57 protein-coding genes and 1 tRNA gene (1 of these 58 only partly in view) are annotated in these 54327 nt (G+C 68.6%); 35 read left to right on the top strand and 23 right to left on the bottom strand.

The genetic code is table 11. The features are described from left to right. Positions 1–97 carry the end of a molecular chaperone DnaJ gene (gene dnaJ, locus AC1RNC_RS15565; RefSeq protein ID WP_492887274.1) on the top strand. Its footprint begins 1061 nt before the window's first position, so the window shows 97 of its 1158 coding nt (coding positions 1062–1158); the start codon falls outside the window, past its left edge; its stop codon occupies positions 95–97. Here the strand turns inward: dnaJ and AC1RNC_RS15560 are convergent. Then, on the bottom strand, positions 94–597 hold the full coding sequence (locus tag AC1RNC_RS15560; protein WP_492887273.1) for an energy transducer TonB family protein: 504 nt from the start codon (positions 595–597) through the stop codon (positions 94–96). The two genes, dnaJ and AC1RNC_RS15560, sit on opposite strands and share 4 nt — an antisense overlap. 129 nt (positions 598–726) lie before the next feature. Here AC1RNC_RS15560 and mutS point away from each other — a divergent pair, with 129 nt between their 5' ends. From mutS to AC1RNC_RS15530, 6 genes are all read left to right on the top strand, one after another. Beyond that, a complete protein-coding gene (gene mutS / locus AC1RNC_RS15555; RefSeq protein ID WP_492887272.1) occupies positions 727–3432 on the top strand; it encodes a DNA mismatch repair protein MutS in 2706 nt (901 codons plus the stop codon). Positions 3433–3452: 20 nt separating this feature from the next. Next, complete coding sequence (locus AC1RNC_RS15550) at positions 3453–6275, top strand: [protein-PII] uridylyltransferase (protein ID WP_492839039.1); 2823 nt, start codon at positions 3453–3455, stop codon at positions 6273–6275. A 59-nt stretch (positions 6276–6334) separates the two neighbouring features. Continuing rightward, a complete protein-coding gene (locus AC1RNC_RS15545; protein WP_492839041.1) occupies positions 6335–6502 on the top strand; it encodes a hypothetical protein in 168 nt (55 codons plus the stop codon). A 62-nt stretch (positions 6503–6564) separates the two neighbouring features. Then, positions 6565–7104 (top strand): hypothetical protein, encoded by a 540-nt coding sequence (locus AC1RNC_RS15540; RefSeq protein WP_492887271.1) that lies wholly within the window; start codon positions 6565–6567, stop codon positions 7102–7104. Between the two features lie 67 nt (positions 7105–7171). Then, positions 7172–8074 (top strand): AraC family transcriptional regulator, encoded by a 903-nt coding sequence (locus tag AC1RNC_RS15535; RefSeq protein ID WP_492887270.1) that lies wholly within the window; start codon positions 7172–7174, stop codon positions 8072–8074. Positions 8075–8168: 94 nt separating this feature from the next. Continuing rightward, a complete protein-coding gene (locus AC1RNC_RS15530) occupies positions 8169–8918 on the top strand; it encodes an SDR family oxidoreductase (RefSeq protein WP_492887269.1) in 750 nt (249 codons plus the stop codon). 62 nt (positions 8919–8980) lie between these two features. Here the strand turns inward: AC1RNC_RS15530 and AC1RNC_RS15525 are convergent, their stop codons facing one another. Continuing rightward, positions 8981–9364 (bottom strand): DUF2237 family protein, encoded by a 384-nt coding sequence (locus AC1RNC_RS15525; RefSeq protein WP_492839046.1) that lies wholly within the window; start codon positions 9362–9364, stop codon positions 8981–8983. Positions 9365–9481: 117 nt separating this feature from the next. Between AC1RNC_RS15525 and AC1RNC_RS15520 the strand changes: the two genes are divergently transcribed. Next, positions 9482–10378, top strand: a complete 897-nt coding sequence (locus tag AC1RNC_RS15520) for an HpcH/HpaI aldolase/citrate lyase family protein (protein ID WP_492887268.1) — start codon at positions 9482–9484, stop codon at positions 10376–10378. Between the two features lie 10 nt (positions 10379–10388). Next, positions 10389–11393, top strand: coding sequence for a hypothetical protein (locus AC1RNC_RS15515; RefSeq protein WP_492887267.1), 1005 nt, complete (start codon positions 10389–10391; stop codon positions 11391–11393). Here AC1RNC_RS15515 and AC1RNC_RS15510 read toward each other — a convergent pair. Together AC1RNC_RS15510 and AC1RNC_RS15505 are read right to left on the bottom strand one after the other, a co-directional pair. Then, entirely contained in the window at positions 11390–11815 is a 426-nt protein-coding gene (locus AC1RNC_RS15510) for an HIT domain-containing protein (RefSeq protein WP_492887266.1), read from the bottom strand. The genes AC1RNC_RS15515 and AC1RNC_RS15510 overlap by 4 nt on opposite strands. Continuing rightward, positions 11808–12851, bottom strand: coding sequence for a MaoC family dehydratase (locus AC1RNC_RS15505; RefSeq protein WP_492887265.1), 1044 nt, complete (start codon positions 12849–12851; stop codon positions 11808–11810). Before AC1RNC_RS15505 ends, AC1RNC_RS15510 begins: the two co-directional genes overlap by 8 nt. A 135-nt stretch (positions 12852–12986) precedes the next feature. Between AC1RNC_RS15505 and mdh the strand changes: the two genes are divergently transcribed. Beyond that, positions 12987–13949 carry a malate dehydrogenase gene (gene mdh / locus AC1RNC_RS15500; protein ID WP_492839055.1) on the top strand — a complete coding sequence of 321 codons (963 nt, stop codon included), beginning with the start codon at positions 12987–12989 and terminating at the stop codon, positions 13947–13949. 170 nt (positions 13950–14119) lie between these two features. Here mdh and AC1RNC_RS15495 read toward each other — a convergent pair whose 3' ends face one another. Beyond that, entirely contained in the window at positions 14120–14548 is a 429-nt protein-coding gene (locus AC1RNC_RS15495; RefSeq protein WP_492887264.1) for a CBS domain-containing protein, read from the bottom strand. A 120-nt stretch (positions 14549–14668) separates the two neighbouring features. Between AC1RNC_RS15495 and AC1RNC_RS15490 the strand changes: the two genes are divergently transcribed. The 5 genes from AC1RNC_RS15490 (at position 14669) to AC1RNC_RS15470 (ending at position 18864) form a co-directional block, all read left to right on the top strand. Beyond that, the gene (locus AC1RNC_RS15490) at positions 14669–15175 is read left to right on the top strand and encodes a DUF1993 domain-containing protein (RefSeq protein ID WP_492887263.1); all 507 of its coding nucleotides are present in this window, start codon (positions 14669–14671) and stop codon (positions 15173–15175) included. Between the two features lie 402 nt (positions 15176–15577). Continuing rightward, positions 15578–17104, top strand: coding sequence for a signal recognition particle protein (gene ffh, locus AC1RNC_RS15485; RefSeq protein ID WP_492887262.1), 1527 nt, complete (start codon positions 15578–15580; stop codon positions 17102–17104). Positions 17105–17129: 25 nt separating this feature from the next. Continuing rightward, positions 17130–17654: a 30S ribosomal protein S16 gene (gene rpsP, locus AC1RNC_RS15480; protein WP_492887261.1), complete on the top strand. Its 525-nt coding sequence runs from the start codon at positions 17130–17132 to the stop codon at positions 17652–17654. Positions 17655–17707: 53 nt separating this feature from the next. Continuing rightward, positions 17708–18274 (top strand): ribosome maturation factor RimM, encoded by a 567-nt coding sequence (gene rimM / locus AC1RNC_RS15475; protein WP_492887260.1) that lies wholly within the window; start codon positions 17708–17710, stop codon positions 18272–18274. A 20-nt stretch (positions 18275–18294) separates the two neighbouring features. Beyond that, entirely contained in the window at positions 18295–18864 is a 570-nt protein-coding gene (locus AC1RNC_RS15470) for an NUDIX hydrolase (protein WP_492887259.1), read from the top strand. A 4-nt stretch (positions 18865–18868) separates the two neighbouring features. On the opposite strand, the gene AC1RNC_RS15465 is transcribed toward AC1RNC_RS15470, so the two are convergent. After that, positions 18869–19723: an acyl-CoA thioesterase gene (locus tag AC1RNC_RS15465; RefSeq protein ID WP_492887258.1), complete on the bottom strand. Its 855-nt coding sequence runs from the start codon at positions 19721–19723 to the stop codon at positions 18869–18871. A gap of 81 nt (positions 19724–19804) precedes the next feature. Between AC1RNC_RS15465 and AC1RNC_RS15460 the strand changes: the two genes are divergently transcribed. Then, positions 19805–20725, top strand: a complete 921-nt coding sequence (locus AC1RNC_RS15460) for a histone deacetylase family protein (RefSeq protein WP_492887257.1) — start codon at positions 19805–19807, stop codon at positions 20723–20725. Between the two features lie 72 nt (positions 20726–20797). On the opposite strand, the gene AC1RNC_RS15455 is transcribed toward AC1RNC_RS15460, so the two are convergent. The 3 genes from AC1RNC_RS15455 to AC1RNC_RS15445 all read right to left on the bottom strand — a co-directional run bounded on the left by AC1RNC_RS15455 (position 20798) and on the right by AC1RNC_RS15445 (position 22032). Then, on the bottom strand, positions 20798–20896 hold the full coding sequence (locus AC1RNC_RS15455) for a hypothetical protein (RefSeq protein ID WP_125159021.1): 99 nt from the start codon (positions 20894–20896) through the stop codon (positions 20798–20800). A gap of 219 nt (positions 20897–21115) precedes the next feature. Further along, positions 21116–21535, bottom strand: coding sequence for a PaaI family thioesterase (locus AC1RNC_RS15450; RefSeq protein WP_099575234.1), 420 nt, complete (start codon positions 21533–21535; stop codon positions 21116–21118). Further along, a complete protein-coding gene (locus AC1RNC_RS15445) occupies positions 21532–22032 on the bottom strand; it encodes a PaaI family thioesterase (RefSeq protein WP_492887256.1) in 501 nt (166 codons plus the stop codon). The genes AC1RNC_RS15450 and AC1RNC_RS15445 overlap by 4 nt, the downstream gene beginning before the upstream one ends. Before the next feature lie 25 nt (positions 22033–22057). Between AC1RNC_RS15445 and AC1RNC_RS15440 the strand changes: the two genes are divergently transcribed. Further along, on the top strand, positions 22058–23086 hold the full coding sequence (locus tag AC1RNC_RS15440) for a ligase-associated DNA damage response exonuclease (RefSeq protein ID WP_492887255.1): 1029 nt from the start codon (positions 22058–22060) through the stop codon (positions 23084–23086). On the opposite strand, the gene AC1RNC_RS15435 is transcribed toward AC1RNC_RS15440, so the two are convergent. Further along, entirely contained in the window at positions 23062–24234 is a 1173-nt protein-coding gene (locus tag AC1RNC_RS15435; protein WP_492887254.1) for a citrate/2-methylcitrate synthase, read from the bottom strand. The two genes, AC1RNC_RS15440 and AC1RNC_RS15435, sit on opposite strands and share 25 nt — an antisense overlap. A 74-nt stretch (positions 24235–24308) precedes the next feature. Here AC1RNC_RS15435 and AC1RNC_RS15430 point away from each other — a divergent pair, with 74 nt between their 5' ends. The 5 genes from AC1RNC_RS15430 (at position 24309) to queG (ending at position 29782) form a co-directional block, all read left to right on the top strand. Beyond that, positions 24309–25409, top strand: coding sequence for a citrate synthase/methylcitrate synthase (locus AC1RNC_RS15430; protein ID WP_492887253.1), 1101 nt, complete (start codon positions 24309–24311; stop codon positions 25407–25409). A 63-nt stretch (positions 25410–25472) separates the two neighbouring features. Next, entirely contained in the window at positions 25473–26402 is a 930-nt protein-coding gene (locus AC1RNC_RS15425) for a cation diffusion facilitator family transporter (protein ID WP_492839082.1), read from the top strand. 31 nt (positions 26403–26433) lie between these two features. Then, complete coding sequence (rfaE1, locus tag AC1RNC_RS15420; RefSeq protein WP_492887252.1) at positions 26434–27885, top strand: D-glycero-beta-D-manno-heptose-7-phosphate kinase; 1452 nt, start codon at positions 26434–26436, stop codon at positions 27883–27885. A 114-nt stretch (positions 27886–27999) separates the two neighbouring features. After that, complete coding sequence (fzlA, locus tag AC1RNC_RS15415) at positions 28000–28686, top strand: FtsZ-binding protein FzlA (protein WP_492839086.1); 687 nt, start codon at positions 28000–28002, stop codon at positions 28684–28686. After that, a complete protein-coding gene (gene queG / locus AC1RNC_RS15410; protein WP_492887251.1) occupies positions 28667–29782 on the top strand; it encodes a tRNA epoxyqueuosine(34) reductase QueG in 1116 nt (371 codons plus the stop codon). The genes fzlA and queG overlap by 20 nt, the downstream gene beginning before the upstream one ends. Here the strand turns inward: queG and AC1RNC_RS15405 are convergent. After that, positions 29779–30651 (bottom strand): UTP--glucose-1-phosphate uridylyltransferase, encoded by an 873-nt coding sequence (locus tag AC1RNC_RS15405; RefSeq protein WP_492887250.1) that lies wholly within the window; start codon positions 30649–30651, stop codon positions 29779–29781. The genes queG and AC1RNC_RS15405 overlap by 4 nt on opposite strands. A gap of 162 nt (positions 30652–30813) precedes the next feature. On the opposite strand from AC1RNC_RS15405, the gene bamJ reads away from it, so the two are divergent. Continuing rightward, positions 30814–31311 carry a BamJ family beta-barrel-assembly machinery protein gene (gene bamJ / locus AC1RNC_RS15400; protein ID WP_199743576.1) on the top strand — a complete coding sequence of 166 codons (498 nt, stop codon included), beginning with the start codon at positions 30814–30816 and terminating at the stop codon, positions 31309–31311. A gap of 6 nt (positions 31312–31317) precedes the next feature. Here the strand turns inward: bamJ and AC1RNC_RS15395 are convergent, their stop codons facing one another. The 3 genes from AC1RNC_RS15395 to rfbC form a co-directional block, all read right to left on the bottom strand. Continuing rightward, positions 31318–32520 carry a threonine ammonia-lyase gene (locus tag AC1RNC_RS15395; protein WP_492887249.1) on the bottom strand — a complete coding sequence of 401 codons (1203 nt, stop codon included), beginning with the start codon at positions 32518–32520 and terminating at the stop codon, positions 31318–31320. Positions 32521–32607: 87 nt separating this feature from the next. Continuing rightward, positions 32608–33534 (bottom strand): alpha/beta fold hydrolase, encoded by a 927-nt coding sequence (locus AC1RNC_RS15390; protein WP_492887248.1) that lies wholly within the window; start codon positions 33532–33534, stop codon positions 32608–32610. Between the two features lie 148 nt (positions 33535–33682). Then, complete coding sequence (gene rfbC / locus AC1RNC_RS15385; protein WP_492887247.1) at positions 33683–34240, bottom strand: dTDP-4-dehydrorhamnose 3,5-epimerase; 558 nt, start codon at positions 34238–34240, stop codon at positions 33683–33685. 36 nt (positions 34241–34276) lie between these two features. Between rfbC and AC1RNC_RS15380 the strand changes: the two genes are divergently transcribed. Beyond that, positions 34277–35302 carry a glycosyltransferase family 2 protein gene (locus AC1RNC_RS15380; protein ID WP_492887246.1) on the top strand — a complete coding sequence of 342 codons (1026 nt, stop codon included), beginning with the start codon at positions 34277–34279 and terminating at the stop codon, positions 35300–35302. Between the two features lie 41 nt (positions 35303–35343). On the opposite strand, the gene argE is transcribed toward AC1RNC_RS15380, so the two are convergent. After that, a complete protein-coding gene (argE, locus tag AC1RNC_RS15375) occupies positions 35344–36519 on the bottom strand; it encodes an acetylornithine deacetylase (protein ID WP_492887245.1) in 1176 nt (391 codons plus the stop codon). A gap of 98 nt (positions 36520–36617) precedes the next feature. On the opposite strand from argE, the gene AC1RNC_RS15370 reads away from it, so the two are divergent. The 6 genes from AC1RNC_RS15370 (at position 36618) to AC1RNC_RS15345 (ending at position 42680) form a co-directional block, all read left to right on the top strand. After that, complete coding sequence (locus AC1RNC_RS15370; protein ID WP_492887244.1) at positions 36618–37253, top strand: glutathione S-transferase family protein; 636 nt, start codon at positions 36618–36620, stop codon at positions 37251–37253. Positions 37254–37343: 90 nt separating this feature from the next. Continuing rightward, on the top strand, positions 37344–38201 hold the full coding sequence (purU, locus tag AC1RNC_RS15365) for a formyltetrahydrofolate deformylase (protein ID WP_492887243.1): 858 nt from the start codon (positions 37344–37346) through the stop codon (positions 38199–38201). Positions 38202–38355: 154 nt separating this feature from the next. Then, positions 38356–39423: a dTDP-glucose 4,6-dehydratase gene (gene rfbB, locus AC1RNC_RS15360; RefSeq protein WP_492887242.1), complete on the top strand. Its 1068-nt coding sequence runs from the start codon at positions 38356–38358 to the stop codon at positions 39421–39423. Beyond that, entirely contained in the window at positions 39423–40283 is an 861-nt protein-coding gene (rfbD, locus tag AC1RNC_RS15355) for a dTDP-4-dehydrorhamnose reductase (RefSeq protein WP_492887241.1), read from the top strand. The genes rfbB and rfbD overlap by 1 nt, the downstream gene beginning before the upstream one ends. A 124-nt stretch (positions 40284–40407) precedes the next feature. Beyond that, positions 40408–41292: a glucose-1-phosphate thymidylyltransferase RfbA gene (gene rfbA / locus AC1RNC_RS15350; protein WP_492887240.1), complete on the top strand. Its 885-nt coding sequence runs from the start codon at positions 40408–40410 to the stop codon at positions 41290–41292. A gap of 110 nt (positions 41293–41402) precedes the next feature. Beyond that, positions 41403–42680: a serine hydrolase domain-containing protein gene (locus AC1RNC_RS15345; RefSeq protein ID WP_492887239.1), complete on the top strand. Its 1278-nt coding sequence runs from the start codon at positions 41403–41405 to the stop codon at positions 42678–42680. Positions 42681–42731: 51 nt separating this feature from the next. On the opposite strand, the gene AC1RNC_RS15340 is transcribed toward AC1RNC_RS15345, so the two are convergent. Beyond that, positions 42732–43166 (bottom strand): COG3650 family protein, encoded by a 435-nt coding sequence (locus AC1RNC_RS15340; protein WP_492887238.1) that lies wholly within the window; start codon positions 43164–43166, stop codon positions 42732–42734. A 47-nt stretch (positions 43167–43213) separates the two neighbouring features. Here AC1RNC_RS15340 and AC1RNC_RS15335 point away from each other — a divergent pair, with 47 nt between their 5' ends. The 3 genes from AC1RNC_RS15335 to AC1RNC_RS15325 all read left to right on the top strand — a co-directional run bounded on the left by AC1RNC_RS15335 (position 43214) and on the right by AC1RNC_RS15325 (position 45869). Continuing rightward, positions 43214–44338 carry a DNA cytosine methyltransferase gene (locus AC1RNC_RS15335; RefSeq protein ID WP_492887237.1) on the top strand — a complete coding sequence of 375 codons (1125 nt, stop codon included), beginning with the start codon at positions 43214–43216 and terminating at the stop codon, positions 44336–44338. A gap of 72 nt (positions 44339–44410) precedes the next feature. Further along, positions 44411–45397: a cysteine synthase A gene (gene cysK / locus AC1RNC_RS15330; RefSeq protein WP_125159044.1), complete on the top strand. Its 987-nt coding sequence runs from the start codon at positions 44411–44413 to the stop codon at positions 45395–45397. 19 nt (positions 45398–45416) lie between these two features. Beyond that, positions 45417–45869, top strand: a complete 453-nt coding sequence (locus AC1RNC_RS15325; RefSeq protein ID WP_125159045.1) for a very short patch repair endonuclease — start codon at positions 45417–45419, stop codon at positions 45867–45869. Here the strand turns inward: AC1RNC_RS15325 and AC1RNC_RS15320 are convergent. The 3 genes from AC1RNC_RS15320 to AC1RNC_RS15310 all read right to left on the bottom strand — a co-directional run bounded on the left by AC1RNC_RS15320 (position 45806) and on the right by AC1RNC_RS15310 (position 48352). Beyond that, positions 45806–47569, bottom strand: coding sequence for an ATP-binding protein (locus tag AC1RNC_RS15320; RefSeq protein ID WP_492887236.1), 1764 nt, complete (start codon positions 47567–47569; stop codon positions 45806–45808). The genes AC1RNC_RS15325 and AC1RNC_RS15320 overlap by 64 nt on opposite strands. 188 nt (positions 47570–47757) lie before the next feature. Continuing rightward, positions 47758–48045 (bottom strand): DUF167 family protein, encoded by a 288-nt coding sequence (locus AC1RNC_RS15315; RefSeq protein ID WP_492887235.1) that lies wholly within the window; start codon positions 48043–48045, stop codon positions 47758–47760. Next, complete coding sequence (locus AC1RNC_RS15310; protein ID WP_492839124.1) at positions 48038–48352, bottom strand: YggT family protein; 315 nt, start codon at positions 48350–48352, stop codon at positions 48038–48040. The genes AC1RNC_RS15315 and AC1RNC_RS15310 overlap by 8 nt, the downstream gene beginning before the upstream one ends. 113 nt (positions 48353–48465) lie before the next feature. Here AC1RNC_RS15310 and AC1RNC_RS15305 point away from each other — a divergent pair. Further along, positions 48466–48541, top strand: a tRNA-Ala gene (locus tag AC1RNC_RS15305). A 354-nt stretch (positions 48542–48895) separates the two neighbouring features. On the opposite strand, the gene AC1RNC_RS15300 is transcribed toward AC1RNC_RS15305, so the two are convergent. Then, entirely contained in the window at positions 48896–49738 is an 843-nt protein-coding gene (locus tag AC1RNC_RS15300) for a universal stress protein (protein ID WP_492887234.1), read from the bottom strand. 159 nt (positions 49739–49897) lie between these two features. Between AC1RNC_RS15300 and AC1RNC_RS15295 the strand changes: the two genes are divergently transcribed. Continuing rightward, entirely contained in the window at positions 49898–50938 is a 1041-nt protein-coding gene (locus AC1RNC_RS15295) for an AI-2E family transporter (protein WP_492887233.1), read from the top strand. On the opposite strand, the gene AC1RNC_RS15290 is transcribed toward AC1RNC_RS15295, so the two are convergent. The 3 genes from AC1RNC_RS15290 to AC1RNC_RS15280 all read right to left on the bottom strand — a co-directional run. After that, entirely contained in the window at positions 50893–51447 is a 555-nt protein-coding gene (locus AC1RNC_RS15290; protein ID WP_492887232.1) for a DUF308 domain-containing protein, read from the bottom strand. The genes AC1RNC_RS15295 and AC1RNC_RS15290 overlap by 46 nt on opposite strands. A 73-nt stretch (positions 51448–51520) precedes the next feature. Next, a complete protein-coding gene (locus AC1RNC_RS15285) occupies positions 51521–53029 on the bottom strand; it encodes a phospholipase D-like domain-containing protein (protein ID WP_492887231.1) in 1509 nt (502 codons plus the stop codon). A 389-nt stretch (positions 53030–53418) separates the two neighbouring features. Then, positions 53419–54327, bottom strand: a 909-nt coding sequence (locus tag AC1RNC_RS15280; protein WP_492887230.1) for an AMP-binding enzyme, incomplete at its 5' end; no start/stop codon positions are given.

Below are 54327 nucleotides of genomic sequence, written 5' to 3'. Positions count from 1 at the left end.
CGAGCTGGCCGGCCTGTGCGGCGAAAAGCAGAACCCCAAGTCCGCCAACTTCGTTGGCAAGGCGAAGAGGTTCTGGGAAGAGGTCACGGGCAGCTAGGGTTTCGTCGCCGATCGCTTGGCCGCGCGATTGTGATAGCGGGCTAGCGCCCAGATCATCCCGGCCAACAGCAATGCCGCGACGCCGGCCAGGCCCACGCCGCTCCAGATCACCCATTGCGTGACCTCGGGCGAGTCGTCCGGCCTGATCATCACTCTTTGCTGCGGAACCTCGAAGACCAGCGGCACCGTCACCTCGGCGGGCGGCGCGTTCGGGTCATCCGGCGGGATCATCCGGAACTTCGACGACAGCTTCAGCGCGGCCTTGCCGAACTGTTCGCCGGCGGGGGTTTCCGACGTCACGCGACAGTCGTTCAGCCGGCCCTCCGCCATCACCTTGCAGACGATCGTCGCCTTACCCGGGATCTGGAGGCGCGCGGCGTGGGCGGGGTAGTATTCCGCCAGGTCTTCGGCGGACGGCTTCTCCATCCAGTCAGGCCTGTAGGGACCCATGACGGCGGGTCGGGGCGGAGGCGGCTGGGCCGGCGTGGCGGTGGTCATGGCCCAAGCTCAACCGGACGTCGATCGTTCGTCAAGATGCTCGAAAGCCCCGGGCATGGTGTTCCATCCCCGCATTTCCTTAACGCCGCCCCTTAACGGGAGTCGCGACGCTCTGTAGTTTCGGGCGTCATGAACGCCCACGCCACGCCGACCCCTGCCCACCTGCTCGATCCCGCTGGCGCGACGCCGGTGATGCAGCAGTTCTTCGAGATGAAGGCGCGGCAGCCCGATGCGTTGATCTTCTTCCGCATGGGCGACTTCTACGAGCTGTTCTTCGACGACGCCTACAAGGCCGCCGCCGCGCTGGGCATCAGCCAGACCTTCCGGGGAACCCACAACGGCCAGCCGATCCCGATGGCCGGCGTGCCGCAGCACGCGGCCGAGGCCTATCTGTCCAAGCTGATCCGCCTGGGCTTCAAGGTCGCCGTCTGCGAGCAGATGGAAGACCCGGCCGAGGCCAAGAAGCGCGGCTCCAAGTCGGTGGTCCGCCGCGACATCGTCCGGGTCGTCACGCCAGGCACCCTGACCGAGGACGGCCTGCTGGACGCCCGCGGCGCCAACCGCCTGGCGGCCGTCGCCATCCGCGCGGGCCAGGCGGCGGTGGCCTCGGTCGAGCTGTCGACCGGCGAGGTCGAGGTGTTCGCGGTGGCCAAGGAGGCCGTGGCGCCGATCCTGGCCGCCCTGGCCCCGTCCGAGACCCTGGTCGCCGACCGGCTGTTGTCCGACGATGCGCTGTCTCAGACCCTGAAGATCTGCGGCGGCCTGGTGCAGCCGATGCCCTCGGCCCTGTCCGAGCCGCAGGCGTCCGAAGCGCGGGTCAAGCGCCTCTACGGCGTCGACACCCTGGATGGCTTCGGCGGTCTCACCCCGGCCGAGATCGGGGCCCTGGGCCTGATCGCCGCGCACCTTGAGATGACCCAGGCCGGCAAGCTGCCGGCCCTGCGCGCCCCGCGCCGCGCCGCCGACGCCGACGTCATGGCCATCGACCCGGCCACGCGCGGCAGTCTGGAGATCGACCGCACCCAGACCGGCGACCGCAACGGCTCGCTCCTGGCCTGTATCGACCGCACGGTGACGGCCGGCGGCGCGCGGATGCTGGCCTCGCGCCTGGCCCGGCCGCTGCTGGACGTCGCCGCCATCGATCAGCGCCTGGACGCCGTGGAGTGGTTCGTCGAGCACCGCCCGCTGCGCCAACGCCTGCGAGAGGTGCTGAAGGGTTCGGGCGACATGGCCCGCGCGCTGTCCCGTCTCGCCCTCGGTCGAGGCGGTCCGCGCGACCTGGGTTGCCTGCGCGACACCCTGAAGTGCGGCGAGCGTCTGGCCGGCATGGCGGGCGGTTCGCCTGATCCGCTGTCGCCGCCGCCGTTCGAGCTGGAGCACGCCTTCAAGGCCCTGACCCCGTCGCTGCACGAGGGGCTGTCGCAATTCCTCAATACCCTGGAACAGGGGCTGGGTCCCGACCTGCCGGCCCTGGCCCGCGACGGCGGCTTCGTCGCCGCCGGCGTCCGGCCCGAGCTGGACCAGGCGCGGGGCCTGCGTGACGACAGCCGCAAGGTGATCATCGCCCTGGAAGCCCAGTTGATGGCCGAAAGCGGCGTGCCGCTGAAGATCCGCCACAACGGCGTGCTCGGCTATTTCGTCGAGGCTACCGCCGGCAAGGCCGACCCGCTGTTCCAGCCGCCGCTGAACGCCACCTTCATCCACCGCCAGACCCTGGCCAACCAGGTGCGCTTCACCACGGTGGAGCTGGCCGATCTGGACGCCCGCATCGCCCAGGCCGCCGAGCGCGCCCTGGCCATGGAGGTCGCCGCCTTCGAGGATTGGCGCGAACAGGCCCGCGCCCACGCCGACGCCATCCAGATCGCCGCCGAGGCCCTGGCCCGACTGGACGTCGCCGCCGCCCTGGCCGAGTGGGCCGAGGACGCCGGCGCGGTGCGGCCGATCGTCGACACGTCCTACGCCTTCGACGCCAAGGGCGCCCGCCACCCGGTGGTCGAGGCCGCCGTCAAGCGGGCCGGGGATCCCTACACCCCCAACGACTGCTGTCTGGACGCCTCGGGCGAGACCGGCGCGCGGCTGTCGATCGTCACCGGCCCGAACATGGCCGGTAAGTCGACCTTCCTGCGCCAGAACGCCCTGCTGGCGATCATGGCCCAGTCGGGCTGCTACGTGCCCGCCGCCAGCTTCCGCCTCGGCGTCGTCGACCGCCTGTTCAGCCGCGTCGGCGCGGGCGACGATCTGGCCCGCGGCCGTTCGACCTTCATGATGGAGATGGTCGAGACCGCCGCCATCCTCACCCAGGCCGGGCCGCGCAGCCTGGTGATCCTGGACGAGATCGGCCGGGGCACGGCCACCTATGACGGCCTGGCCATCGCCTGGGCCTGCGCCGAGGCTCTGCACGACACCAACAGGAGCCGCGCCCTGTTCGCCACGCACTATCACGAGCTGGCGACGCTGGAGGAGCGGATGGCGCACGTCTCCAACCTCTCCCTGCGGGCCAAGGAGTGGAACGGCGACCTCGTCTTCCTGCACGAGGCCGCGCCGGGGCCGGCCGACCGCTCGTACGGCGTGCAGGTGGCCAAGCTGGCTGGCGTGCCCGGCCCGGTGGTCGTTCGCGCCCGCGAGGTTCTGGACCGCCTGGAGAGCAAGGACCAGTCGCCGGCCAAGCTGGACGACCTGCCGCTGTTCGCCGTCAGCCAGGCCGCCGCCCCGATGCCCGCCAAAGCGGCGCCAAGCGCCGTCGAGGACTCCCTGGCCGATCTGGACGTTGACGGAATGAGTCCCCGCGAGGCCCTGGAGGCCCTCTATCGTCTTAAGGGTCTGCTCAAGACCTAGAGAGTAACCATATATCCCTGATGCCCCGTCGCCTTCGCCCCACCCGCCTGGAACATGTCGTCGACGGGCACGCCCTGCGTGCGCGCCTGTCCGCCGCCGCTCTGGATTCCATCGGCAACGAGGCCGAGCAGCGCGCCCGGGCCATCGACATCCTCAAGCAGGCGCTGTTTCGCGGTCGGATGATCGCCAAGGAGCGACTGGAGAACGGCGCCAGCGGCGTCGAGACCGCCCGCCTGATCAGCGGCGTCACCGACGAGGTGATCACCGCCCTCTACGATTTCACGACGGTCCACGTCTTCCGGGCCCGCAACCCGACCGAGGGCGAGCGCCTGTGCCTGCTGGCCGTCGGCGGCTATGGCCGGGGCACCCTGGCCCCGTTCAGCGACATCGATCTGCTGTTCCTGCGGCCCTACAAGCAGACGCCGCACGCCGAGAGCGTGATCGAGTTCATGCTCTATGCGCTGTGGGATCTGGGCTTCAAGGTCGGCCACGCCTCGCGGACCATCGAGGAGTGCGTGCGCCTCTCGAAGGAAGACTTCACGATCCGCACCTCGATCCTGGAGGCCCGCCGGCTGACCGGCGACGAACGCCTGGCCAACGATCTGAAGAAGCGCTTCCGCGACGACGTGATGAAGGGCACCGGCGCCCAGTTCGTCGCCGCCAAGCTGAAGGAGCGCGACGACCGCCAGGCCCGGGCCGGGACCAGCCGCTACATGGTCGAGCCCAACGTCAAGGAAGGCAAGGGCGGCCTGCGCGACCTCCATACCCTGATGTGGATCGCCGAATATCTCCACCCGGTCGACCGGCCCGAGGACGTCTTCAAGATGGAGGTGTTCTCGACCCGCGAGACCAAGGCCTTCATCCGCGCCTTCGACTTCCTGCACGCCGTGCGCGCCCACCTGCACTTCACGACGGGCCGGCCCGAAGAGCGGCTGACCTTCGACCTGCAGCCCGAGATCGCCCGGCGCATGGGCTATGGCGACCGGGGCGACGCGCCGGCGGTCGAGCGGTTCATGCGCCGCTACTTCCTGATCGCCAAGGAGGTCGGGGCCCTCACCCGCGCCTTCTCGGCCAAGCTGGAAGCCGAGCACTTCAAGAACGAACCCAAGGGCATTTCGCGGTTCCTGCCGGGCGGCCGCCCCAAGCGCAAGGCGCTGGATGTCGAGGGCTTCTACGAGGACGGCGGCCGCTTGAACATCGACGGGCCGGCGGTCTTCGAGGCCGATCCGGTCAATCTGATCCGCCTGTTCAAGATCGCCGACGAGCGCGACCTCGACCTGCATCCGGACGCCTTCACGGCGGTGACCCGCGGCCTGTCGCTGATCACGTCCAAGGTCCGCCGGGCCCCCGAGGCCTGCCGGGCGTTCCTGGACCTGCTGGCGCGCGGCAAGCGCAGCTATCGCACCCTGACCCTGATGAACGACGCCGGCGTGCTGGGCCGCTTCATCCCGGAGTTTGGCCGGGTCGTGGCCCAGATGCAGTTCAACATGTACCACTCGTACACGGTGGACGAGCACACCCTGCGGGCCGTGGGCGTGATCGGCGACATGGCGGCCGGCCGGCTGGTGGAGGACCATCCCCTGGCCGTCTCGATCATGCCGTTGATCGAGGACCGCGAGGCGCTTTTCCTGGCCATGCTGCTGCATGACACCGGCAAGGGCGGAGTGGGCGGCCAGGAAAAGGCCGGGGCCCGCGCCGCCCGCAGCGCCTGCGAGCGCCTGGGCGTGGACCGCACCAAGGTCGAGTTGGTCGCCTGGCTGGTCGAGAACCACCTCGTGATGAGCGACTTCGCCCAGAAGCGCGACGTGTCCGACCCCGGCACCGTCGCCGCCTTCGCCCGCATCGTCGAGAACCCCGAGCGCCTGCGCCTGCTGCTGGTCATCACCGTCGCCGACATCCGCGCCGTGGGGCCGGGGGTGTGGAACGGCTGGAAGGGCCAGCTGCTGCGCGAGCTCTACAACGCCACCGAGGCCGTGTTCCGGGGCGGGCGCGGCAGCGACGCCGCCGCCAACGTCCTGCGCCACCAGGAAAGCCTGGCCGAGGCCGCTCGCGCCACGCTGCTGGAGATCGACCCGGCCGCCAAGGGCTGGGTCTCGGCGATGGAAAACGCCTATTTCAGCGCCTTCCCACAGGAGGAGCTGTTCGAGCATGCCGCCCTGGCCCGCCGCGCCGCCATCCAGGGCGGGGCCGCCGCCGAGGGCCGAGTGCACCCTAACCAGAACGCCGCCGAGATTGTGATCGCCGCCAAGGACCGTCGCGGCCTGTTCGCCGACCTGGCCATGGCCATTTCGGCCCTAGGCGGCAATGTCGTCGGCGCACGCGTCTTCACCTCCCGCCAGGGCCAGGCGTTGGACGTCTTCTACGTCCAGGACGTGACCGGCGCGCCGTTCGGCTGTGAGAACCCGCGCGCCCTGCGCCGCCTGGCCGACGCGCTGGAAGCCGCCGGCAAGGGCGAGTCTCTGGGCGTCGAGCCGCGCCGGGGCTCCGAACAGTCCCGCGCCGCCGCCTTCGCCATCGCGCCGACCGTGACGATCGACAACGAGGCGTCCAACGACGCCACGGTGGTCGAGGCCTCGGGCCGCGACCGGCCTGGCCTGCTGCACGCCTTGGCCAAGACCCTGGCCGACAACGGCCTGTCCATCCAGTCGGCTCATATCGACGGCTATGGCGAGCGGGCGGTCGACGCCTTCTACGTCCAGACGCCGGAAGGCGGAAAGCTGACCGAGACCCGCAAGGTGGCCGTCGTCAAGGCCGACCTGCTGGCGGCTCTGGAGCAGAACGAGGCCACCGCGCCCGCCGCTCGGCCAGGCCTGAAGCGCGCGCGGGCCAGCGTGGCGCGGTAGGTCTGTCTTGCCGGCGTCACGGATCACCGCCTAGACTTGCGCCGTAGCCGGGGAAAGACATGAAGCCGCCCATCAAGCGCCTGGCCGACATCAAGCCCGGGTCGACCGCCGAGACCTATGCCCGCCCCACGCCGAAGGTGGCGCGGCGTCAGACCGCCAAGGTGCTGACGCCCGAGGAAAAGGCGGCGTTCCTGGCCTCGCGCCCGGACCTGTCGTCGAAGTCCTGAGCGGGATCGACATCGCGCGCCTGGCTGCTTAGACCTTCCCACAGGTTGAGTGCGGAAACCGTATGGCGAGCAATACATCGGCAAACGTGGCGACGGGCGAGGCCGCCGAACTCTGGGCGCTGTGGGACAAGCTCAAGCGCCTGTTCCCGACCTGGAGCGTGCTGCCGGAAGCCTTCTACACCCCCGGCGCCTGGGGCTATGTGGGCGTCGATTTCGTCAGCGGTTTTCGCAAGAACCCCTCGACCCTGAAGACCTTCGCTCTGCTGAAGGATGTCGATGACGCCCGCTTCGACGCCCTGTCGGCCCTGGCCAATCTCAACGCGCGCCGCCAGGAGCAGCTGCTGCGTGCGGTGGTCATCATCTACCTGACCCTGCCGCTGACGATCACGGCGCTGGCGGCCGACATGGCGGGCGACAGCCTCATGGGTCTCCTGCGCGAGCACACCGTCCCGGCGATCCAGATCGCCCTGGGGATCACCCTCGGGCCGCTCGGTTATTTCCTGAGCCACTGGCGCTCGCGCCAGATCGTCGGGGTTCTGGACCTGATCCGCATCGAACGCGGCCAGGCGCCGTTCACGGCCTTGGAGCTGCGGGAGGAGTAAGGGCGGCTGGACAGCCAGGTGCGATGATCGATAATCATCGGGCTCGATTTCAGTTTCGATCGTCCGGATGGATCCGCTCAGCGACGTCATCGCCCTGCTCCGGCCGAACTCGGTCATCTCCAAGCCCATCACCGGCCGGGGAACCTGGGGCGTGCGCTACGCCGCCCACGACGCGCCGGGCTTCACGATTGTCCTCAAGGGCAAATGCTGGATCGCCTTCGAGGGCCAGCCGGCCTTCCGGATGGGGCAGGGCGACTTCCTGTTGTTGCCGTCGACGCCGGCCTTCACCCTGAGCAGCGGCCCCGGCATGGCGGGCGAGGCGCGCGAACCCACGGACATCCCCGTCCGGCACGGTGAGCAGGAGGGCGAAGCCGATTTCGAGTCCCTGGGCGGCGCTTTCGGCATCGAGCGGGTCAACGCGTCGCTGCTGCTGGCCCTGCTGCCGCGCATGATCCACATCCCCGCCTCGGAGGGGCGGACCTACCGCCTGGCGGGCGTGATCGCGCTGATCATGGACGAATGCGGACGCGACGAGCCAGGCAAGGACATGATCCTGCGGCGGATGCTGGAGGTCCTGCTGGTCGAGGCCCTGCGCTGGCGGGGCGTGGTCCGCGATGACGCCCGGGCCGGCCTGCTGAATGGCCTGCGCGACCCGGCCCTGGCCCGGGTCCTGCGGGCCATGCACGCCGACGTGCGCGCCCACTGGACGGTCGCGGGACTGGCCAAGATCGCCGGCTTGTCGCGATCGGCCTTCGCCGCGCGCTTCGGCGAGGTGCTGGGCTGCGGGCCGATCGAGTATCTGGCGCGTTGGCGCATGGCCCTGGCAAGGACCGCCCTTGTCAGCGGAGACAAGACCCTCGACAGGATCGCCGACGAGATCGGCTATGAGTCCGCCAGCGCCTTCAGCACGGCCTTTCGTAAGCGGCAGGGCTGCTCACCTGGCCGGTTCGTTCGAAGCCTTGCCGCCTGATCTGGACGATCGGAAACTAATCTTGGACGTTCGATTATCGATCGGCCTGGCGTGAAGGCGCATTGAGGAGACCGTCCCATCTGTGGAGGTCCTCATGCAAACCATCCTGATCACCGGCGCGTCCTCGGGCTACGGCCTCGAAACCGCTCGCTATTTTCTGGCCAATGGTTGGCGCGTCATCGCCACCATGCGCCGGCCCGACCTGAGCGCCCTGCCGCGTTCCGAGACCCTGCGCATCCTGCCGCTGGACGTGACCCAGCCGGACAGCATCGCCGCGGCTATCGTCGCCGCCGGTCCGATCGACGCCCTGGTCAACAATGCCGGGGTCGGTGTCGTCGGCGCGTTCGAAGCCACGTCGATGGCCCACATCCGCAAGGTGTTCGACACCAACACCTTCGGCGTCATGGCCATGTGCCAGGCGGTGATCCCGGGGATGCGGGCGCGCCGTTCGGGCGTAATCGTCAACGTCACCTCGACCGTCACCCTGGCCGCCATGCCGCTGGCCGCCACCTATACCGCCAGCAAGCAGGCCATCGAGGGCTTCACGGGGTCGCTGGCCCACGAGCTGGGTCATTTCGGCGTGCGCGTGAAGCTGGTCGAGCCCGGCTATGGCCCGACGACCCGCTTCAGCCAGAACACCGACGTCAAGGTCGAGGACATGATCCCGCCGGCCTATGCCGACTTCGCCGCGCCGATCTTCGAGAGCTTCGCCAAGCCGGCGATGACCACCCGCGAGATCGACGTCGCCGAAGCTGTTTGGGACGCCGTCGCCGACACCAAGGGCCGGCTGCGCTTCCCCGCAGGCGCGGACGCGGCGGCGCTTTTCAAGGCGCGGTTCGGCTAGAGCTCCGCGGTCCCTTTCACACCTTCAGCGGTCTCCGCGTGAAGCGGCGGAGCCGTGCGTTCTCACGCCGCCGCGTGATCCTTCAGCACCCCCAGGGTCACCACCGCCAGCATCTCCTCGTGGGTGGCGTCCAGCACCACCTGGGGCGCCATGCCGGCGTCGAGGGCTTCCTTCCAGCGGCCGGCGCACAGGCACCAGCGGTCGCCGGCCTTCAGCCCCGGGAAGGCCAGTTCGGGACGCGGCGTGGAGAGGTCGTTGCCCTGGTTCTTGGAGAAGGCCAGAAAGTCATCGGTCATCACCGCGCAGACGGTGTGCAGGCCCAGGTCGTGCGGCCCGGTCTCGCAGCAGCCGTTGCGATAGAAGCCGGTGACCGGATCCATCGAGCACGGGACGAGTTCGCCGCCCATGACGTTCCTGGCGCTCTTGTCGTATCGAGTGGTGCTCATGGGGCGATCCTAGTCCTGTGAGGAACGGCGCCAAGCCGCTTCCCGTACGGGGAAGGCTTTTGCTGCGTCGCAGCGATGCTAGGGTCGCACCAAGGACAAGAGAGCAGGGAATTTTCCGTGACCGACACCGCCATCCGCCCGCGCCGCAGCGCCCTCTATATGCCGGCTTCCAACGCCAAGGCCGTCGAGAAGGCCCGCACCCTGGACGCCGACGTGATCATCCTCGACCTGGAAGACGCCGTCGCGCCGGAGATGAAGCCGGCGGCGCGCGAGGCGGCGGTGGCGGCGGTCAAGGCCGGCGGCTTCGGCGCGCGCGAGGTGGTGATCCGGGTCAACGGCATCGACACGCCGTGGGGCGCCGAGGACCTGCGGGCCGCCGCCGAGGCCGGGCCGGACGCGGTGCTGGTTCCGAAGGTCAGCGACGCCGCGGAGGTCCGGCTGTACGACCAGCACCTGAACGCCGCCCCGCCCGCGACCCGGCTGTGGACGATGATCGAGACCGCCAAGGCCGCCTTTCACCTGTGGGATATCGCCGGCGCGGTCCATGGCACGCGGCTGTCGACCTGGGTCATGGGCGTCAATGACTTCGCCAAGGAGATGCGGGCTCGCCAGACGCCGGACCGCGCGCCGTTCCTGCCACTGCTGACCCTGTCGGTGGCGGCGGCGCGGGCCCACGGCCTGAACATCCTGGATGGGGTGCACAACGACATCGAGGACCTGGAGGCCCTGGAGGCGGTCTGCGTCCAGGGCGTCGACTTCGGCTTCGACGGCAAGACCCTGATCCATCCCAAGCACCTGGAAATCTGCAACCGGGTGTTCTCGCCCTCGCCGGACGACATCGCCTGGAGCCAGGCGGTGATCGCCGCCTTCAACGCGCCCGAAAATGCTGGCAAAGGAGCTTTGCGGGTCGACGGCAAGATGGCCGAGCGCTTGCATCTGACGCAGGCGCAGCGTCTTGTCGCGGTGGCGCAGGCCATCGCGGGACGCGGGGCAGACGCCGAAATGGGGCGCTAGAAGGTTTCGTATGCGGGCTCGGGCTATCGTTCTTTCCGTCGTCTTGCTGGCCAGCCCCGCGCTGGCGCAACAGACCCCGGCGACGGTCCCGCCCGCGGGCTATGTGCCGACCTTCGGGACCCAGGCCGCGCCGCCTGCCGCTCCCGCGCCTCCGGTCGGAGCGCCTGTCCTGGACTCGTCGCAGATCCCGCAGGCTCTCGATCCGATGGCCGACCTGATCTCGCAGAGCGGCCAGGCGGTCGACGAAGAGACCGCCGAGACCGCCGCCAACAAGCCCGCCGCCAAGCACCGGGCCGCCGTCCTGCCGATCCCGCCGCCGGAGCCCGAGGCGCCGATCGGCGGCGAGCTGACCAAGGCCCAGGTCTACGAACTTCGGGTCAAGGGCTCGATCGCGGCCGCCCAGAACCTGCAAGGCCCGCTGGACGGCGGCTGGCGGATCGTCGGCAACGACGGCGGCCAGCTCTACGCCCTGCAGATCGTCGACAAGGCCGGCGGGTATGGCGAGCTGGAAGGCGCCTGGCGTGATGTCCGCCGTCCGGGGGCCGTCGGCTCGACGGGGCTGATCGACGACCTGCGCCGCGACGGCGACGTCGTCGTCGTCCGCTTCAGCCCCAAGGGCGGCCAATCCACGACCCTGACCCTGCGTCCGTCCGGCTACGAGCGATGGTCGGGCGAACTGGTCGAGAACGGCGCGACCCAGGCGGTCAACGCCGAACACATTCTTCCGCAGGCTCCGCCCGGCTACGAAGGGCAGGGGCGCGGGCCTTATGTCTGGCCGCCGCGCGTGGTCGCCCGTTCGCCGGCCCCGGCCGCCGCCGCCCCGGCCTGCTCGACCCGGGGCAAGAAGGGCAAGGCCCTGAAAGCCGCCAAGGCCAAGTGCGCCGCCGCGGCCAAGAAGGGCGGCAAGGCCTCGGCCCTCAAGAAGGGCAAGGGCGGCAAAGCCAAGGCCACGACCGGGAAGAAGGGCAAAGCGACGGCGGCCAAGAAGGGCTCGGCCAAAAAGAAGAAACGTTAGGGCCTCAAGGCGTCCCGCGCCGCCGCGATCGGGGCCGCGAGGCCCTCAGCGGTATAGGTGGCGGCCGGGCTGTGGCCCCAGACGGGACCGGGCCAGGCCGGATCGCCCTTTCGACGACCCACGACGTGGACGTGCAGCTGGGCCGTGACATTGCCCAGCGCCCCGACGTTCAGCTTGTCGACCGCCAGGCCCAGCACCGTCCCGACCGCGCGAACGGCGGTTCCGGCCAGGACGATCTCCTCCATCAGCTGGATCCGGTGAGCCGTCTCGAGGTCCTCGATCTCCCGCAGGCCGGGCTGGCGCGGGACCAAAACCAGCCACGGATAGCGGGCGTCGTCGTGCAGACGCGCCTCGCATAGCGGCAGGTCGGCGACCTTGTGCGACGTGGCGACGAAGGCCGGGTCGAGCGAGAACTCAGCCACGTTTCGGAACCGCCGCCCAGTAGTCGAAGTCGAGAATGACGCCTGGATTGTAGGCCTCGCCCTCCTTGTCCGGGAAGTCGTCGCAAAGCCGGTCCTTGGTCGCCACCAGCCGCAGGCGCAGGGCGCCGATCGAGCCCAGATCGGCCTTGTCCAGCACCTCGCTCCAAGCGAACACCGTGCCGCCGGCGAAGAACGGGGCCACGTGCCGCCCGCCGTTGATCGCCAGGATCAGGCCGGCGTTCTGCAAGCCGTTGAACGACAGCGCCTTGGCGGTCGAGATCACCACGCCGCCATAGATCAGCCGCTTGCCCGACGGGTCCTTGGCCCGCTCGAACTGGTTAAAATGGACCTTGGCCGTGTTCTGCCACAGACGGGTGGCCATCTGGTGCTCGGCCTCCTCGATCGCCATGCCGTCGACATGGTCGATCTTCTCGCCGATCGCATAGTCCTCGAAGGCGTGCGGCGCGCCGGCCAGGGCCCAGTCATAGCCGCTGAAGTCCAGACCTTCGGGAACCGCCAGATCGGCCGGGGCCACCGCCGCCGACAGGGTCGGGACCGCCTGCTCGGTGATCTCGGCGCCCGGATCGCGCTTTCGGACCATCACCCAGCGGACATAGCTCAGCACGGCCTCGCCGCGCTGGTTGGTTCCGGTCGTTCGCACATAGACGACGCCGGTCTTGCGGTTGGAGTTTTCCTTCAGCCCGATCACGTCCGAGACGGCGCTCAGCGTGTCGCCTGGAAACACCGGGGCCAGGAAGCGGCCCTCGGCGTAGCCCAGGTTGGCGACGGCGTTCAGGCTGACGTCCGGCACGGTCTTGCCGAACACCACGTGGAAGGCGATCAGCGGGTCGACGGGGGCGGACATAAGGCCGCAGGCCTTGGCGAACTCGTCCGACGAGAACAGCGAGAAGCGTGGGCCGTAAAGCGCCGTGTACAGCGCGACATCGCCCCCCGTGATCGTCCGGGGCGTGGCGTGGACCAGTCTCTGACCGAGACGGAAGTCCTCGAAGAAATGGCCTGGATCGGTCTTGCTCATCCCCGGTGCTCCTTATCGCTGTTCAGCCATCTTTGCCGCAGTGCAGCGAAACCGGAAAGAGGGCTTGAGGCCGAGCCGCGACGGGTCTAGACCGCGCCCCGACATTCCACTGTCCACAGCCTTGATGGAGACCCCATGGCTCGCGCGAAGATCGCCCTTATCGGCGCCGGCATGATCGGCGGCACCCTGGCCCACATCGCCGCTCGCGAAGAGCTGGGCGACGTGATCCTGTTCGACATCGCCGAAGGCACCCCGCAGGGCAAGGCGCTGGATATCGCCGAAGCCTCGGCCGTGTTCGGCAAGGACGTGACCCTGAAGGGCGCGAACGCCTACGAGGACATCGCCGGCGCCGACGTCTGCATCGTGACCGCCGGCGTGCCGCGCAAGCCGGGCATGAGCCGCGACGACCTGCTGGGCATCAACCTGAAGGTCATGAAGGCCGTCGGCGAAGGCATCAAGGCCCACGCCCCGAACGCCTTCGTCATCTGCATCACCAACCCGCTCGACGCCATGGTCTGGGCCCTGCAGCAGTTCTCGGGCCTGCCGAAGGAAAAGGTCATCGGCATGGCCGGCGTTCTCGACTCGGCGCGCTTCGCTTACTTCCTGGCCGAAGCCACCGGCGTGTCGGTCGAAGACATCCACGCCTGGACCCTGGGCGGTCACGGCGACGACATGGTGCCGATGGTCCGTCACTCGACGGTCGGCGGCCTGCCGCTGCCGGAACTGGTCAAGCAAGGCTGGCTGACGCAAGAGAAGCTGGACGCCATCGTCGAGCGCACCCGCAAGGGCGGCGGCGAGATCGTCGCCCTGCTGAAGACCGGCTCGGCCTTCTACGCCCCGGCCGAGAGCGCCATCGCCATGGCCACCTCGTACCTGAAGGACAAGAAGCGCGTCCTGCCGTGCGCCACCTACCTGACCGGCCAATACGGCCTGGACGGCCTCTATGTCGGCGTGCCGGTCGTCATCGGCGCCGGCGGCGCCGAAAAGATCGTCGAGTTCGAAACCAACGACGCCGAGAAGGCGATGTTCGCCGCTTCGGTCGCCTCGGTTAAGGGCCTGATGGAAGCCTGCAAGGCCATCGACAGCTCGCTGGTCTAAGCGACCCTCGATCCAAGAATGACGAAGGGCGGCTCCTCGCGGGGCCGCCCTTTTTTCTTTGTTCGAAAACCCCGCCCTTCGACAGGCTCAGGGTGAGGTTTTCTACAGCTGAGCGCCTGCCCTCGTCCTCATCCTGAGCTTGTCGAAGGACGGGGAGGACGCAAGGGCGGCTATTGCGCCTCGTCGGACTCCTGCGAGATCTCCTCCAAGGTCTTGCCGACCTGCTTGGCGCCGTAGTCCTTGGCGACGTCGCCCAGCGAGAGAATTCCGGTGAGGCCGCCGGCGTCGTTCAGCACGATCAGGCGACGGACCTGATGGTTGGCCATCTTGGCGGTGGCGTCGGCCAGGACGTCGTCTTCCTTCACGCTCAGCACCTCGCCGTCCGACATGGCCTCGGAAATGGGGCTGTCGAAGCTGCGGCCCTCGGCGACCACCCGCAGGACGATGTCGCGGTCGGTGACCACGCCCACCACCTTGCCGTCGTCGACCACGGGGACCACCCCGCTTTCGACCTGGGCCATGGTCTGGGCGACCTGGCGGATGGTATCGGAGGGACGGGCGACCGAGACCTGGCTGGTCATGGCGTCGCTGACTTTCATGGGGGAGCCTCGTGGGTTGGAATTGCGAGGCTGTAAAACCCTCAGCTTGGTCCAACCGTTCCGCTTCCGATCGTCACGGGGCGCGCCTATCTAGGCGCTTCCCCTTTCGTGGAGCTTCCCATGGCGATCTCTATCCATCAGGCCAGCGTGCCCGTGTTCACCCAGGGCCTGAAGGGTCTGAAGGGCGTGCTGACCAAGGCCGCCGCCGTGGTCGAGGCCAAGGGATGGGATCCGGACGCCCTGCTGAAGGCGCGGCTCTATCCCGACATGTTCCCGCTGATCCGCCAGGCGCAGATCGCCACCGACTTCGCCAAGGGCTGCTGCGCGCGCCTGGCCGGGGCCGAGGTTCCGGCCTGGGATGATGTCGAGACCAGCTTCGCCGAACTGATCGCCCGCATCGACCGGGCCATCGCCTATGTCGAGGGCCTGGATCCGGCCGCCTTCGCCGGCGCGGAGGATCGCGACATCACCCTGACCCGCCGCGGCGAGACCAGCGTGGTCAAGGGCCTGGTCTATTTCCAGACCCAGGCCATGCCGAACTTCTTCTTCCACATCACCATCGCCTACGCGATCCTGCGCCACAACGGCGTCGAGGTCGGCAAGCGCGACTTCCTGGGCACGGCGTAAGTCCACCCCAATACCCAACCGTTTCCCCGGCGAAAGCCGGGGCCTAGATCTCGAAGCGCCGGGGATGATTGGATCGGCGCGGCGTTCATAGCGCCCGCCCCGGCGCTCTTCCATCTGGGTCCCGGCCTTCGCCGGGAAGACGGATTGAAGAGGTGCTTTTGACTCTTTCAGCTTTTTGAGACATAAGCCCCGGCTTCCGGCGCTTTATCAGCAGCGCCTCCACCGTCACGACCCCGGCCTGTTAGCGCAGGATCCATCCGGACGAGGACGGCGAGGACCCCCATCGACGTGATCGTCCATGGGGGCTGATTGCGTTTGGCCACCGCCTGCTCGCGAGCAGGCGGAGCCTTAAGGGGTCGAGCATGACGTCCGTCATGCGCGGGGATTTAACCAGGGTTCGACATGTTCGACGGCCTTACAGAGCGACTTTCCGACGTCTTCGAACGTCTTGGCGGTCGCGGCGTGCTGTCCGAGAAGGACATCGACGAGGCGCTGCGCGAGGTTCGCGTCGCCCTGCTCGAGGCCGACGTCGCCCTGCCGGTCGTCAAGGACTTCATCAGCAAGGCCAAGGAGCTGGCTTCAGGCGAAGCGGTCATTCGTTCGGTCAAGCCGGCCGACCAGGTGGTCAAGATCGTCTATGACGGCCTGGTCGACATGCTGGGCGGCGAGCAGCCGACCGGCCTGAACCTGGCGCTGAATCCCCCGTCGGTGATCCTGATGGCTGGCCTGCAGGGCTCGGGCAAGACCACCACCACCGGCAAGCTGGCCCTGCGCCTGTCCAAGACCGAGCGCAAGAAGGTGCTGGTCGCCTCGCTCGACACGCGTCGCCCGGCCGCCATGGAACAGCTGGCGACCCTGGCCAAGCAGGTCGAGGTCGAGAGCCTGCCGATCGTCCCCGGCCAGAGCGCCCAGGACATCGCCAAGCGCGCGATGAGCGCCGCCAAGCTGGGCGGCTACGACGTCCTGATCCTCGACACGGCCGGCCGCACCACGCTGGACGAGGCGATGATGAGCGAGGCGGCGGACATCGCCCGCATCGCCCAGCCGTCCGAGACCATCCTGGTCGCCGACAGCCTGACCGGCCAGGATGCCGTGCGCACGGCCAAGGCGTTCCACGAGCGCCTGCCGCTGACAGGCCTGATCCTGACCCGCGCCGACGGCGACGGCCGTGGCGGCGCGGCCCTGTCGATGCGCCACGTCACCGGCCTGCCGATCAAGTTCCTCGGCGCCGGCGAGAAGATCGACCAGCTGGACGTGTTCGACGCCCGCCGCGTCGCCGGCCGCATCCTGGGCCAAGGCGACGTCGTGGCGCTGGTCGAGAAGGCCGCGGCCGACCTCGACCATGCCGAAGCCGAGCGCATGGCCAAGAAGCTGGCCAAGGGCAAGTTCGACCTGGACGACCTGTCGGCCCAGCTCTCCCAGATGCAGAAACTGGGCGGCATGGAAGGCATCATGGGCCTGCTGCCCGGCGTCCAGAAGGTCAAGAAGCAGATCGCCGAGAGCGGCATCGACGACAGCATCTTCCGTCGCCAGCAGGCGATCATCAGCTCGATGACCAAGGAAGAGCGCAAGAAGCCCGACATCCTGGCCGCCTCGCGCAAGCGTCGCATCGCCGCCGGTTCGGGCGTCGACGTCGCCGAGGTCAACCGTCTCCTCAAGCAGCACCGCCAGATGGCCGACATGTTCAAGGCCATGTCCAAGGACGGCGGCAAGGGCATGGCCCGCATGGCCCAGATGATGGGCGGCGGCGACATGGCCCGTCTCAAGAATTTGGGCGGCGGCAGGATGCCCCAGCCCGATCCCAACGCAGCGGGGGGCCAAGGCCCCTCGGGGCTGCCCGGTCTGCCGGGCCTCGGGGGCGGCGGCGACGCCAAGCCCAACCCTCTCTCCGGCCTGGGCCTGCCCGGCTTCAACCCGTTCAAGAAATAGAACTTTAGACCAAGGACTACCTCAAATGCTGAAGATCCGTCTCGCCCGTGGCGGCGCCAAGAAGCGTCCGTACTACTCGATCGTCGTCGCCGACAGCCACTCGCCGCGCGATGGCCGTTTCATCGAGAAGGTCGGCACCTACAACCCGCTCCTCAAGAAGGACGACGCCAACCGCGTCACCCTGAAGGTCGAGTCGATCCAGGAATGGCTCAAGAAGGGCGCCCAGCCGACCGACCGCGTCGCCCGCTTCCTGGCCGCCCAAGGCCTGACCACCTGGGCCCACGGCAACAACCCGCAAAAGGGCGCCCCGGGCAAGAAGGCTCAAGAGCGTTCGGCCGAGCGCGCTCAGCGCGAAGAAGACCGCAAGCAAGCCGAAATCGACGCCAAGGCCGCCGCCGAAGCCGAGAAGGCCGCCGCCGCTGAAGCCGCTGCCGCCGCTGCCGCTGAAGCCGCCGCCGCTCCGGCCGTGGAAGAAGCTCCGGCCGCTGAAGCCGCTGCCGAAGAGGCCCCGGCCGCTGAAGCTCCGGCCGAAGAAGCTTCGGAAGGCTAAGGGTTCCAGCGCCGTCGTCTCTTTCGAGGCGACGGCGCGACTCTGTCCGCGTGATGACCGCCTCTCCCGAAGATCCGCTGATCCTGGTCGGCCGCGTGGCCGGCGGCTTCGGCGTGCGCGGCGAGGTGCGGATTTCGACCTATACCGAAGACCCGATGAGCATCGCGGCCTTCAAGAGCTTGAAGCGCCAGGACGGCACACCCGCCCTGACCATCGCCTCGGCCCGCAAGACCAAGGACGGCGTCGTCTGCCGCTGTTTGGGGATCGAGACCAAGGAAGCCGCCGACGCCCTGCGCGGCCTTCGTCTCTATGTCCCCCGCTCGGCCCTGCCGCAGCCCGACGAGGACGAGTTCTATCTCACGGACCTCGTGGGTTTGACCGTCCGCCACATTCAGACCGACGTCCTGCTGGGCCGCGTGAAGAGCGTCCAGAATTTCGGCGCCGGTGACATTCTCGAGATCGCCCCGGACCTGGGCGGTCCGACCTGGTACCTGCCGTTCACGCGGGCGGCCGTGCCCGAGGTCAAGATCCCCGAAGGTCTGATCCTGGCCGATCCGCCCGCCCTGGTCGGCGAGCCGGAAGGCTCCGCCGAAGACGAAGAGCTGGGCGACCGAGACTGACTTTCGGCGAGGAGCCAGTGATGTCGGACGGAAAATGGCGGGTCACCGCCTCGCGCGTCGTTCACAAGGACCGCTGGATCAGTCTGCGCGCCGACGACTGCGTGACCGATGAGGGCGCGGTGGTCGCGCCCTACTACGTGCTGGAATATCGCGACTGGGTCGAACTGGTGGCCCTGGACGCCGAGAACAACGTCCTGCTGGTGCGCCAGTATCGTCACGCTTTGGGCGACATTTCCACCGAGCTTCCGGCCGGGGGCATGGACGCCGACGAGACCGATCCGGTCGAGGCCGCCCGCCGCGAACTGCTCGAGGAAGCCGGCTGCGCGGGAACCTTGACCCTGCTGGGCGAGACCCGGCCCAACGCCGGGACGCACACCAACCGCATCCACATCATCCTGGCGCGCGACGTGGCGAAGGTCGCCGAGCCGAAGGACGACCCCCACGAACGGCTCGAAAGCCTCTGGGTCCCGGCCGCCGAGGCCCTGCGCATGGCGCTGGCCGGCGAGATGACGGTGGGCATGCAGGCGGCCTCGCTGTTGCGCGGGCTCGCCGCCGCCGGCGTGGCCAGGATCGAGGCGGTTCAGGCCTGAAGGCCTACTTCCGCACCCGCATCAGACATTCCTGGGCCACCGAGGCCAGGAGCTTGCCGTCCTGGCTGAACATCTGGCCGCGCACCAGGCCGCGCCCCTGCGAAGCGTTGGGGCTGTCTTGCGCGAACAGGGTCCAGCCGTTGAAGTCGAACGGGCGGTGGAACCACATGGCGTGGTCCAGGCTGGCGGCCTGCAGGCCCGGCGTCGTCCAGATCAGGCCGTGCGGGCGAAGGGCGCTTTCCATGAACGCCATGTCCGAGGCGTAGGCCAGGGCGGCCTGCTGCATCTTCACGTCGTCGCCCAGCGGGGCCTTGGCCCGCATCCAGACGTTCTTGGTTCCGGACTTCTTCACCGGCGCGACCGGGTTCTGCTGGTCGACCCAGCGGATGTCGACGGGACGCGGCTTGCCGACCATGGCCAGCATCTTCGGATGGATCTGGTCGCCCAGGCTCTTGAGGAACTCGACCTCGGTCGGCAGGCTCTCGGGAGCGGGCGCGTCGGGCATGTCCGACTGGTGCTCGAAGCCGTCCTCCGGCGTCTGGAACGAGGCGGCCAGGTTGAAGATCTGCTCGCCGTGCTGGATGGCGGCGACGCGGCGGGTGGTGAAGGTGCCGCCATCGCGGGCCCGCTCGACTTCGTAGAGCACCGGGGCGTTCACATCGCCGGGGCGGATGAAATAGGCGTGCAGCGAGTGACAGACCCGGTCCGGCACGGTCTTGTAGGCGGCCAGCAAGGCCTGGGCGATCACCAGGCCGCCGAAGATGCGCGGGAAGCCGTCGTTCGGGCTGACGCCGCGGAACAGGTTCACCTCGATCGGTTCGAGGTCGAGGATATCGGCGAGGTTCTCGGTCGTCTGCATGGCGCAGTGCGATAAGCCGCGTTTTGCCGCGCTGCAAGACGTCACCTTGCGTCAGGCCGTCGCGGTCACCATCGTGAGATGATGCGTCCCGTCCCGCCCGTCATCCATCACCCCGCGTTTCGCGCCGAGATGCCGGTTGGGCATCGCTTCCCGATGGACAAGTTCTCGCGCCTGGCCACCGTGCTGGAGGCGGAGGGCGTTCCGGGCCTGGACGGCTTCGCGAAGCCGGAGTTGATCGATGTCGAGACCCTGCTGTTGGCCCACGCCGAAGACTATGTCCGGGGCGTGATCGAGCTGTCTCTGCCGGCCGACGTGGTCCGGCGGATCGGCATGCCCAACACCGACAGCGTCGCCACACGGGCGAGGGCGGCGAGCGGCGGCACGCTTCTGGCGGCGCGCCTGGCGCTGGAGCAGGGGATCGCCTGCAACACGGCGGGCGGCAGCCATCACGCCTCGGCCGAGAGCGGCGCGGGGTTTTGCGTGTTCAACGACGTGGCGGTGGCGGCCCGGCGGCTGCTGGCCGAAGGCGCGATCGGCAAGGCCCTGGTCGTGGACCTCGACGTTCACCAGGGCGACGGCACGGCGCGGATCTTCGAGGGCGATCCCAGTGTCTTCACGCTGTCGATGCACGCCGAGAAGAACTTCCCGCATCGCAAGGCCACCAGTGATCTCGACATCGAACTGGCCGACGGGACGGGCGACGCGGCCTATCTGGAAAAGCTGGGGGAGATCCTGCCGGCGCTGCTGCGCGGCGTCCGGCCGGACATCGTCTTCTTCAATGCGGGAGTCGATCCGCACACGGACGACAAGCTGGGCCGCCTGTCGCTGACCGATGAGGGTCTGGGGCGACGGGAGGCCTATGTCCTGGGCGCTTGTCTTTCTCTCGAGATCCCCGTGGTCGGGGTCATCGGCGGCGGCTATGACGCGGATATCGATCGTCTGGCGGGCCGCCACGCCATCCTGCATCGGACGGCGAAATCTCTTTATTCTTCGGTATCTTAGTCGTTCGGTTTGTCGCCATCTCCGTCGAGGCGGCCCTTGCGGGCGGCCCGACGGAGGTTAAGCGGCGATCACTTACAGGCTCGAAGCGAGCGAACCGGCGATGATGACGAGCGGCAGAACCGCGAGAACGAGCGAGGCGAAACCGGCGACGGCGTTGGTCTTCATGGTCATGGTCTTGATCCCTGTTTTTCTGTTGTCCGGCGCCCGTTGGCGTCCGGTGATCAGGGATATAGGCGCGGACCCTCGTTAATGCACGTTACTCATGCTTCATGACGCCGATTTAAGAAACTTTGTCGCACCTAAACGGCATTACAGAGGATTAATGTGGTCGTGGAATTTAGTTTCCTGGGAAACATTATCCTCTGAGACCATCGTTCCGGTCCCTGACGATTAATCATCGCTGGGCGCGACGAGGAAGAGTCCCCGCATCGTCGCGATCGGGGCCGAACGCGTTTCCTGCCAGGCCTCGACATGGACGTTGGCGATGCGGCGGCCCAGCTTCTTGATGCTGGCGCGGGCATAGGTGGTCAGCGGCCGGCCCGAGCGAAGATATTCGATCGAGACGTCGATCGTGCGCGGCTGGCGCTTCATCGGCGCGGCCACGGACAGCTGGGCCAGGGCCGTCATCTCCATGAAGGCCCCCAGCACGCCGCCGTGGATGGCGGGCAGCATCGGGTTGCCGACGATGTGCTGGGCGAACGGCAGGATGGCGGTCATCTCGTCGCCGGCCAGCTCGGCCTTGATCCCCAGGAAGCGGGCATAGGGGATGGAATCCAGCATCGAGACCAGACGCGTGTCGATGTCGCTCATTGGCCGGCGCTCCCGGTCTTGGCCCGCGTCTCGCGCGGCGGCTTGAGGTTGGCGCCCGGCTTCTTGCCGGCGCTGCTGTCGAGCATGAAGGTCGCCTGGGCGGTGGCGACGGGGTTCTCGGGATCGCGGTCATAGGCCACGGCGCGGACGAAGGCGACCGAGCGGGTCAGCTTGTAGCAGTGGGCTCGGGCCATGACGTCCAGGCCAGGTTCGGCCGCGCGCATGTAGTCGATGCGCAGATCCAGGGTGGCGATCGAGGTGAAGGTCTCCATGGCCGCGTGCACCGCCTGGCCGCTGGCGTGGTCCAGCAGGGTGGTGACCACCCCGCCGGCGATGACCCCCGTCTCGGGATCGCCGACGATCTCGGGGCGGTAGGGGACCTTCAGGATGGCGACCGCGTCGCCGATCTCCAGGGTGGTGAAGCCCAGCGCCTTGGCCTGTGGGCTGCCCTCGTTCATCGCCGTGGCGATGAGTTTTGTCTGCTCGTGATCGCTCATGCGGATAGGCTTAGCGCCATAGGCGTTGTCATATCCAGACGTGATCAAGCCAGAAGACCTTCTCTGTCCCCGGCCGGACGGCCTCTACTGTCCGCCGGGAGACTTTTACATAGACCCCGTCCGCCCCGTGGACCGGGCCGTGATCACCCATGGCCACGCCGACCACGCCCGCGCCGGTCACGGGACGGTGGCCGCCACGCCCGAGACGCTGGCGATCATGGCCACGCGCTATGGCGAGGATTTCACGGGCCGGCGCCAGGCCGTTCCGTATGGCGAGACGATCACGCATAACGGCGTCGATGTGACCCTGGTGCCCGCCGGCCATGTGCTGGGTTCGGCCCAGGCGGTGGTGCGCTGGAAGGGCCTGACCATGGTGGTCTCCGGCGACTACAAGCGCCGCCGCGACCCGACTTGCGCCCGCTTCGAGCCCGTGCCGTGCGACGTGTTCATCACCGAGGCGACCTTCGGCCTGCCGGTGTTCCGCCATCCCGACGACGCCGGCGAGATCCGGAGCCTGCTGGCCTCGGTCGAGCAGTTCCCCGAGCGCTGCCACATCGTCGGGGCCTACGCCCTGGGCAAGGCGCAGCGGGTGATCCGGCTGCTGCGCGAGGGGGGCTGGGACAAGCCGATTTTCGTCCATGGGGCGCTGGAGCGGCTGAACGCCCTGTACGAGGCGCATGGCATGGAGCTTGGCCCGCTGGCCCCCGCCACCGCTTCGGGGCCGAAGGACGCCTTCGCCGGCCAGATCATCGTCGCGCCGCCCAGCGCGGTGGCCGACCGCTGGTCGCGGCGGTTTCCGGACCCGGTCGACTGCTTCGCCTCGGGCTGGATGCGGGTGCGGGCGCGCGCAAGGCAGCGAGGCGTCGAGCTGCCGCTGATCCTCTCCGACCATGCCGACTGGGACGAGCTGACGGCGACCTTGAGCGAATTGCGTCCCGGCGAGGTCTGGATCACCCACGGCCGCGAGGAAGCGCTGGAGCGCTGGTGCGAACTGGAAGGTCTGCCGGCCCGGGCCCTGCGGCTGGTCGGCTACGACGAAGAGGAGGGTGAATAGCCCTCCGGCGCCGCGCCGACATAGCGCGCCCTTGGCCTGATCAACCGTCCTGTCTGCAACTGCTCGATCGCATGCGCGGCCCAGCCGGCGCTCCGGGCGGTCGCGAACAGGATGAACGGCGCGTCCGGCGGGAGCCTGAGCGTCCGGGCCAGGGTCACAAGCGCGAAGTCGATATTCGGCGCGAGACCGGTCGCGGTCTCGGTCGCCTTGCGCAGGTCGGCCAGCAGGGGCGGGGGCTCGAAGGCGGCCAGCAGCGCCGCCGCGCGTGGATCGCCGTCGGGATACAGCGGATGGTCGAAGCCCGGCATCGAGGCGCCGCGCGCGAGTCTGGCGGACACGGCATGCTCGCCATCCCGCCGCTCGGCCTCCTCGACGAAGGCCTCGACCCGGGCGGCCATGCCGCCGTGCAGGGGTCCCGACAGCGCCGAGAGTCCCGCCAGGCAGGCCGCCGACAGCGACGCCCCGGTCGAGGCCGCCACCCGCGCGGCGAAGGTCGAGGCGTTCAGTTCGTGATCGGCCAGCAGCACCAGGGCTCGGCGGACGAGATCGGCGCCGTTGGCGTTCAGCCCCCAGGCGGCGGCGAAGCGAGCGTGCGCCGGGCCTTCCCCTGTCTGGCCGGTGGCGGCGTCGACCACGGCCTCCAGCAGGTCGGCGGCTTCCATGGCCAGGGCCAGGGGCGCGCGGCCCCGGGCGGGCGGTTCTCGGCCGGCGCGGGCGGCCAGGGTCAGGAACATTCGGGCGCGGGCGCTGTCGGCGTCGAGCGGTTCCGGGCGGCGAGAGGCCTTCAGGGCCGCGCCATGGCCCCCACGCAGCAGCCGGCCGACGTTCTCGAGAGTCTGGCCTTGCTCGGCGAGGTGAACGGCGTCGCGGCCGCGATACCAGAGCCGGCCGCCGGCCACGGTGGTGATCGCCGAGGGCAGCACCGGCTCGCCCCAGGCGATGGCCTCGGCCGCGACGTCGGCGGCGCGGCGGCCGCGGGCCTTCTTCTGGGCCAGGGCGGCGACGTCCGAGGCGCGATAGAGGCTGCGGCGAGGGTCGCGCGGATGGGCGGCGGCCTCGATCCGGCCCCGGCTGACATAGGCATAAAGGGTCTGCGGCCGGATCCCCAGCCGTTCCAGAACCTGATCCGCGTCGAGCCAATCCGCCACATAGATTGATTATATTGATCAAGATTGACGATCAAGCTGGGGCGTCCTTTTTCAGCGACGAAAGGAGACCGCACATGTCCGATGGTCTTGAGGGCGTCATCGCCGCCCGCACCGTTCTGTCCGATGTCGACGGCGCCAGGGGCCGCCTGGTGATCCGAGGTTACGCCGTCGAGGATTTGTCGGGCCACACCCGCTATGAGGAGGCCGCTCACCTGCTGTTCGACGGCTTCTTCGAGGACGCCCAAATGGACGTGGGAATGGGCGATCTGGCCCCAGCCCTGGGCGAAGCCCGGGTCCGCGTCTTCGCTGAGGTCGCGGCCCTGGACGAGGGCCTGGCCCGCCGCGATCCGGTCGAGGCCATGCGCGCCCTGCTGGCCCGCCTGCCCGACGGCGACGACCTGCTGACCGCCCTGCTGCTGATCGCCGCCCCGGCCGTCTTCACCCCCGCTGTACTGCGTGTCGCGAAGGGCGAGAGCCCGGTCGCGCCCGATCCGGCCCTGTCGCACGCCGCCGATATCCTGCGGATGACGCGCGGGACGCCCGCCACCGACGCCGAGGCGGCCGCTCTGGACGCCTATCTGGTCACGGTCTGCGACCACGGTCTCAACGCTTCGACCTTCGCCGCCCGCGTGGTGGCCTCGACCCGCGCCGGCCTGACCTCGGCCGTGCTGGCCGGGTTGTCGGCCCTGAAAGGCCCGCTGCACGGCGGCGCGCCGGGACCGGTGATCGAGATGCTGGACGAGATCGGAACGCCCGAGAACGCTCGTCCTTGGTTGGAGAAGGCTCTGGCGCGCGGCGATCGGCTGATGGGCTTCGGCCATCGCATCTATCGCGTCCGGGATCCTCGCGCCGACGCCCTGAAGACGGCCGTGCGCAAGCTCGCGGCGGCCTCGGACAGCCTGCCCGGTCGCCTGGCCTTCGCCGAGGCCGTCGAGCAGGCCGCCCTGGAAATCCTGCGCGAGCACAAGCCCGACCGGCCGCTGGACACCAATGTCGAGTTCTATACGGCGCTGCTGCTGGAGGCGCTGGGCCTGCCGCCGTCCAGCTTCACCTGCGTCTTCGCCATGGGTCGCGTCTCCGGCTGGCTGGCCCACGCCCGCGAGCAACAGGCGGGCGGTCGCCTGATCCGGCCGCAGTCGATCTATGTGGGACCCGAGGTGCGCGCCGCCGCTTAGAGCGTTGCGCGCTCGCGAGTCGTTCGCGCTGGGCAGACGAAACCGCCTTGCTAAAGTGCGGCCATGACTCTCTCCGCCACTTCGCCCGAAACGCGCGCCGCCACTCGTCGCGTGGCCCTCTTGTCGGTCGCGGTCGCGGCGATCCTGATCGTGGTCAAGGCGATCGCCTGGCGGATGAGCGACTCGGTGGCGATCCTGGCCTCGCTGTCGGATTCGGCCCTCGATCTGGTCGCGTCGCTGATCACGGTCTATGCGGTGCGCTACGCGGCCGAGCCGCCGGACGCCGAGCACCGCTTCGGCCACGGCAAGGCGGAAGCCTTTTCCAGCCTGATGCAGGGCGGCCTGGTCTTCGCGTCCGGCGCCCTGATCGGACGGGAGGCGATCGGCGCCCTGCTGCATCCGCGTCCCGTCCAGCACGGCCTGGCCGGCGTGGTGGTGATGATCGTCTCGATCGGCCTGACCCTGGCCCTGATCACGGCCCAGACCCGGGTGGTGAAGGCCAGCGGCTCGATCGCCATCTCCGGAGACCGGGCCCACTACGCCGCCGATCTCGCCTCGAACGCCGTCGCCTTGGTCGGCGTCGGCGCGGCGACATGGCTGGGCCTGGCCTGGATCGATTCCGCCGCCGGCTTGCTGGTGGCGCTGTGGTTGATCTGGGGCGCGATCGGTGTCTTCCGCGAAGCTTCGGCCCAGTTGATGGACCAGGAACTGCCCGAGACCGAACGTGAGCGGATCGTGCTCCTGGCCACCACCGATCCGCGCGTTCTGGGCGTTCACCAGTTGCGCACCCGCGCTTCCGGTCCTTACGTCCATATTCAGATGCACGCCGACCTGGCCGCCGACATCTCGCTGGCCGAGGCGCACACCATCATCGTGGCCGCCGAGAACCGGCTTCTGGAGGCGTTCCCGTCGGCCGACATCATCATTCACCCCGACCCCAGGGGGCTGGCCGAGAAGCACGGCGGCGTCTTCGCCGAGACGGTCGAGGGTTGAGTTCTCCGAGCCGGTGAGAGTACGGAACCGTATGGACGACGCCCTCTCTCACCTCCCCCGCGCTTTCGCCGACAAGACGGTGCTGGTCCTCGGCGACGTGATGCTGGACCGCTTCATCTACGGCGCGGTTGACCGCATCTCGCCCGAGGCGCCGGTGCCGGTGATCGCGGTCGAGAAGGAAACCGCCATGCTGGGCGGCGCGGGCAATGTCGCCCGCAACGTCGCGGCCCTCGGCGCCAAGGCGGTGCTGATCGGTCTGGTGGGCGAGGACGACGCCGGCGCGGCCCTGCGCGGCATGATCGACGCCGAACCGGGCCTGGAGGCCGAACTGGTCATCGACGCCCAGCGGCGCACGACCGAGAAGGTCCGCTACATCTCCGGCTCGCATCAGATGCTGCGCGTCGACCGCGAGGATCGTGGTCCGGGTGACGGCGCGGCGCTGCTCTCCGCCTTCAAGGCTCGTCTTTCCGCCGCCGACGTGGTGGTGTTGTCCGATTACGCCAAGGGCGTGTTGACCGCCGAGGTGGTGCGCGGGGCGATCGCCGCCGCCCGCGCGGCCGGCAAGCCGGTGATCGTCGATCCCAAGAGCCGCGACTTCGCCCGCTACGACGGCGCGACTCTGATCAAGCCCAACCGCAAGGAGGCCGCCGAGGCCACCGGCATCGTCGACAACTCGGACGAGGCTTCGGAAGACGCCGGCGCGGCGATCCTGGCCATGGCGCCGGCCCTGGAGGCGGCCCTGATCACGCGTGGCGGGGCCGGCATGACCCTGTCGGTGCGCGGCCAGCCGCACGTTCATCTGCCGGCCACGGCGGTCGAGGTGTTCGACGTCTCCGGCGCCGGCGACACCGTGGCCGCGACCCTGGCCCTCGCCGTGGCGGCAGGCGCGAGCCTGGCCGACGCCGCGCACCTGGCTAACCTGGCCGGCGGCCTGGTCGTCGCCAAGCTGGGCACCGACGTCGTCACCGCCGCGGAGCTGACGGCCGTGGCGGTCTCGATCCAGGGCGAGCCCGGCGAGATCAAGATCGCCGACCGCGAGCAGGCCAAGGCGATCGTCGAGGGCTGGCGCGCGCGCGGCCTGAAGGTCGGCTTCACCAACGGCTGCTTCGATCTGCTCCACCCCGGTCATGTCTCGCTGCTCAGCCAGGCCAAGGCCGCCTGCGACCGGCTGATCGTCGGCCTCAACACCGACGCCTCGGTCTCCAAGCTGAAGGGGCCGAGCCGGCCGGTGCAGAAGGAGCAGGGGCGCGCCACGGTGCTGGCCTCGCTGTCGTCGGTGGACCTGGTGGTGCTGTTCGGCGAGGAGACGCCGCTGGCGCTGATCGAGGCCTTCCGCCCAGACGTACTGGTCAAGGGCGCGGACTACACGGTCGAGACGGTGGTCGGGTCCGATGTCGTGCTCGGCTACGGCGGCAAGGTTATTCTGGCCGAGCTCAAGCAAGGCCAGAGCACGACCAATCTCATTGCTCGGATGAACAGCTAAATCTGAGAAAGAGCCGCACAAAGGCCTGCTTTTCTTGGGTAAACCCCGTTCGGCAATCTCTTGTTAAGCAAAGCGGCGCATCGCTCTTTCGATGCAGCCTGAGCGCACCTGGGCATGAGCGTCGAACGCACCCTACACCATTTCCCTCTCGACCCCGCCTCGCGACAGGTGCGTCTGGCGCTGGGCGAGAAGCGGCTGCCGTTCCTCGAGATCCAGGTTCGCTACTGGGAAATGCCGCCGGAGTTCACCTCGCTGAACCCGTCGGGCATGCCGCCGGTGCTGGTCGAGACCCGCCACCAGCGCAACCTCGTCGTCTGCGAGACCCGCGCGATCCTCGAGCACATCGAGGAGACCGAGACCGAGCCGCCGTTGCTGGGCCGCGATCCGGCCGAGCGCGCCGAGGCGCGGCGCCTGCTGCAGTGGTTCGACCGCAAGTTCGACAACGAGGTCAACGGCTTCCTCCTGCACGAGAAGATGGAGAAGCGCCTCCTTCGCATGGGCGCGCCTGACCTTGCCGCCCTGCGCCAGGGTCGCGAGGCGCTGCGCATGCACCTGGGCTATATCGACGGCCTGCTGCAGACCCGCGACTGGCTGGCCGGTCGCCGTATGAGTCTTGCCGACTTCGCCGCCGCCGCGCACCTCTCCGTCATCGACTATTTCGGCGACGTGCCCTGGAAAGACTTCTCCACGGCCAAGACCTGGTACATGAAGCTGAAGTCGAGGCCGGCCTTCCGTCCGATCCTGGCCGACCGCTGGCCCGGCCTCGCGCCGGCCGCGCATTATGACGACCTCGACTTCTGAGTTCTCGCCGCAAGCGATCAAGGACGAGATCCGCGCCGAGGCCCTGACTCTCGGCTTCTCGACCTGCGGCTTCGCCGACGCGGCCGCCGCCTGGCCCAACGGCGAATGGCTGAAGGCCTTCGTCGAGGCCGAGCGCCATGGCGACATGGGCTGGATGGAAGAGACGCTGGAGCGACGCTCGCACCCCACGGCCATGTGGACCGAGGCGAAGTCGGCGGTAGTGCTGGGTGTCAATTACGGCCCCGACCTCGATCCGCTGGAGCAGCTGGGGCGCGCCGACCATGCCGCCATCTCGGTCTACGCCCAGGGCGACGACTATCACGACGTGATCAAGAAGCGCCTGAAGCTGCTGGCCGGCTGGATGCATCGCCGGTTCGGAAGCGACGTGAAGGTCTTCGTCGACACCGCCCCCTTGATGGAGAAACCTCTGGCGCAGAGGGCGGGCCTGGGCTGGCAGGGCAAGCACACCAATCTCGTCTCGCGGCAGTTCGGCTCGTGGCTGTTCCTGGGCAGCGTGCTGACCACGCTGGACCTCCCGCCGGATGAAGCCGAGATCGATCACTGCGGCCGGTGCAGCGCCTGCCTCGATATCTGTCCGACCAAGGCGTTTCCCGCGCCGCGCCAGCTGGATGCGCGGCGGTGCATTTCGTACCTGACCATTGAGCTCGCTGGTCCGATCCCGGCGGAGTTCCGGCCGGCGATCGGCAACCGGATCTATGGTTGCGACGATTGTCTGGCGGTCTGCCCGTGGAACAAGTTCGCGTCGCTGTCGAGCGAGGCCAAGCTTCAGGCGCGCCGGGAACTGCGGCAACCGACCCTGGCCGAACTGGCTGTCCTGGATGACGCCGCGTTCCGGGCGCTGTTCTCGAAGAACCCGATCAAGCGGATCGGTCGCGACCGTTTCGTGCGCAACGTGCTCTACGCGATCGGCAACAGCGGCGATGTCGGGCTGATGGCGGTGGTCGAGCCGCTTCTGACCGACCCCGCGTCCGTGGTGCGCGGCGCGGCCGTCTGGGCCGCCCGGCGACTGCTCGGAGACGCCTCGGCGCTGAAGCGCGCCGAGGACGATCCCAAGGTATTGGCCGAGTGGGCCTAGGCCTTCAGCAGATCCTCGATGGCGACGCGGGCGGCGGCGCCCAGTTCCGGATTGGCCAGGGCCAGGGCGACATTGGCCCGCAGCAGGCCGATCTTGTCGCCGCAGTCGTAGGTGACGCCTTCGTATTCCAGGGCGTGGAAGTCCTGGCTGGTCAACAGCTTCAGCATCGAGTCGGTCAGCTGGATCTCGTTGCCGGCGCCCTTCTCCTGGCTGGCCAGCAGGTCGAAGATCTCGGGCTGCAGGATATAGCGGCCGCTGATGAACAGGTTCGAAGGTTCCGTGCCCTTCGGCGGCTTCTCGACCATGCCGGTCATGCGGTTCAAGCGACCGTCCTGGCCGTCCAGCGCGACGATGCCGTACTGGTGGGCCTGGCCCTCGGGGCAGGGCTCGACCACGACGATGTTGCCGCCGACCTGGTCATAGGCCTCGATGGCCTGGGCCAGGGCCGACTTCTGAGCGTGCATGACCATGTCGGGCAGCATGACGGCGAAGGGCTCGTCGCCGATGATGTCGCGGGCGCACCACACCGCGTGGCCCAGGCCCAGCGGAGCCATCTGGCGCACGAAGCTCATCTCGCCCGGCTTGGGCAGCTCCGCCAGCAGCTCGTCGAGCAGGGCGGTCTTGCCCTTGGCGGCCAGGGCGGCTTCCAGCTCCACCTGGTGGTCGAAATAGTCCTCGATCGCGCCCTTGTTGCGGCCGGTGACGAAGACGAAGTGCTCGATGCCGGCCGCGCGGCCTTCGGCGATGATGTAGGACAGGATCGGCCGGTCGACGACGTTCAGCAGTTCCTTCGGAGTGGTTTTCGTGCCGGGCAGCACGCGGGTGCCAAAGCCGGCGACAGGAAGGACGGCTTTACGAACGGGTTTCATGAGCGGCTCGCCTGATGTTCGGGAGGCCGTTTCTAAGAGGGCTGGCCAGCGAAAGCCACCACTGTTCCGTGAAATCAACTTCCGCGCGGGTCAATGCTTGCACGGAGATGGAATCGCGGGCGGTCCGTGCTAGCTGGACGGCCTGAACGTTTGAGGTCTGTCATGCATCGCCGCGCTCTTCTCGTCACCCTCGCCGCCGCCGGCCTGGCCCTGGCCGCCTGCGGGCCCAGCAAGAAGGCGCAGGAAAACCTCTCCATCGCCGACGAATTCATGGCCAAGAACGCCAAGGAGCCCGGCGTCGTCACCCTGCCGCAGGGCCTGCAGTACAAGGTGGTGCGCGAGGGGCCGCAGGGCGGTCTGCACCCGACCCAGGCCGACGAGGTCAAGGTCCACTACGAGGGCAAGCTGCTGGACGGCACGGTGTTCGACTCCAGCTACGAGCGCGGCGTGCCGGCGGTGTTCCCGCTGGACGGCCTGGTCCCGGCCTGGGTCATCGCCCTGCAGCGCATGAAGGCCGGCGACGAATGGATCCTCTACGTGCCGCCGGCCCTGGGCTATGGCGCGCAGGACAAGGGCCCGATCCCGGCCAACAGCGTGATGATCTTCAAGATCGAACTGCTGGACGTGAACCGGCTGGGCCCGGGCAAGCCGAAGGAATAGGCCGCCTTAGACGACCCGCGGCGGGTAGCCGCTCTCGCGCAGGGCGTTCATGACGTCCTGGGTGTGCTGGGCGTCGCGGGTCTCGATGGTGATGTCGAACTCCGCGCCCTTGGCCGGGACGTCCAGGGCCAGGCGGTTGTGGTTGACCTCGATGATGTTGGCGCCCATCGCGCCAATCACGCTGGCCACGGTCGACAGCAGGCCCGGGCGATCGTCGCCGATGATCCGCAGGCTGATCAGGCGCTGGGCGCGGACCAGCTCGCGGGTCAGGACCGAGGCCAGCAGGCGGGTGTCGATATTGCCGCCACACAGGATCAGGCCGCACTTCTTGCCCCGGAAGCGCTCCGGATAGGCCAGCAGCGCCGCCAGCGACGCCGCGCCGGCGCCCTCGGCGATGGTCTTCTCGACATTGCAGTAGAGCGCCACGGCCTGCTCGATATACGGCTCCTCCAGCAGCAGCACGTCGTCGATCAGCGGGCGGGCGACGCCATAGGTCAGGTCGCCGACCGTCTTCACCGCCACGCCCTCGGCGATGGTTTGGCCGCCGCAATGGGCGGTGATGCCGCGCATCTTGGCGGTGAAGGACGGGTACATGGCTGGCTCGCAGCCGATGATGTGGATGTCGGGCTTCAACGCCTTGGCCGCCGTGGCCACGCCGCTGATCAGGCCGCCGCCGCCGATCGGCACGGGCAGCACTTCCAGATCCGGCGCATCCTCCAGCATCTCCAGGGCGATCGTGCCCTGGCCGGCCATGATGTCGTAGTCGTCGAACGGGTGGACGAAGGTCAGGCCCTGCTCGTCGCGCAGCTTGCGGGCGTGGGCGTTGGCGTCGTCATAGGTCTCGCCCTCGATGATCACGGTCGCGCCGAAGTCGCGGGTGTGCTGCACCTTCACGAACGGCGTGGTGCGGGGCATGACGATGGTGACGGGCACGCCGAGGCGAGCGCCGTGATAGGCAAGGCCCTGGGCGTGGTTGCCGGCGCTGGCGGCGATGACGCCCTTGGCCTTCTCGGCGTCCGACAGCAGCATCAGCTTGTTCAGCGCGCCGCGCTCCTTGTAGGCGGCGGTGAACTGCAGGTTCTCGAACTTCACCCACACCTCGGCGCCGGTGATCTTCGACAGGGTCTTGGAGTGGCGGCACGGCGTGCGCTCGATCTGACCCTTCAGGCGGCCGGCGGCGGCTTGGATGGAGGCAAGGTCGAGGGTCATCGGGTCAGCACTCTGTCGCGGCGAGGAACGAGCCGTGGCGGGCGTCTAACACGGTCGAGCCGTCAAAACACCCCTTGGCCGCGCCCCTTAGGGCGCTTCGCGCAGCAGGTTTTCTATCGCCGCCCAGGCTTCCGGCTCGGTCAGCATCGGGGCGTGGCCCACGCCGGGGACCTCGGCATAGGTCATGTGGGGCGCCGCGGCGCGCATGCGCTCGGCGATGGCGGGGTCGATCAGATCCGAGATTCCGCCGCGCACGAGCAGCAGGGGCCGGTCCTTCGCCAGGGCGCGGAACAGCGGGTACATGTCCGGCGGGGCCAGGGCCTGCCCTCCATCTAGGCCGCCTTCGGCCTGGGACTTCGCGGCGGCCTCGGCGGCGGCCTTGATTGGGGCCGAGATGTCGGGGTCATAGGCCAGGACGTAGCCGCCGTCCTTTTCATCGAACAGGCGGCGAGCGAAGACGTCCCAGTCTTCGGCGGCGTAGTTGGGGAAGGCGGCCTCGTTGACCGCCTTGGCGTAGGCCACGGCGTCGTCCCAGGCCTCGAATCGGCCGGCCATGCCAGTGTAGCCGGCGATGCGGGCCAGGCCGACAGGCGACAGCTCGGGGCCGACATCGTTCAGCACGGCGGCGGCGATGGCCTCGGGCTTCAGCGAGGTCAGCACCATGGTGATCAGCCCGCCCATGCTGGTGCCGACGAACACCGCTTTCTCGATCCCGGCCGCCTGGAGCAGCGAGACGATGTCGGCGGCATAGGTTCCCGGGTGATAGTTCATCGGATTGGGATCGTGCGCCGACAGCCCTCGGCCGCGCACGTCGACCGCCAGAACACGGCGGCCCGTGGCGGCGATGCGCGGGGCCAGGTCCTCGAAATCGCGGGCGTTGCGGGTCAGGCCATGGATGCAGATCACCGGCAGCTTCTGGGTCTCGCCGCCAGAAACGCCCATTGGCGCATAGTCACGGGCGTGCAGCGGCAGGCCTTCGTGCGAGGTCCAGAAGAGGTCGGTGAACGCGGTCATTCCACACTCCGATTTCCCCGGCGAATGCCGGGGCCCAGATCGAACCCACCAGACTTGGTGCGCTTGGTCGAGGCCTATGGCGCCAGAACCCCAAACTCTCCGGGTGAATCTGGGCCCCGGCATTCGCCGGGGAGGTCGGGTTATGAAATTAATAAACGAACGGCGAGTCGATCTCCCTCAGCAGCGGCGCGGCGTTGTCGCGGTCGTTGGCGGTGATCTCCGTAACCGGGACCGGCCAGTCGATGCCGATGGCCGGGTCGCTCCAGCGCACCGCGCCCTCGGCGGCCGGGGCATAGTAGCCGGTGACCTTGTAGAGCACCTCGCAGGCGTCGGTCAGGGTGACGTAGCCGTGGGCGAAGCCCTTGGGCACCAGCAGCTGCTGGCGGTTCTCGGCCGACAGCTCGGCCCCGACCCACCGGCCGTAGGTCGGCGAGCCCTTCCGGATATCGACGGCCACGTCGAAGATCGAACCGACCACGCAGCGCAGCAGCTTGTCCTGGGCGTGCGGCGGCTTCTGGTAGTGCAGGCCGCGCTGGATGCCCCGCGTCGTGGAGCGGACATGATTGTCCTGGACGAACGCGGCCTTGAAACCGGCCTCTTCCAGCGCCGATTGGCGGAAGGTCTCGGAAAACCAGCCCCGCTCATCGCCATAGCGCGCGGGCGTGATAAGCAGCACTTCGGGGATCGCCAGCGGCGTGATCTTCATGACGCGTATTTGCCTTGAGAAACGAACCGGCCACCGATGCCGCCTGAGACGATGGAAAACAAGACCGGCCCGCTCGTAAGCGTGATCATCGTCTCCTACCAGAGCGGCCCGACCCTGGAGCCGTGCCTGGACAGGCTGGCGGCCCAGACCTTCCGCGACTTCGAGACGATCCTGATCGACAACGCCTCGACCGACCGCGCGCCGCAGGCGGCGGCCAAGGCCCACCCGTGGGTCGATTTCGTCGAGGCGGGCGCCAATCTGGGTTTCGCGGCCGGCAACAACTTCGCGGCCCGGCGCGCCAAAGGGCGATGGCTGGTCCTGCTGAACCCCGACGCCTATGCCGAGCCCGAGTGGCTGGCGGAATTGATGGCCGGCGCCGAGCGCCACCCTACCGTGAAGAGTTTCGCCTCGCTGCAGCTGTCGGCCGATCAGCCTGGCCTGCTGGACGGGGCCGGCGACAATGTCACCAGCGCGGGCATACCGTTCCGGGGCGGGTATGGCCGCAAGGAACCGCCGGTGCTACCCGAGGGCGAGGTGTTCTCGGCCTGCGGCGCGGCGATGCTGGTCGACCGTGAGCTGTTCCTCGCGGTCGGCGGTTTTGACGAGCGCTACTTCTGCTACTGCGAGGACGTCGACCTGGGCTACCGCCTGCGCCTCTACGACTACCCGACCCTGCTGCTGCCCAAGGCCAAGGTCGCCCACGTCGGTTCGGCCAGCACCGGCGTGCGGTCGGACTTCTCGATCTTCCACGGCTCGCGCAACCGGATCTGGACCTTCGTCAAGAACACGCCCGGCTGGCTGTTTCCGGTCACCCTGCCGCTGCATGTGGCGGTGACGGCGGGCCTGCTTCTGCTGCACTGGCGGCGTGGCGACGTCGCTCCGGCGATCCGAGGCATCAAGGCGGCGTTGAAGCGCGAGGATCTCGACCAGGTTTTGGCGGATCGCAAGGTGATCCAGGCCAGGCGCAAGGCCTCGCCCGGCGCGATCCTGCGGGTGATGTCGATAGACCCGGCCGCGTTCATCGGCCGGCGGTTCGTCATTCGAAAATGGCGAGGCGCCTAACCCTACCCCCGATCTTCCCGGCGAAAGCCGGGGAAACGGCCTTAGACCGAAAGGTCCTCGATCAGCCGGCGCATGAAGGCCGCGCCGCGCTGGATCTGGCTGATCTCGACATATTCGTCGGGCTGGTGAGCCTGGTCGATCGAGCCGGGGCCGCAGATCACGGTCGAGAAGCCCGCGTTCTGGAACTGCCCGGCCTCGGCGGCGTAGGGCACGACCCGAGCCGGGCCGTTGTCGCCGGCCAGCCTGCGGGCGAAGGCCTCGGCGACGCCGTTCTCCTCCGGCGCGAAGGCCGGAGTCAGCGAGCGGCGCTCGACCTTGACGCCGCCTTCGGGCGCGCGGGCCTTGATCTCCGCGTCCATCGCCTCGGCGGCGGCGAAGACGTCGGTCAGGATCGCCATCGGGTCCAGACCCGCCGGGGTTCGCAGGTCGAAGATAAACACGCACTCGCGGGCCAGGATGTTGACCGCCGTGCCGCCATTGACCTGGCCGATGGTCAGGGTCGCGCCCTTGGGCGTGAACGGCGACGCGGGATCGGCTTCACGCTCCAGCTTTTCCGACAGTTCGACCAGCAGGCCCATCAGCTTGATCGCCGCCATGTTGGCCGAGACGCCCAGGTGGGTGAGGCTGGAATGGGCTTCGCGGCCGGTGACGGTGACGATGAAGCTGGCGATGCCCTTGTGGGCGCGGACGGCGACCATGTCGGTGGGCTCGCCGACCACCACCAGGGCGGGGCGGGGCAGATCTTTGGCGATGACCTCGATCATGTCCGGCGCGCCCAGGCAGCCGACTTCCTCATCATAGGAGAAGGCCAGGTGGACGGGCTTCCTCAGCGTCGCCCGGGCCAGGTCCGGCGCGGCGGCCAGGGCCAGGGCCAGGAAGCCCTTCATGTCGCAGGTTCCCCGGCCGTAGAGCCGCCCGTCGCGCTCGGTCAGCACCCACGGATCGCTGGACCACGGCTGGCCGTCGACGGGCACGACGTCGGTATGACCCGACAGCACGACGCCGCCCTCGACCGCAGGGCCGATGCTCGCCAGCAGGTTGGACTTGGTCCCGTCGGCGTTCGGCACCCGGCGGGTCGGCACGTCCAGGTGGGCCAGGTACTGCTCGACCCACTGGATCAGCGCCAGGTTCGAGCGGCGCGAGGTGGTGTCGAACGCCACCAGCGTCTTCAGGATGTCGACGGCGCGGTCGGACAGGACTTCGGATGAGGAAACCATGCGCGGAGTCTAGACCCTTTCGCGCGCCGACGCCTACCCGCGAGCTGCAAGATCGCTAGACTGCGCGGTGTTGACCTCGAAGCTGGCAGGGAGACCCCATGATCGACCTCTACACCTGGACCACGCCCAATGGCCGCAAGGCCTCGATCATGCTGGAGGAGGTGGACCTGCCCTACAGGGTCCATCCGGTGAACATCGGCAAGGACGAGCAGTTCGACCCGAAATTCCTGGCCATCTCGCCCAACAACAAGATCCCGGCCATCGTCGACCACGATGCGAGCGGCGGCCCGCAGACCGTGTTCGAGAGCGGCGCGATCCTGGTCTACCTGGCCGAGAAGACCGGCAAGCTTCTGGCGCCCAGTGGTCCCGAGCGCTGGGCGGCGCTGGAATGGACCTTCTGGCAGGTCGGGGGCCTCGGCCCGATGGCCGGCCAGTACAACTATTTCGCCCTCCGCGCCGAGGAGAAGCTGCCGCTCGCCATCAACCGGTTCGGCGAGGAGGTCACGCGCCTTCTGGGTGTGATGGATCGGCGGCTGAACGACCACCCATGGCTGGCTGGCGAGCACTTCTCGATCGCCGATATCGCCAGCTTTGCCTGGACCAAGGCCATCCTCGCCGCCATGGCCAAGGCCGAGCCCGACCGCGAGCCGGGCGTCCCCGCCGTCGAGGCCTGGGTGCAGGCGGTGGGCGACCGTCCGGCCGTCCAGCGCGGCATGGCCGTGCCACAAGTCTAGGAAAACGCCCGCCGCGCCAAGACAATCGGCCTCGCCTCAGGCGTTCAGCCGCTTTTCTTCGGCGACGGGGTTCTCTAGAGGGAGCGGACCATGATCCTGACCCTCTCCTGCCCCGACCAGCGCGGCATCGTCGCCAAGGTGTCCGCCTTTCTGTTCGAGCGCGGCTGCAACATCCTTGACGCCCAGCAGTTCGACGACCAGGAGACCGGTCAGTTCTTCATGCGCGTGGTGTTCGACGCCGATGGCGCGGCCAAAAATCCAGAGGGCCGCGCCGAGCTGCGCGACGCGTTCGCGGCCGTGGCTGACGCCTTCAAGATGAAGTGGACGCTACGCGACCGCACCGAGCGCTATCGCGTATTGCTGCTGGCCAGCAAGTTCGACCACTGCCTGGCCGACCTCGTCTATCGCTGGCGGATCGGCGAGCTGCCGATGGACATCGCCGGGGTCGTTTCCAACCACCCGGCGCAGACCTACGAGCACATCGACCTTTCGGGTGTGCCCTTCCACCACCTGCCGGTGACCAAGGAAACCAAGTTCGAGCAGGAAGCCGAACTCTGGAAGCTGATTCAGGAAACCCAGACCGACATCGTCGTGCTCGCCCGCTACATGCAGGTGCTGTCGGACGGCCTGTCGGCCAAGCTGCAGGGCCGCTGCATCAACATCCACCACTCGTTCCTGCCGGGATTCAAGGGCGCCAAGCCCTACCATCAGGCTCACGCGCGCGGCGTGAAGCTGATCGGCGCCTCGGCTCACTACGTGACCGGCGACCTCGATGAAGGTCCGATCATCGAGCAGGACGTCGAGCGCATCAGCCATCGCGACACCCCGGAAGACCTGGTCCGCAAGGGCCGTGACATCGAGCGCCGCGTGCTGGCCCGCGCGCTGCGCTATCGCCTGGAAGACCGCGTGCTGCTGAACGGCCGCAAGACGGTGGTGTTCACCGACTAAGGGCGAACGCCACCCGTTGGGTGGCTGACTGTTGCGCGTACACTAAAAACTGGAGTACGGGGCGTGCTCCGTATTTAACATTTGGCGCATGATGGCCGCCGAAACCGGCAGCCACTTTCGGCTATCATGCTCTAGGGCTCGAGCTTTCCAGCGCATGTCGCAGCAAAATCTTCGCGTGATGGTGACCGGCGGGTCGGGCTTCATCGGCTCGGCCGTGTGCCGTCATCTGGCCGGCCAGAACGACGTCGCGATCCTCAACTACGACAAGCTGACCTACGCGGCCTCGCCGGCCAGCCTGGCCATGCTGGACGGCAAGGCCGACTACCAGTTCGTGCAGGGCGACGTGGCCGACGCGGCGGCCGTCTCGGCGACGATCAAGGCCTTCCGGCCCAACGTCGTCATGCATCTGGCCGCCGAGAGCCATGTCGATCGCTCGATCACCGGCCCCGGCGACTTCGTCCAGACCAACATCGTCGGCACGTATGTGATGCTGCAGGCGGCGCTGGAGCACTGGCAGGGCCTTGAGGGCGCCGAAAAGGACGCCTTCCGCTTCCACCACATCTCGACCGACGAGGTGTTCGGCAGCCTTGGCGCCGAGGGGCTGTTCAGCGAGACCACGCCCTACGACCCGCGTTCGCCCTATTCGGCCTCCAAGGCCTCGTCCGATCACCTGGCCCGCGCCTGGCATCACACCTACGGCCTGCCGGTGGTGGTCTCGAACTGCTCGAACAACTACGGGCCCTATCATTTCCCCGAGAAGCTGATCCCGCTGGTCACGCTGAACGCCCTGGAGGGCAAGCCGCTGCCGGTCTACGGCAAGGGCGACAATGTCCGCGACTGGCTGCACGTCGAGGACCACGCCCGCGCCCTGCATCTGATCGCCACGAGGGGCGTCCCGGGCGAGAGCTACAATGTCGGCGGCCGCAACGAGCGGACCAATCTGCAGGTCGTTGAGGCCATCTGCGACGTGCTCGACGAACTGCGTCCGATCGCCGGCCAGCGCCGCCGCGACCTGATCACCTTCGTCGCCGACCGCCCGGGCCATGACGCCCGCTACGCCATCGACGCGACCAAGCTGGAAACCGAACTGGGCTGGACGGCGCAGGAGACCTTCGAGACCGGCTTGCGCAAGACCATCCAGTGGTACCTCGACAACGAGGCCTGGTGGGCGCCGCTGCGCGAGCGCTATGCCGGCCAGCGCCTAGGGCTGAAGACCGCCTGATGCGTATCGCCCTCTTCGGCGCCAACGGTCAGCTGGGGTCGGACCTCGTGGTGCTCGCGGCCCAGCGCGGCGTCGATCTGACGCCCGTGACCCGCGCCCAGGTCGACGCGGCCGATCCGGCGGCCGGCTTCGACGGCCTCGACTTCGACATCGCCATCAACTGCGTGGCGGTCACCCGCGTCGACGACTGCGAGAAGGATCCGGGTCCGGCCGTGGCGGTCAACGCCCACTTCGCCGGCCGCCTGGCCAAGGCCTGCGCCGCCAGGAACGCGCGGCTCGTGCAGGTCTCGACCGACTATGTCTACGGCGGTCAGGCTCAACGCGAGCCCCTGACGGAAGACGTCGGCCGGGCGCCGGTCAATGTCTATGGCGCGACCAAGGCCCTGGGCGAGGACCTGGCCAGGCTGGAGCACGACGACGTCATCGTCGCCCGCGTCGCCTCGCTGTTCGGCGTGGCCGGGGCCAGCGGCAAGGGCGGCAATTTCGTCGAGACCATGCTTCGTCTGGCCAAGGAGAAGGGCCGCTTGACGGTCGTCGCCGACCAGGTGATGTCGCCCACCGCCAGCCTCGACGCCGGCGAGGCCATCCTCGATCTGGTCGCGGCCAAGGCGTCGGCGGGCGACTATCACGTGGTCAATTCGGGGACCGCATCGTGGTGCGCGTTCGCGGAAGCGATCATCGCCAGGGCCGGCGTCGCCGCCGAGGTCGCGCCGATCCCGACCAGCCAGTTCCCGACCCCCGCGCGCCGGCCGCCCTACAGCGCGCTGTCGAACGCCAAGCTGGTCGCCGCGATCGGTCGCCCGATGCCGGACTGGGCGGACGCTCTCGACCGCTACCTCGCGGCCAAGGGGCATGTTTGAGGTCGCCTCGGTCAAAATTTCTTCGAAATCATCGCGTTGAAGACGCAACCCCTGAAACTAAGGGCTCACGCCGTCGTGAATTCCGCTCTAGGTTTCGGCCGTCAGGACTGAAGAAGAAGACGTAATGAAGGGCATCATCCTCGCGGGCGGATCGGGTACGCGCCTCCATCCCGTGACCATGGCGATCAGCAAGCAGTTGCTGCCGGTCTTCGACAAACCCATGATCTATTATCCGCTATCGGTGCTGATGATGGCTGGCGTGCGCGACGTCCTGATCATCTCCACCCCGCGCGACCTGCCGCTGTTCGAGGGCTTGCTGGGCGACGGCGCCAGGTGGGGGATCAACATCACCTATGCCGAGCAGGCCAATCCGAACGGCCTGGCCGAGGCCTATCGCATCGGCGCGGATTTCGTCGGCCACGAGCCGTCCGTGCTGGTGCTGGGCGATAACCTGTTCTACGGCGCGGGGCTCACCCGCATCCTGCAGGGCGCCAAGGAGCGCTCGAAGTCGGGGGCCAGCGTCTTCGCCTATTTCGTCAATGACCCGCAGCGCTACGGCGTCGTCGAGTTCGACGCTTCGGGCAAGGCGGTCTCGATCGAGGAGAAGCCGGAAAAACCACGGTCCAACTGGGCGGTGACCGGCCTCTACATGTACGACAGCCGTGTCGTCGACTTCGCGCGCGACCTCAAACCCAGCGCGCGGGGCGAGCTGGAGATCACCGACATCAACCGCCTCTATCTCGAGGCTGGCGACCTGTCGGTCGAGCGTATGGGTCGGGGCTTCGCCTGGCTGGATACCGGCACCCACGACAGCCTGCTGGAGGCCTCCGAGTTCGTGCGGACGCTGGAGCACCGGCAGGGACTGAAAATTGGCTGCGTCGAGGAGGTCGCCTTTCAGAACGGCTGGATCTCGACCGAGCAGTTGATGGAGCTGGCGCACGACTTGGCCAAGTCGCCCTACGGCGCCTACCTGAAGCTGGTCGCCACCCAGGAGCGGGACCTGACCTGATCTCCGGTCAGATCTACGACTACGACACGCTGGAAAAGCGCCCCGACGTCAGCGACAGTCCAATCTCCTTATGGCCAGCGTTGTCATAAGAAGCGTTCGGGGAGGCCACGTTGTCCAAGAAGATGATCCTCGCCGCCGTCGCGGCGATGCTGCTGGCCGTTCCGGCCTCACCCGCCCTGGCGCGTCCGGTGGCGGTCGCTGAAGCCGCGGCGCCGGTCAAGATCGACAAGACCAGGATCGACGCGGCCCTGAAGGCCATGGTCGACAGCGGCCGCGCCGTCGGGGTCTCGGCCCTGGTCTGGCAGGACGGCCAGGAGCGCTATTTCGGGACCGCCGGCATGGCCGACCGCGAGGCCGGCAAGCCGATGCGCCGCGACACCCTGGTGCAGATCTTCTCGATGACCAAGCCGGTTACCGGCGTGGCGCTGATGCAGCTCTGGGAGCAGGGCAAGTTCGGTCTCGACGACCCGCTGTCGCGCTACCTGCCCGAATTCGCCGACATGAAGGTCATGGACGCCCAGGGGAACGTCGTCCCGGCCAACCGCCCGATCCTGATCCGCGACGTGATGCGCCACACGGCCGGCTTCTCGTACGGCGGGCGCGGCCTGCCGGCCGACAAGGTCTTCCAGACGGTCGATCCGCTGAACCTGAAGAACGATCTCGCCGAATTCAGCCGCCGCCTGGCCACAGTCCCGTTGCTTTACCAACCCGGCGAGCAGTGGAGCTACAGCGCCGCCGTCGACGTCCAGGCCCGCCTGGTCGAGGTGTTGACCGGCCAACCCTACGAGGCCTACGCCAAGGCCCACATCCTCGACCCGCTGGGCATGAAGGAAACCGGCTGGACCCAGCCTGAGGCCGCCTTCGCGCGCCTGGCCGCCACCTACAACAAGGGCGCGGACGGCAAGCTGGCCCGCCAGGACGACGCCGAGACCCGCAAGCTGAACTTCGATCCAGGCCGTCGCCTGACCATGGGCGGGGCGGGCCTGGTCGCGCCGATCGACGACTACGCCCGCTTCTCGCGCATGCTGCTGGGCGGCGGGACGCTGGACGGGGTGCGGATCCTCAAGCCCTCGACCGTGCGCCTGATGGGGACCGACCATCTCGACGCCCGCGTCACCGAGACGTGGTGGCTGCCCAGCAAGGGCTCGGTCGGCTTCGGCCTCGACTTCGCGGTGCGCAAGAGCCAGCCCAAGACGGTCGAGGAAAACCGCGGCGCGGTCGGCGAATTCTTCTGGGATGGCCGCGAGACGACGCTGTTCTGGGTCGATCCGGCCAACAGGCTGACGGCCGTGTTCTTCGTCCAGACCTTCCCGTTCGACGCCACCTTGCACCGCGATTTCCGCGCGGCGGTCTATGGGCCGGGCTATCTGGGGCCCAAGGGAGACTGAAGCGCGACAGCCGAAAGTGGCCGCCGGTTTCGGCGCCCGTCGCGCGTCAAACTAAGGCTGGGGTTGGGCCGCCAGGTCCTGGGTCTTGGCGGCGCAGCCCCGCAGGGTTTCGCCGTCGATCCAGACCTCGGCCGAATAGCCGTAGCGGCGGTCGGACATGCCGTCCGAGCAATCGCCTGGCGTCAAGCGCAGCACGAGACGCTGCTCGCCGACCGTGCCGTCCCAGACGCCCTGGTCGCCGTCGGCCCGCACGCCGGGATTGGCGGTGGCGACGTCGGCGTGGTCTGGGCGGACCAGGGTCATGCTGGCGGCGCGGATCTTGAGGGTCCAGAACGGCTCGGTCCCGACCGCGTCGAAGTCGCCGCTATAGTCCGGGCCTACGGTCACCGGCGCGTCGGCCGGCGGCGGAGCGTTCTCGTTCGAGCCCAGCGGCGCGTCGCAGGCGGCGAGGACGAGGGCGGCGGCGATCAGGACGGCGGTGCGCATGTCTCTGGCTATCCCGGCAAGGCCTGGTGAGGCTAGACTCCGCGTCGATGAATCGGAACGCTCGTCCCTCCTTCCTTGAATTCTTCGCCGGCGGCGGCATGGCGCGCCTCGGCCTGGGCGAAGACTGGGCATGCGCCTTCGCCAACGACTTCGACGCGGTGAAGGCGGCGGCCTACCGGGCCAACTTTCCGGAAGCTGAAGGCCACTTCCATGAGGGCGATGTCTTCGCCCTCAGCGTCGACGCCCTGCCAACGGCGGACCTGGCCTGGGCCTCCAGCCCCTGCCAGGATTTCAGTTTGGCCGGGGCGCGGGCGGGCCTGGCGGGCGGCAAGTCTTCGGCCTTCTTCGGCTTCTGGACCCTAATGAAGGCCCTGTCGGCGCAGGGCCGCGCCCCGCCGGTGATCGTCATCGAGAACGTGGTGGGCCTGCTGACCTCGCATCACGGCGACGACTTCACCGCCCTGTGCGGCGTGTTGTCCGAGGAGGACTATCGCTTCGGGGCGCTGGAGATCGACGCGGGCGCCTTCGTTCCGCAGTCGCGGCCCCGCGTCTTCGTGGTCGCCACCCGCCTGCCGACCGGCGGCCTGGAGGGTTCCAGCGCTTTTCACAGCCGTGCGGTGCGCGCAGCGGCGGCGCGCTTGCCGCAGGATCTGCAAGCCCACTGGATCTGGTGGGGCGTCCCGTCGCCGCCGGCCCGCAACACCGATCTGGCCGTGATGCTCGAGCCCGACGCCGCCGTGACTTGGAACCCGCCGGAGCGCACCGAGGCCCTGCTGGCCCTGATGGCCGACAGCCACCGCCAGGCGGTCGAGACTCGCCGCGAGGCCGGCGGCCGCTCGGTCGGGGCGGTCTTTCGCCGGATGCGCGGCGGCCAGCAGCGGGCCGAGGTGCGGTTCGACGGTCTGGCGGGCTGTCTGCGCACCCCGCGCGGCGGTTCCTCGCGCCAGACCCTGCTGGTCATCGAGAACGGCGAAGTCCGCTCGCGGCTGGTCACCCCCCGCGAGGGCGCGCGCCTGATGGGCCTGCCGGACAGTTACGCCCTGCCGCGTTCGCAGACGGCCGGTTTGCAGGTGATTGGCGACGGCGTCGCGGTTCCGGTGGTCCGCTGGCTGGCGGAAACCCTGCTGGAGCCCCTGCTCGATAGTAAAACTGCAAGCCTCGCCGCCGAATGACCCGCTGACAGTCCTCGCCTCGAGGTCTACGGTGCGGCCCGCTTCCCGCAACCTAAGGCTCTGGGTTCTCAGATGGACGACGCTTCCTCCCTCTATGACGCCGCGCGTTTCAAGCGCGCTGGTCGCGGCAAGGTCTACGACTCGATCATCGACACCATCGGCGACACGCCGCTGGTCCGTCTGCCGCGGCTGTCGGCCGAGCTGAAGCCCAAGGGCGAGGTCCTGGCCAAGCTGGAGTTCTTCAACCCGATCGCCTCGGTCAAGGATCGCATCGGCGCCGCGATGATCGAGGCCCTGGAGGCCCAGGGTCTTCTGAAGCCGGGCGCGACCATCATCGAGCCGACCTCGGGCAACACCGGCATCGCCCTGGCCTTCGTGGCCGCCGCCAAAGGCTATAAGCTGATCCTGGTCATGCCCGAGAGCATGTCGATCGAGCGTCGCAAGATGCTGCTGCTGCTGGGCGCCAAGCTGGAACTGACCCCGGCCGAGAAGGGCATGCGCGGCGCGGTCGCCCGCGCCCAGGAGCTGATCGAGGCCACGCCGGGCGCGGTCATGCCCCAGCAGTTCGAGAACGGCGCCAATCCGCTGGTCCACCGCGTCTCGACCGCCGAGGAAATCTGGAACGACACCAAGGGCGCCGTTGACGCGGTGGTCTCGGGCGTCGGCACTGGCGGCACCATCACCGGCGTCGGCCAGGTGCTGAAGGCGCGCAAGCCCGGCCTGAAGATGGTGGCCGTCGAACCGGAAGCCTCGGCCGTACTGTCGGGCGGCGCGCCCGGCCCGCACAAGATCCAGGGCATCGGCGCCGGCTTCGTCCCCGGCGTGCTGGATCGCGGCGTGATCGACGACATCGTCCAGGTCAGCAACGACGACGCCTTCGCCATGGCCCGCCGCGCGGCCAACACCGAGGGGCTGCCGGTCGGCATCAGCTCGGGCGCGGCCCTGACGGCGGCCTTCGACCTGGCCTTGCGCGACGAATACGCTGGCAAGGTGATCGTGGCGATCATCCCCAGTTTCGCCGAACGCTACCTGTCCACGGCCCTGTTCGAGGGGCTCTGAGCCAGCCGAGCCGAGCGCCTTGACCGACGTCTACGACAAGGCCAAGCGCTCGGCCGTCATGGCGCGCGTGAAGAGCAGGGACACCACGCCGGAAAAGGCCCTGCGCCGTATCCTCACCGGTCTGGGCGCGCGTTACCGCCTGCATCGCAAGGACTTGCCGGGCAATCCGGACCTGGTGATGGCGGGGCGCAAGCTTGCCTTCTTCGTCCACGGCTGCTTCTGGCATGGACACGACTGCGCGCGGGGTTCGCGGGTCCCGAAGGCCAATCGCGACTACTGGCTGGCCAAGGTGGCCCGCAATGTCGCCCGCGACGAGCGCTCGATCCAGGCGCTGGAAGCCGCCGGCTGGCGCGCCGAGGTGGTCTGGGAGTGCGACTTCAAGGATGAGGCGGCGCTGACCGCCAGGCTTCAGGCTCTGCTGGCCTCGACGTCGGCGTCTTCGGATCGGGCGGCGGTCCCTGCCAGGACCTGAGCGAGGGCGCCGAACAGTTCGACCGGGTCGATCGGTTTGGCGACGTGGGCGTTCATGCCGGCGGCGGCGCAGGCTTCCCAGTCCTTGGCCGTCGCCGAGGCGGTGACGGCGATGACCGGGACGCCGCGGTTGGGGCCGTCGCCGGCCCTGAGGATCCGGGTGGCCTCGCGGCCGTCCATGCCTGGCATGTAGAGGTCCATCAGCACCGCGTCGAAGACCTCCGCGCTCAGCAGATCAAGGGCCTGCTCCGCGGACTCGGCCAAGGTGGCGTCGACGCCGAGCGGCTCCAGGACGAGTTCGATGGCCCGGCGGTTGACCACGTGATCGTCGACCACCAGCACCCGCAGGCCGTTGACCGAGCGGCCTTCCTTTTCGGCGCGCGGCGCTTCGGCGGGGTCCAGCAGCGCGGTCAGGGTGAAGCGCGCGCCCTCGCTGGGCGCTCTGGCGGCGGTCAGGTCGCCGCCCATCAGACGAGCCAGCTCGCGGCTGATCGCCAGGCCCAGGCCCGACCCGCCATGCTGGCGGACCACGGCGGCGTTCAGCTGGTCGAAGGGCGTGAACAGGCGCGGCAGGGCGGCTTCGGCGATCCCGGGACCAGTGTCATCGACCGTGATCGAAAGCAGGATCCGTTCGCCGGCCGGCCGGGCGTCGAGTACGACCGTGACGTCGCCGCGTTCGGTGAACTTGATAGCGTTGCTGAGCAGGTTGTTCAGCACCTGCTTTAGCCGCATGGCGTCGCCGGCGACCCAGCGCGGCAGGCTGGCCGCGCCGGCCACTCGCAGGCGCAGCCCCTTGCGCGCCGCCTCCGGCCGCCACAGGCGCAGGGTGTCGGACAGGGCTTGGCGCAGGTTGAAGGCGCTGTTCTCCACCGACATGCGACCGGCTTCGAGACGCGAGAAGTCCAGCAGATCGTTCAGCAGGGTCCGCATCAGTCCGCCCGCGTCGGCTATGAGTTGGGCGTGGATCTTGGAACTGCTCTCGTGAACCTCGCTGTGCAGGCGCGCGGCCCCCGCCAGGATGGCGCTGATCGGGGTGCGCAGCTCGTGGCTGATCATGGCCACGAAGGCGGACTTGGCGGCCACGGCCTCCTCGGCCTCGTGGCGGCGGCGCTCGGCCTCGGCCTTGGCGTCGGCCTCGGCCTTCAGGGCGGCGCCCAGGGTGCGGCTGGCCACGGTGACCGAGACGATCATCAGGAGCGCCCCGAACCACAGGACGTCGGCGAGATTGGCGCCCGGATTGGCCGCCTTGGCCACGAACGGAACGATCAGCAGGTAGAGGGCGTGCGGCCAGGCCGCCATCAGGGTGGCCGAGCGGTCGCCGGCATTGACCACCACGACGTTCAACAGCGCCCCGGCCAGCAACATGCCGCCCAGGGTGGGAGCGAAGCGGATGTGCGACGAGAACAGCATGATCGACAGGGCGCCGAACGCGGTCGAGGTGATGGCCGGCGCGACGAACGCCGTCAGGCGCCGCCAGGTCGCCACGGGCGCGCTCGGGTTGATCTCCAGCGGACGCCGCGCCCAAAGCTCGAACAGGTGGCAGAGCGTGTAAGCCAGCGCCCACGGCCAGCCCCAGACCGAATGCACATAGATCTGGAGTATAACGGCGATGACCAGGGCGGCGCCCAGGCGCAGATAGGTATTCGCACGCCGCGAAACGGCCGCGCGAGCCACATCCCCCTGTACTTCCGTCTTCGACATGGCCGCCTGGCGCCCCCGAGGGATCCCCCGATCCCCTTCACCACCAAGACTAGGCGCGAAGGGCTAAAGGGAAATAAAAAAATCGCGCCGCGTCAATGGCTTGGCTCAGGGTATGGTCAAGGTCAGATCGTGCGCCAAAATCGCTATTTCGCGTACGGTGAAGGTAAGTTTCTCCTGAGCAAGCTTGGCTAGGGGCGCGGCCCGAACGCACGCTCCAGGTCCTGGGCGGTGACGCCCTCGATCTCCAGCCGCTTGACCCGCGCGGTGTCGCCGGCGGCCAGGCGGACGGCCGAGCGAGGCACCTTCAGGGTCTTGGCCAGGAAGACCAGAAGGGCGGAATTCGCCGCGCCGTCGACGGGCGGGCTGGCGACGCGCACCTTCAGAAAGGGCCGCCCGTCGCCGTCCAGCGACCAGCCGTCGACGGCGTCGCGGCCGCCGCGAGGGGTCAGCCGAACGGCCAGGACCTCCTTAGCCAAGGATGTTCAGCAGCATGCCCTGCAGGGCTGGCATGATGAAGATCTGGATGCCCCGCAGCAGCAAGAGAACGATGATCGGGCTGATGTCGACGCCGCCGATCGCGGGGATGATCCGGCGGAAAGGCGCCAGTATCGGGTCCGTGACGCGGTCCAGGAAGGTCGCGATATTGTAGACGAACTGATTACGCCGATTGATCACGTCGAAAGCGAACAGCCAGCTCAGGATCGCCGAGATGACGATCGCCCACCACAGCAGGTCGAGCAGGGCGTTGAGGATGAAGAAGACGAGATTGATGATCGGGGCCATGGGATTTCCGTCTGGACGCCACAGCTTCTTGCCGCGCCTGGAGGTTGCTGGCAAGGCGTGGTGAGAACCCCGCTTGACGTCCGCGCTCTGGAGCCGTATCTCCGCCGCTCCTTGGGGCCGTAGCTCAGATGGTAGAGCGCCTCGTTCGCAATGAGGAGGTCAGGGGTTCGATTCCCCTCGGCTCCACCAAGGACCTACATAAGCCTTTGTTTTGACAAATATATCGTCCGAAGCGCTGGCGTCCGCCCCACATTTTCCCCACATTTGAAACGGGCTTCATTGACGCCGGGTGAGCCGCTTTGGCATTCGCCGAGCGCATCCATTCACTTACAAGGTCGCTGCCCAACGCGGCCGTTCGCGCGATAATTTAATCTCGCCGAACATGAATTCGATCGAGATCGCCGTGCCTTCGCGCCTCGCGCCACCTTCCGAAGGAGAATGGCCTCGGCCTTGATCCGCGCAAATCCTGGCCCCCTATCGGCGAGGCGGCGACGAAGAGCCTCGACATCGCGACGCCTCCGCGGCGCCCCAGGGCGCGGCCGTTCAGTGCGATAGAAACAAGGCGGTGGGCACATTGCGGAGCACGTGCTCGGTAGCCCCGCCCATCACGAACTCAAGGACGGGCGCGCGTCCCGAAGCGCCCATGACCAGCATGTCGGCAGGCCTCTGGGCGAGATAGGCGTCGATCGCCTGGCCGATCCCCACGCCCGAGGCGTCGATCTCGTCTTTGGCCGCCTTGACGCCGTGCGCCGCGAGATGCCGGACCGCCTCGGCGGCGAGCCCCGGCCGGGCCGCCTCCTTCTCGTTGACGAAGGTGACGATCCGCACCGCCCGGGCCCGCTCGAGGATCGGCAGCGCGTCGCCCAGGGCCCGGGCTGCGTGCCGGCCGCCATCCCAGGCCACCGCGACATCGCCGATCCGCCCCTCGGCCAGCGGTCGCCCACCCATGACGACCACGGGGCGGCCGGACGCGAAGATGATCCGCTTTACCCATTCGACCTGCTCGTCGAAGCGCTCGGCCATCGCCGCCAGGCACAGGTCGCGGGCGCGGACGCGCAGGGCCAGGCTGTCGTCGACCTTGAGGAGATTGATCCGATGAATCTCCGCGCCGGCGAAAACGCCGGCGGCCTTTGCAGCGCTCTCGAAACGTCGAACGGCCTGGCGACAGCTGGCCAAGCTTGCGTCCTCCCACTCCTGCTCGAGCCCGGCCAGCTTGATCAAGGCTTCGGAGACGACGTTCCTGGACAGGGGTATGTCGACCTGAACGGCTAGAACCGCGAGCTCTGCATCCAGAACCTTGGCGAAACCGATCGCCGTCTCGATGGACTCATCGGGGGTGGCGGCCGGGTAGCTGTCGATCTGCAGGAGGATGTCCCGGAAGCGCATGACAGGGTTCCTTTGGCCGTACGTAATCCCGCCGCGCCGGAACGCACGTCGGGGCACGCTAGCGAAAGGCCGCGGAAGCACTTTGACCTCGCTCAAGCCGGGCGAGCGGCCTTGACTGGTATCAAGGTTGGCGATGATCGCCCGAGGTTAGCTGCCCGCATGGAATCGACAAGCTCACCACCGCCGCCGGGCGACCCGATCCGGCACAACGTGATTCTGGTCGCGATCATCGTCGGCTTGGCCCTGCTGGCGATCCGCCTGGCCGACGTGATCCTTATGGCCTTCGGCGCGGTGCTGGTCGCCGTGCTGCTGCATGCGATCGCCGAACCGCTGCACCGGGGTTTCCGGCTGCGCCGACCTATGGCCCTGACCCTCGCCGTCGTGGTGGTCGTCGCTTGCGTCGCCGCCGCGGTCTGGACCTTCGGCCGCCAGGCCGAGGCCCAGTTCATCGCCCTGAACGACGTTCTGCCGCGCGCCTGGAGCGAGTTGCAGGCGCGGCTGTCCTCGACGCCATTCGGGGGCGCGGCCCTGGCCGAGCTGGAACAATGGCGCGGGTTCGAGTGGCTGGTGAGCCTTGGCCCCAAGCTCGCCGCCGACACGGCCGGAGGCCTCGCCGGGACGATCATCGTGCTCTTCGCGGGCCTCTACCTAGCCTACCACCCCGGCTCCTATGTCGGCGGCGTGCTGATGCTCTTCCCGCGTCCGCGTCGGGAGCGGGCGCGACAAGTGCTGGACCAAATCCACCGCGCTCTGCGGCAATGGCTCGTGGGGCAACTGTGCTCAATGGCCCTGGTCGGCGTCACTACCGGGATCGGCCTGGCGGTTGTGGGCGTTCCTTCCGCCGCCGCGCTGGGCCTGATCGCCGGGATCGGCCAGTTCGTGCCGGTGATCGGCCCAATGGTCGCGCCCCTGCCAGGACTGCTGGTCGCGCTCGAAGCCGGCCCGCAGACCCTGCTTTGGGCCGGTCTGGTCTATCTGGTCTCGGCTCAGCTCGAGGCCAACCTGATTACGCCGCTGGTGTTGCGGCAGCTGGCGCAGCTGCCGATGGCGGTGACGCTGTTCGCCGTGCTGGCCATGGGCGTCCTGCTCGGCCCGCTGGGGGTGCTGTTCGCCACCCCGCTCGCGGTCGTCGTCTATGTCTTCGTCCGCATGGTCTATGTGGAGGGCGTCCTGGGCGAGGTCCTCGGCCCGCCGGCCTGAACGGCGCTCGCCAGCCGCCGGCCCGCGCGGCGGCGTCCCAGGGCGATCAGCGCCGCGCCGGTGCTGGCCAGGGCCAGGCCCAGGAAGATCGCCGTCAGGTCCTGCGTCCGCCCCGACCCCGCCACCACGACGCCGGCCAGGCCACTGGCGATCGACGAGGCCAGCATCCAGCGCCACACGCGGGCGGGCCGCAGGTCCAGAGCCAGGACGAGCTCGCTGGCGCCGTCGAGGATCAGGACGGCGCCGATCAGCATCGTGGCGGCCATCAGACCCGCGTCATAATGGAAAAACAGGAACGCGCCGGCGGCGACGGCCGCCAGGCTCGTCGCGATCCCGCCCCACAGGGACTTGCCCGTGGCGATGAGCAGCGACACCAGCAACATGACCGCGCCGAAGAGCCATAGCAGCCAGCCGGCGGCCGCGCCGATCACCAGCGGCGCGACTTGCGGCAGGGCGACCGCGGCCAGGCCGGCGGCGATCAGCGCCACGCCCAGGCCGGTCAGAGTCATGCGATGGCGCCGCGACTTGGCGGCGATCCGGCGTCCCGGTCCGATGGATAGGCGGTTCTGTGTCATGGCTTCATCAGCTGCCGTCGCCACGCAAGGCCGGCGCGTATCCGACCTTGCCGGGCGCGGCCCCAGCCGTCCAGCCCGTCGGGCCAAGAGCGGCGTGCGGCCGGGGCGCGCGGCGGCGATCCTTGATCAGTCGCCAGCTCTCGCCCGCATACGCCGGGTCCCCCAAGCGACAGGTGGAGACGACGGCGCTCCACCAGCCTGGCCGTTCCGGCCTGATCGGCCGCAGCCGTCCCAGCGCGTTGAGCGCCTCGATCACGGGGATGAGCCGGTCGGCGCCTGCCCGGGCCCTGGCGAGCACGGCTTGCGAGACGCCGAGATAGTGGGCCAGGAGAACGTCACGCAGCTGAGCGATCTCGCCCCGCGTCGTTGGATCGTGCGCTTCGAGCGCGACCTCGCACTCGGTGTCGAACCCCTCGGCGCGATTATTGAGGTTCGCCGAGCCGACACGGGCCACACGATCATCGAACAGGCTGACCTTGGAGTGCACGACGATCGGCCGTCCCTGAGCCGTTTTCGGCGCATAGGCGCGGAAGCGGTCATGCTGATCCGCCGCGATCAGACGCCGGATCAGCGGGGCGCGAGCCGGATCCATGGTAAGGCGGTCGAACCAGCTCGGGGCCCGCTCGGCGAGAATCAGGATCACCTCGGGTCCTTCGGGCTCGGCCAGGCGCCGCGCCAAGGCGTCGGTCAGCAGGTGAGAGGTGAAATACTGGTTCTCCAGATAGATCACCTCCCGCGCGCTCGCGATGCAGTCCAGGTGCAGCCGAAGGATCTCGTCGACCAGCGGCCGCCCCTGGTGGGCCGGCTCGGTCCGCGCGATGGCGACTGGCGTGTCGAGCAGGTGGGCCGTCTGGGCCCGGGGCCAGTCGGCCCCGCTCTGGTCGGGGACGAAGTCATCGCCCCAGGCGCGCGCCCATCGAGTCCTGAAGAGATCGGCAAGCGCCGCGGCCGCCGCGCCCTCGACCAGCACCATCACGTCATGCCGCGGACCGTGGCGAATCCTGTGCGGGAGGATCCGGCGCGGGTCGTCGTCGCGGTGCCCGACGGTGTCCCAGCGGTTCACGGCGATATCGGCGCCGCCGCAGAATGCGATCTCGCCGTCGACGACCACGACCTTCTGGTGGTGGCACGCCCCAAAGGGAATCTCGCCATCTTCGCGATACCGAACGGCCGTGCCGCGGAAAGCCTTACGCGCCCTGTGCTCCAGGATCGCGTGGCTACCATTGACCGAGAGAGTCGACTTCCAGATCAGAACGCGCACGTCCAGCGCCGGATTGGCCTTGGCGAGGCGAATGAGCACCTGCCCGATTTCGTCGGGGTCGCTTGGCCCCTCGTGGCCGTCGGGCGCGAGCCGCGTGCGCGGGTCGAAGGCCCACCCCAGGATCCAGATCGATTGCTTGGCCCGCTCGAACGCCTCCAGCAGGGCGGCGTAGTACGCCTGGGCGTCGATCAGGAAGGCCAGCCGCCGGGCCGTCTCCACGCGCCAGCAAGTTTCGCCCGGTCGCAGGAGGGTCATGGCCGGTTCACGAACTCTTCCCATGGCTCCAGCCGCACGCCGGCGAAGCCGGAAGGTTGCGCCATTGACGATGGCGGCGCGGGCAGGCGGCGCGACCAGAATTCGTCAAAAGCCCAGTCAAACCCGTGATCCGGCACCACAACCTCGCTAGAAGGGCTTCAGGCAAGTCCGTTCATTCGGGCCGAGTCCCATCACGCACGAGCTTTGGCGCGCGCGGCTTGATCGAGATCAAACCGCGGGTCGGCCGCTCCGGTGAAAGCGCGCATCCTTGAGAATTGACCTGCCTCTGAACTTTCCCGCCGCCGGCCCGCCCAGGCCGGGAGCGGCCGCCTTGACCGCCGCAAAGGCCTGGGAGGAGTTTTGATCCTCGGCGCAAGCCCAGGGGGCGTTCACGCCCCGGCGCGATTTTTGACGAGATCGTCGACGACGTAGGGATCGGCGAGGGTGGAGGTGTCGCCCAGGCTTGTGAGCTCGTTCTCGGCGATCTTGCGCAGGATGCGGCGCATGATCTTGCCGGAGCGGGTCTTGGGCAGGCCGGGGGCCCACTGGATGACGTCGGGGGCGGCGAAGGGGCCGATCTCGTGACGGACCCACAGGACTAGAGCCTTGCGCAGGTCCTCGGTCGGCTCGACCCCGGCGTTGAGGGTGACATAGGCGTAGACGCCCTGACCCTTGATGTCGTGCGGATAGCCGACCACGGCGGCCTCGGCGACGGTCTCGTGGGCGACGAGCGCGCTCTCGATCTCGGCGGTGCCCAGGCGGTGGCCCGAGACGTTGATGACGTCGTCGACCCGGCCGGTGATCCAGTAGTAGCCGTCGGCGTCGCGCCGGCAGCCGTCGCCGGTGAAGTACTTGCCGGGATAGGTCGAGAAATAGGTCTCGAAGAAGCGCTGGTGGTCGCCATAGACCGTGCGCATCATGCCCGGCCAGCTGTCGGTGATCACGAGGTTGCCCTCGGTCGCGCCGTCCAGCACGCCACCCTCGGCGTCGACCAGCTGCGGCTTGACGCCGGGCAGGGGCTTGGAGGCCGAGCCGGGCTTGAGGTCGGTGGCCCCGGGCAGGGGGGTGATCAGCATGCCGCCGGTCTCGGTCTGCCACCAGGTGTCGACGATCGGCAGGCGCTCCTTGCCGACCACGCGGTGGTACCAGAGCCAGGCCTCGGGATTGATCGGCTCGCCGACGCTGCCCAGCACGCGCAGGGACGACAGATCGTTGCGGGTCACGTAGTCGTCGCCCTCGCGCATCAGGGCCCGCAGGGCCGTGGGGGCGGTGTAGAAGATCTCGACCCTGTGCTTGTC

This window comes from Caulobacter sp. GW822-FHT01G02, assembly GCF_058802865.1.
The sequence above is the reverse complement of the archived record's forward strand: the minus strand, read 5'-3'. Positions and strand labels throughout refer to the sequence as shown.

Excerpts from the sequence above, each read along its gene's own strand:
- AC1RNC_RS15560 (WP_492887273.1), bottom strand. The coding sequence starts at position 597 with ATGACCACCGCCACGCCGGCCCAGCCGCCTCCGCCCCGACCCGCCGTC.
- mutS (WP_492887272.1), top strand. The coding sequence starts at position 727 with ATGAACGCCCACGCCACGCCGACCCCTGCCCACCTGCTCGATCCCGCT.
- AC1RNC_RS15550 (WP_492839039.1), top strand. The coding sequence starts at position 3,453 with ATGCCCCGTCGCCTTCGCCCCACCCGCCTGGAACATGTCGTCGACGGG.
- AC1RNC_RS15545 (WP_492839041.1), top strand. The coding sequence starts at position 6,335 with ATGAAGCCGCCCATCAAGCGCCTGGCCGACATCAAGCCCGGGTCGACC.
- AC1RNC_RS15540 (WP_492887271.1), top strand. The coding sequence starts at position 6,565 with ATGGCGAGCAATACATCGGCAAACGTGGCGACGGGCGAGGCCGCCGAA.
- AC1RNC_RS15535 (WP_492887270.1), top strand. The coding sequence starts at position 7,172 with ATGGATCCGCTCAGCGACGTCATCGCCCTGCTCCGGCCGAACTCGGTC.
- AC1RNC_RS15530 (WP_492887269.1), top strand. The coding sequence starts at position 8,169 with ATGCAAACCATCCTGATCACCGGCGCGTCCTCGGGCTACGGCCTCGAA.
- AC1RNC_RS15525 (WP_492839046.1), bottom strand. The coding sequence starts at position 9,364 with ATGAGCACCACTCGATACGACAAGAGCGCCAGGAACGTCATGGGCGGC.
- AC1RNC_RS15515 (WP_492887267.1), top strand. The coding sequence starts at position 10,389 with ATGCGGGCTCGGGCTATCGTTCTTTCCGTCGTCTTGCTGGCCAGCCCC.
- AC1RNC_RS15505 (WP_492887265.1), bottom strand. The coding sequence starts at position 12,851 with ATGAGCAAGACCGATCCAGGCCATTTCTTCGAGGACTTCCGTCTCGGT.
- mdh (WP_492839055.1), top strand. The coding sequence starts at position 12,987 with ATGGCTCGCGCGAAGATCGCCCTTATCGGCGCCGGCATGATCGGCGGC.
- AC1RNC_RS15495 (WP_492887264.1), bottom strand. The coding sequence starts at position 14,548 with ATGAAAGTCAGCGACGCCATGACCAGCCAGGTCTCGGTCGCCCGTCCC.
- AC1RNC_RS15490 (WP_492887263.1), top strand. The coding sequence starts at position 14,669 with ATGGCGATCTCTATCCATCAGGCCAGCGTGCCCGTGTTCACCCAGGGC.
- ffh (WP_492887262.1), top strand. The coding sequence starts at position 15,578 with ATGTTCGACGGCCTTACAGAGCGACTTTCCGACGTCTTCGAACGTCTT.
- rpsP (WP_492887261.1), top strand. The coding sequence starts at position 17,130 with ATGCTGAAGATCCGTCTCGCCCGTGGCGGCGCCAAGAAGCGTCCGTAC.
- rimM (WP_492887260.1), top strand. The coding sequence starts at position 17,708 with ATGACCGCCTCTCCCGAAGATCCGCTGATCCTGGTCGGCCGCGTGGCC.
- AC1RNC_RS15470 (WP_492887259.1), top strand. The coding sequence starts at position 18,295 with ATGTCGGACGGAAAATGGCGGGTCACCGCCTCGCGCGTCGTTCACAAG.
- AC1RNC_RS15465 (WP_492887258.1), bottom strand. The coding sequence starts at position 19,723 with ATGCAGACGACCGAGAACCTCGCCGATATCCTCGACCTCGAACCGATC.
- AC1RNC_RS15460 (WP_492887257.1), top strand. The coding sequence starts at position 19,805 with ATGCGTCCCGTCCCGCCCGTCATCCATCACCCCGCGTTTCGCGCCGAG.
- AC1RNC_RS15455 (WP_125159021.1), bottom strand. The coding sequence starts at position 20,896 with ATGACCATGAAGACCAACGCCGTCGCCGGTTTCGCCTCGCTCGTTCTC.
- AC1RNC_RS15450 (WP_099575234.1), bottom strand. The coding sequence starts at position 21,535 with ATGAGCGACATCGACACGCGTCTGGTCTCGATGCTGGATTCCATCCCC.
- AC1RNC_RS15445 (WP_492887256.1), bottom strand. The coding sequence starts at position 22,032 with ATGAGCGATCACGAGCAGACAAAACTCATCGCCACGGCGATGAACGAG.
- AC1RNC_RS15430 (WP_492887253.1), top strand. The coding sequence starts at position 24,309 with ATGTCCGATGGTCTTGAGGGCGTCATCGCCGCCCGCACCGTTCTGTCC.
- AC1RNC_RS15425 (WP_492839082.1), top strand. The coding sequence starts at position 25,473 with ATGACTCTCTCCGCCACTTCGCCCGAAACGCGCGCCGCCACTCGTCGC.
- rfaE1 (WP_492887252.1), top strand. The coding sequence starts at position 26,434 with ATGGACGACGCCCTCTCTCACCTCCCCCGCGCTTTCGCCGACAAGACG.
- fzlA (WP_492839086.1), top strand. The coding sequence starts at position 28,000 with ATGAGCGTCGAACGCACCCTACACCATTTCCCTCTCGACCCCGCCTCG.
- queG (WP_492887251.1), top strand. The coding sequence starts at position 28,667 with ATGACGACCTCGACTTCTGAGTTCTCGCCGCAAGCGATCAAGGACGAG.
- AC1RNC_RS15405 (WP_492887250.1), bottom strand. The coding sequence starts at position 30,651 with ATGAAACCCGTTCGTAAAGCCGTCCTTCCTGTCGCCGGCTTTGGCACC.
- bamJ (WP_199743576.1), top strand. The coding sequence starts at position 30,814 with ATGCATCGCCGCGCTCTTCTCGTCACCCTCGCCGCCGCCGGCCTGGCC.
- AC1RNC_RS15395 (WP_492887249.1), bottom strand. The coding sequence starts at position 32,520 with ATGACCCTCGACCTTGCCTCCATCCAAGCCGCCGCCGGCCGCCTGAAG.
- AC1RNC_RS15390 (WP_492887248.1), bottom strand. The coding sequence starts at position 33,534 with ATGACCGCGTTCACCGACCTCTTCTGGACCTCGCACGAAGGCCTGCCG.
- rfbC (WP_492887247.1), bottom strand. The coding sequence starts at position 34,240 with ATGAAGATCACGCCGCTGGCGATCCCCGAAGTGCTGCTTATCACGCCC.
- AC1RNC_RS15380 (WP_492887246.1), top strand. The coding sequence starts at position 34,277 with ATGCCGCCTGAGACGATGGAAAACAAGACCGGCCCGCTCGTAAGCGTG.
- argE (WP_492887245.1), bottom strand. The coding sequence starts at position 36,519 with ATGGTTTCCTCATCCGAAGTCCTGTCCGACCGCGCCGTCGACATCCTG.
- AC1RNC_RS15370 (WP_492887244.1), top strand. The coding sequence starts at position 36,618 with ATGATCGACCTCTACACCTGGACCACGCCCAATGGCCGCAAGGCCTCG.
- purU (WP_492887243.1), top strand. The coding sequence starts at position 37,344 with ATGATCCTGACCCTCTCCTGCCCCGACCAGCGCGGCATCGTCGCCAAG.
- rfbB (WP_492887242.1), top strand. The coding sequence starts at position 38,356 with ATGTCGCAGCAAAATCTTCGCGTGATGGTGACCGGCGGGTCGGGCTTC.
- rfbD (WP_492887241.1), top strand. The coding sequence starts at position 39,423 with ATGCGTATCGCCCTCTTCGGCGCCAACGGTCAGCTGGGGTCGGACCTC.
- rfbA (WP_492887240.1), top strand. The coding sequence starts at position 40,408 with ATGAAGGGCATCATCCTCGCGGGCGGATCGGGTACGCGCCTCCATCCC.
- AC1RNC_RS15340 (WP_492887238.1), bottom strand. The coding sequence starts at position 43,166 with ATGCGCACCGCCGTCCTGATCGCCGCCGCCCTCGTCCTCGCCGCCTGC.
- AC1RNC_RS15335 (WP_492887237.1), top strand. The coding sequence starts at position 43,214 with ATGAATCGGAACGCTCGTCCCTCCTTCCTTGAATTCTTCGCCGGCGGC.
- cysK (WP_125159044.1), top strand. The coding sequence starts at position 44,411 with ATGGACGACGCTTCCTCCCTCTATGACGCCGCGCGTTTCAAGCGCGCT.
- AC1RNC_RS15320 (WP_492887236.1), bottom strand. The coding sequence starts at position 47,569 with ATGTCGAAGACGGAAGTACAGGGGGATGTGGCTCGCGCGGCCGTTTCG.
- AC1RNC_RS15310 (WP_492839124.1), bottom strand. The coding sequence starts at position 48,352 with ATGGCCCCGATCATCAATCTCGTCTTCTTCATCCTCAACGCCCTGCTC.
- AC1RNC_RS15300 (WP_492887234.1), bottom strand. The coding sequence starts at position 49,738 with ATGCGCTTCCGGGACATCCTCCTGCAGATCGACAGCTACCCGGCCGCC.
- AC1RNC_RS15295 (WP_492887233.1), top strand. The coding sequence starts at position 49,898 with ATGGAATCGACAAGCTCACCACCGCCGCCGGGCGACCCGATCCGGCAC.
- AC1RNC_RS15290 (WP_492887232.1), bottom strand. The coding sequence starts at position 51,447 with ATGACTCTGACCGGCCTGGGCGTGGCGCTGATCGCCGCCGGCCTGGCC.
- AC1RNC_RS15285 (WP_492887231.1), bottom strand. The coding sequence starts at position 53,029 with ATGACCCTCCTGCGACCGGGCGAAACTTGCTGGCGCGTGGAGACGGCC.